The sequence below is a fragment of the Cupriavidus sp. SW-Y-13 genome (assembly GCF_009793345.1).
Classification (GTDB): domain Bacteria; phylum Pseudomonadota; class Gammaproteobacteria; order Burkholderiales; family Burkholderiaceae; genus Cupriavidus.
Map to the genome: position 1 here is coordinate 632999 of NZ_WHLX01000002.1, position 57001 is coordinate 689999.

Genomic DNA, 57001 nt, shown 5'->3' on the forward strand with positions numbered 1-57001 from the left:
ATCGGCGATCAGTGTCATGCCGATCATGATCAGGAAGGCCAGTGCCAGCATGACGATCGTCGGGTTGTGGTTGATGAAGTTGGCCAGCGGCGTGGCGGCGACAAGCATGACCGTGACGGCAGCGATGACAGCAACGAACATGATCGGCACATGATCGGTCATGCCCACGGCGGTGATGATGCTGTCGATCGAAAACACGAGGTCTAGCACCAGGATCTGGCCGATGGCCGCGGCGAAGCTTGGTACGGCGCGGGCGAGGGTGGAGGATTCTTCGTGCTCCGCATCCGGTGACACGTGCTGGTGGATTTCACGCGTGGCCTTCCAGACCAGGAAGGCCCCCCCGGCAATCAGGATCATGTCCCGCCAGGAAATGCCCTTGCCGAAGATGGTGAAGACCGGCTCCGTCAGCGCGACGATGATGGCGATCGTCGCCAGCAATCCCAGGCGCAGGATCAGCGCCAGGCTGATACCGATACGGCGCGCTTTCTCGCGGGTTTCTTCCGGCAGCTTGTTGGTGAGAATCGAGATGAAGATCAGGTTGTCGATGCCGAGGACGATCTCCATGGCCACCAAAGTGGCGAGAGCAGCCCATGCGGAAGGATCGCGGGTGAGGGCAAGCAGCGTTTCCATGCGAACTCCAGTTCAGAGGTAACACAGGCCGGGGGCGGCTGGCCCGCAAGCGGACAACGGGATACATGGTAGCGCACAGCCAGACGCCCGCGAAGCGGGCACAGCGCAATTAGAAGGGATCAGATGAAGAACGAGGTTGTCGAATGGCGATTGTGAAATATAGTATGTGATATACCAATGCGGATTTGAGTGGCTCCGCGTGCAGCTTTCGGCATCACATATCTAAATAAACCACCATCGAGGAGACAACCCCATGAAGATTTGTATCTACGGCGCGGGCGCCATCGGCGGCTATATGGGCGCGCAGCTTGCGCTGGCCGGCGCAGACGTGAGCTTCATCGCGCGCGGGCCGCACCTGGCCGCCATGCAGGCCAACGGCGTTCGGCTCCAGATCGAAGGCGAAGAGCGCGTCGCGAAAGTCCGTTGTACCAGCGATCCGCGCGAACTCGGCCCTCAGGACTACGTGTTCATTACGCTGAAGGCGCACCAGGTGCCGGGCGTGGTCGATCTGATGCAGCCGTTGCTCGGGCCGGAGACGGCGGTGGTCACTGGCGTGAACGGCATTCCGTACTGGTACTTCCACGGCCACGGGGGCGAGTTCGCTGGGCGCACGCTGGAGAGCGTTGACCCGGGTGCCAAGCAGTGGAATGGTCTCGGACCCGAACGCGCGATTGGCTGTGTGCTGTATCCCGCCGCCGAAATCGTGGCACCGGGCGTGATCAAGCATGTGTACGGCAAGAAATTTCCAATTGGTGAGCCCGATGGTACCCGCTCGGACCGCGTGACGCGCCTTGCGGAGATGATGGCCAAGGCGGATCTCGATGCGCCGGTTCGCGACAACATCCGAGACGAAATCTGGCTCAAGCTGTGGGGCAACCTCTGCTTCAACCCGATCAGCGCCCTGACGCATGGGACGCTGGATATCATCACCTCGGACCCTGCCACCCGCGGGCTGTCGAAGCAGATGATGCTCGAGGCCAAGGACATCGCGGAACGGTTCGGCGTGCATTTTCGTGTCGATGTGGAGCGGCGAATCGATGGGGCCGGCGCGGTGGGCGCGCACAAGACCTCGATGCTGCAGGACCTGGAGGCGGGCAGGGCGATGGAGATCGATCCGTTGCTGACGGTGGTGCAGGAGATGGGCCGCATGATCGGTCAGCCGACCCCGATGATCGACGCGGTGCTCGGCTTGATCAAGCAGCGGGATCGCATGGCGCAGGCTACCGCGTCTGCGCCTGTCGCTGTGGCCGCGCCTCAAATCGAGAAAGTGGCGAGGGCGGCGTAACACGCGCGGCGTTAAACGTCCTTCGGAAGTGCCGTCTTTGTGATATACCATATACAAAAGGGCCGGTCCCGCCTCTTCGCCTGTGATTCCATTCGGTTGCCTGCCAGATTCATGAGCAGAACGCATGGGGTCATGCCAAACTGAGCGCGTTGACGTTCAGGAAGAGGCGGGTCGCCGCTGCTCGCCAGACTGGCGGGCAGGGCGCCGGCCATTGACGAGTGTATTCATGTCTGCCCAAAGCGAATCCGAAGTCCAATCGCATGGTCAACCGCCCGCCGGGCTGGCGCTGTCCTTGCAACCTATCAATGCGGGGGCAAGCCTGCGCGACCAGGCGTATGCGATGCTGCGCCAGGCGATTGCCGACGCCGATATCTATCAGTCGCGTGACGAAGTACGCCTTGACGAGCGCGTGTTGTCCGAAAGGCTAGGCGTAAGCCGCACGCCGATTCGCGAGGCCATGACGCTACTCGAGCAGGAAGGTTTCCTGCGTACGGTGCCACGACGCGGTATCTACATTACGCGCAAGACCAAGCGCGAGATCGTCGAGATGATTCAGGTCTGGGCGGCGCTCGAAAGCATGGCCGCGCGTCTGGCCACGCAGAATGCCACCGACGCGGAAATCGGCAAGCTGCGCCATATGTTCGACAGCTTCCGCGACTCCACGCCCGCCGAGCATATCGAGGAATACTCGGACGCGAATATCGTCTTTCACCAGGCGATTGTGCAGTTGTCGAAGTCGCAGGTCATCATGGACCAGATCAAGAACATCTTCGTTCATGTGCGAGCCATTCGAAAAATGACGATCTCGCAGAGCGACCGCGCCGCGCGTTCTATCGTTGATCACCTGCGGATCATCGAGGCGCTGGAAAGACGCGACACGGAGCTGGCCGAGCGGCTGGTTCGCCAGCATTCGCTGGACCTGGCAGAGTACGTGGAGAAGAACTGCGACTTCCTGGACTGACGTCGGAGTGACGTCTTGCACGCTGCCTGGCAGGTGTCAGGGATAGCTAGCCACAACCGATTTCACCGCATCATTTGAACCCCGACAGCCTTGCGGCTCGTTGGGGTTTTTTCGTTGCGCGGTCTGGGCGCAGAGCGTGTCCACGCAGCTTGCTGCGGCGCAGTATCGAAAGCTGCTGAATTCGGGTTTAAACCCCCTTGCATCTTGGTGATATACCACATACTGTATGTCAAAAGCACAAACACACATCATCAGGAGACGCAGCATGGGTGACACTCACACCGAACGGAAAGCGCTGGACGGTATTCGCATCCTGGACATGACGCACGTGCAGGCCGGGCCTTCGGCCACGCAGTTGATGGCCTGGATGGGCGCCGACGTGATCAAGGTTGAAATGCCTGGGCGCGGCGACATCACGCGTAGCCAACTCCGCGACGTGCCGAATGCCGACAGCCTGTACTTCACCATGCTGAACAGCAACAAGCGTAGCCTGACGCTCAATATGAAGACGCCGGAAGGCAAGGCGCTGCTTGAGGACCTGATCCAGCAAAGCGATGTGCTGATCGAGAATTTTGGCCCAGGTGTGCTGGCCCGCGCCGGATTCGACTGGGAGAACATCCAGACCCTGAATCCGCGCATGATCTACGCGTCGATCAAGGGTTTTGGTCCCGGGCCGTACCAGGACTGCAAGGCCTATGAAAATGTGGCGCAGTGCATGGGCGGTTCCGCGTCCACGACTGGCGAATCGCATGGTGTGCCGACGGTGACGGGTGCACAGATCGGCGATTCGGGCACGGGCGTGCACTGCGTGGTTGGCATCCTGGCCGCACTGCTGCAGCGCGAACATTCGGGTCGCGGTCAGCGCGTGGAAGTGGCCATGCAGGACGCCGTGCTGAACCTGTGCCGCGTGAAGCTGCGTGACCAGCAGCGCCTCGAGGCCGGCCCGCTGCGTGAGTACCCCAATACCGAGTTCGATGACCACGTGCCGCGCGCCGGCAATTCGTCGGGCGGTGGTCAGCCGGGCGCTGCGCTGCGCTGTGCACCCGGCGGCCCGAACGACTATGTCTACGTCATCATCCAGCCGCAGGGCTGGGAGCCGCTGATGCGCCTGTGCCGTCGCGAGGACCTGATCACCGATCCGGATTTCGCCACGCCGGAAGTGCGCCTGAAAAAGCTCGCGGCCTGTTTCGGCATCATCGAGCAATGGACCCTGGGCCGCACCAAGTTCGAAGTCATGACCGCGCTCAACGACGCAGATGTGCCGTGCGGCCCGATCCTGTCCATGAAGGATCTCATCGAAGACAAGTCGATGTACGAGCGGGGCTACCTGGTGGAACTGGATCATCCGACGCGCGGTAAATACGTGCAGTTGGGTTCGCCGATCACGTTGTCCGACTCGCCGGTGAGCGTCGAGCGCTCGCCGCTGCTGGGTGAGCACACCGAGGAGATTCTGGAATGGCTGGGACGCTCGCCGGCACAGATTGCGGCGCTACGCGTAGCGGGAGCCGTCTGACGCGAGGCGCGCGGCTCACTGGCCGTCGCCCGTCACCCGTCACCCGTCACTGGCCCCCGACTGGGGGTCCCAATCCCTGCTGAGAGCGCAGGCGCGACACGCACGCGTCTGCCTGAGGAGCTCTGCCGTGCAAACCTGGATTCGCTTCCGCCGCCCCGACGGCGACACTGCTTATGGCCGGCTCGACGATGGCGATGCCGACCGCGTCATCGAATACGATGGCCCTGGCTATGCCGATTCCCGTCCCACCGGTAGCGTCTATAGCTACGCCTCGCTGGAACTGCTCGCGCCGTGCCTGCCCGGCAAGATCGTGGCGCTATGGAACAACTTTCACGCCCTTGCTGCGCGGCTGGAGAAGTCGGTGCCCGTGCATCCGTTGTTCCTGCTGAAGCCGGCCAGCTCACTGGCTGGTCCCGGCGACGCGATCGTTCGTCCGAGCGGCTACGCCGGCAAGATCGCCTATGAAGGCGAACTCGGCATCGTCATCGGCCGTGAATGCCGCAACGTGCCATTGAACGAAGCGGCCGCGCATATCTTCGGCTACACCATCGTCAATGACGTGACGGCGGGCGAGCTGCTCAATGCCGACCCGAATTTCCCGCAGTGGACGCGCGCCAAGGGTTCCGACACCTTCGGTTGCATCGGTCCGGCCATCGTCACCGGATTCGACTGGCGCAGTGCCAGCGTGGTGACGCGCCTGGATGGGGTCGAGCGCCAGAACTACCCGTTGTCCGACATTGTGTTTTCTCCGGAAGAGCAGGTCAGCCGTCTGTCACAGGACATGACGTTGATGCCGGGCGACGTGATCGCAGTTGGCACGTCGATCGGAGTCGGGTCGATGAAGGACGGTTCGGTGGTGGAGGTATCGATTCGCGGAATTGGCTCGCTGGTCAACCACGTGCGCGGCTAACCAGGCAGAACTCAGGGGAATCGGTAATTCCCCTTAATTTGCGTCTATTTGTCACGAAATGCTGCGGTGCATCGACGAAAGTTCGTCGGAATAGTGGGAAATAACTTGCTGATCTTTGATATATCACATACGGTATTTCAGCGTTAGAGAAGTACAGCGAATCGAAAGGGAGGAGACACCGTTCCATCCGACCGCTGACACCAAAAAAGACAGTCCAATCCCGTCAAATTTGCATAGAAGGAAGCAACCATGGCAGAAGTCGGAAACGAGCTGCAGCGTCACGCTGCGGAAGAACATCAGGCACAAACCGATGGTTTTCACCTGGTCATCGACGCGCTCAAGCTGAACGGCATCGAGAATATCTACGGCCTGCCCGGCATTCCGGTCACCGATCTGGCCCGTCTGGCACAGGCCAACGGCATGCGCGTCATCAGCTTCCGTCACGAGCAGAACGCAGGCAACGCCGCAGCCATCGCTGGTTATCTCACGCAAAAACCGGGGGTTTGCCTGACGGTGTCCGCACCCGGGTTCCTTAACGGTCTGACTGCGCTGGCGAATGCCACCACCAACTGCTTCCCGATGATTCTGATCAGCGGCTCCAGCGAGCGCGAGATCGTCGATCTGCAGCAGGGTGACTACGAAGAGATGGATCAGCTGGCCATCGCCCGTCCGCACGCCAAGGCTGCCTTCCGCGTGCTGCACGCCGAAGACATCGGTGTGGGGATCGCGCGTGCCATTCGTGCTGCCGTGTCCGGCCGTCCGGGCGGTGTGTACCTGGACCTGCCGGCCAAGCTGCTGGGCCAGTCGATGGAAGCAGAGAAGGGTCGCAAGTCCCTGATCAAGGTGGTGGACCCCGCTCCGCGCCAACTCCCGGCACCGGATTCGATCGATCGCGCCGTGGAACTGCTGAAGGGCGCCAAGCGTCCGCTGATCCTGCTGGGCAAGGGTGCCGCCTACGCCCGTGCCGACGAGGATATCCGCGCGCTGGTGGAGAAGACCGGCATTCCGTATCTGCCGATGTCCATGGCCAAGGGCCTGCTGCCCGATACGCATCCGCAATCGGCATCGGCCGCGCGCTCTTACGTACTGGCCGAAGCGGACGTGGTGCTGCTGGTGGGCGCCCGCTTGAACTGGCTGCTGTCGCACGGCAAGGGCAAGACCTGGGGCAAGCCCAAGCAATTCATCCAGGTAGATATCTCGCCGACCGAGATGGACAGCAACGTGGCCATCGCCGCGCCGGTAGTGGGTGATATCGGATCGTGCGTATCGGCACTGCTCGACAAGATTGGCAACAACTTTGCCAAGCCGGGCGCGGAGTGGATCAACGCCGTGGACGAGCGCAAGGACAAGAACCTGGCGAAGATGGCCGAGACGCTGGCCAAGGACACGTCGCCGATGAACTTCCACAGCGCGCTGCGCGTGCTGAAGGATGTCGTCAAGGCCAACCCGAGCATCCCGTTTGTCAACGAAGGCGCCAACACGCTGGACTATGCCCGCGCCGTCATCGACATGTACGAGCCGCGCAAGCGCCTGGACGTAGGTACGTGGGGCGTGATGGGTGTAGGCATGGGCTATGCGGTGGCTGCGGCGGTGGAAACCGGCAAGCCGGTGCTGGCGGTGTGCGGTGACAGTGCATTCGGCTTCTCGGGCATGGAAGTGGAGACAATCTGCCGCTACAACCTGCCGATCTGCGTCGTGGTGTTCAACAACAACGGCGTCTACAAAGGTATCGACAAGAACCCGACGGGCGGTTCGGACCCGGCCGTCACGATGTTCGTGCCGGGCGCCCGCTACGACAAGATGATGGAAGCGTTCGGTGGTGTCGGTCACAACGTCACCACGCCGCAGGAACTGGAAGCGGCAGTCAATGAAGCATTGCGCTCGGGTAAGCCCACGCTGGTCAACGCCGTCATCGATCCGGCTGCCGGCACGGAAAGCGGTCGCCTGACCAACCTGAATCCGCAAAGCTCGGCCAGCAAGTAATTCACTTGAATCCACTCGAATTTCACCCCCATTCCTCAATCCAATAGGAGAGCGAACGTGAACCTTCCACTGCACGGCATCAAGATCATCGACTTCACGCACGTCCAGGCCGGCCCCGCCTGCACCCAGCTTCTCGCGTGGTTTGGCGCAGACGTGATCAAGGTGGAGCGCCCCGGCTCCGGCGACGTCACCCGTACGCAGCTCCGCGACGTTCCTGACGCGGACGCGCTGTACTTCACGATGCTCAACAGCAACAAGCGCTCGTTGACGCTGGACACCAAGAAGCCCGAAGGCAAGAAGATTCTCGAACAACTGATTCGCGAATCTGACGTGCTGGTGGAAAACTTCGGTCCGGGCGCACTGGATCGCATGGGCTTCTCGTGGGACCGCATCAAGGAACTCAATCCGCTGATGATCGTGGCATCGGTCAAGGGCTTCAGCGACGGCCACCACTATGAAGACCTGAAGGTCTACGAAAACGTGGCGCAATGCGCGGGCGGCGCTGCATCGACCACCGGTTTCTGGGACGGTCCGCCCACGGTGTCGGCAGCTGCCCTGGGTGATTCGAACACCGGCATGCACCTGGCCATCGGTATCCTGACCGCAATCATCGGCCGCCAGCAGACCGGCAAGGGCCAGAAGGTGGCCGTGTCGATGCAGGATGCCGTGCTGAACCTGTGCCGCGTGAAGCTGCGCGACCAGCAGCGCCTGGATGCCCTGGGCTACCTGGAAGAGTATCCGCAGTACCCGCACGGTACGTTCAGCGACGTGGTGCCCCGCGGCGGCAACGCCGGCGGTGGCGGCCAGCCGGGTTGGGTGCTGAAGTGCAAGGGCTGGGAGACCGATCCCAACGCTTACATCTACTTCACCATCCAGGGCCACGCCTGGGAGCCGATCTGCAAGGCGCTGGGCAAGGAAGAGTGGATTACCGACCCGAACTACAGCACGGCGAAGGCGCGTCAGCCGCACATCTTCGACATCTTCAATACCATCGAAGCCTGGCTGGCCGACAAGACCAAGTACGAAGCGGTGGATATCCTGCGCAAGTACGATATTCCTTGCTCGCCGGTGCTGTCGATGAAGGAAATTGCCGCAGATGAATCGCTGCGCAAGAGCGGCTCGATCGTGGAAGTTCCGCACAAGGTTCGTGGCACGTACCTGACCGTGGGCAGCCCGATCAAGTTCTCGGACCTGAAGCCGGAAATCACGGGTTCGCCGCTGCTGGGCGAGCACAGCGACGAAGTGCTGGCCGGCCTTGGCTACAGCGCCGAGGAAATCGTCAGCCTGCGCGAGTCGCAGGTAATCTGAGCGCGGTGTGCCGGGGAACGCGCGGACGAAACCTTCCGCGCATTCCCCGGCGGCTCGGGCAAGTGCCAGAATGACAGCCTGGAACCCGGGGCGACGATCCACGCCCCTTCCCATTCCTCAGGAATGACCATGCAGACTGCAATCGACTACGAACAATTGGTGTCCGCCATCGGCGACGCCATCATCATCTCCGGCGCCGATGGCGCCATCACGTTGTGGAACCCCGCGGCAGAATACATGTTCGGTTTCACCCAGGAGGAAGCCCTGGGCAAGTCGCTGGACCTGATCATTCCCGAGCGCCTGCGTGCGCGCCACTGGGAGGGGTACGACAAGACCATGGCAACGGGCCAGACCCGCTACGGCCATGACTTGCTGAAAGTCCCGGCGATCAACAAGAAAGGCGAGGCGATGTCGATCGCCTTTACCGTGGCGTTGCTGCACGGAGAGGGCGGGGAGGTTACGGGCATCGTGGCGGTGATCCGCGACGAGACCGCGCGCTTTCAGGAAGAACGGGCGCTGCGCAAGCGCATCACGGAACTGGAAGCCAAGGCGGGCGCCGCAGCCTGAACTTCTTCTCTCTTTTTCGGGGGCGCGCGGATGCCTGCGCGCCCCCGATGCCTATTTCATCGCGGCTGCCATGGTTGCTCCCAGAACCGCTGGCGAAGCGGGCACATGGAGTCCGGCTTGCCGCATGGCGTCGATCTTGGCTTCCGCCGTCCCTGTACCCCTCAAGACAACGGCCCCTGCATGACCCATGCTGCGTCCCGCTGGCGCAGTGTTGCCGGCGATGTAGCCCACCACGGGTTTGCGACACCGGGCTTCGCGCAGGAAGCGTGCGGCGTCTTCTTCCGCAGACCCATCGATCTCGCCCAGCATGAGGATGCCTTCGGTCTGGTCGTCGGCCAGGAACATCTCCAGGCAGTCGATAAAGCTGGTGCCGTTGACCGGATCGCTGCCAATGTCGATGCAGGTCGACTGACCCAGCCCGGCAGCCGTGGTTTGCGCTACGGCCTCGTACATCAACGTACCCGAACGTGACACTACGCCGATCTTGCCCGACGCGTGGATGTGCCCGGGCATGACGCCGATCTTGCATTGGCCGGGCGTGATCACGCCCGTGCAGCCCGGGCCGATCAGGCGGCTGCCGGAACCTGACAGCGCACGCTTGACGCGCACCATGTCCATCACGGGGACGCCTTCGGTCATGCAGACGATCAGGGCAATGCCCGCATCGACCGCTTCCAGGATGGCATCGGCGGCGAACGGTGGTGGTACGTGGATGACCGATGCATCCGCGCCGGTGGCGTCGGCCGCTGCCGCCACGGAGTCGAAAACCGGCAGGCCGAGGTGCGTCGCTCCGCCTCTGCCGGGCGCAACGCCGCCGACCATCTTCGTGCCGTAGGCCAGGGCCTGTTCCGCATGGAACGTGCCTTGCGCGCTGGTAAAGCCCTGGCAGATCACGCGCGTGTTCTGGTTGATCAGGACACCCATTTCACCTGCCTCCTTTTGTCTGCGTGGCGCGCACGGCGGTCACAATCTTTTCGGCCGCATCGGCAAGATCCCCGGCAGACACGATCGGCAGACCTGAATTGCGCAGGATATGCCTGCCCTGATCGACGTTGGTGCCAGCCAGCCGCACTACCAGCGGCACGGTCAGGTCCACTTCGCGCGCGGCCGCGATGACGCCTTCGGCAATGTCGTTGCAGCGCACGACCCCGCCGAAGATATTCACCAGAACGCCTTTGACTTTCGGATCGGCCAGGATCAGGCGGAAGGCTGTCGTGATGCGCTCCGTGGTGGTACTGGCGCCTATATCCAGCAAGTTGGCTGGCTCGGCGCCATGGAGCCTGACGATGTCCATGGTGGCCATCCCGAGTCCCGCGCCATTGGCCATGCAGCCGATAGTGCCGTCCAACTGGACATAGTTCAGCGCGTGCCTGGCGGCCTCGGTCTCGGCCGGGTCCTCCTCGCCCTCGTCGCGCATTGCCTCGATCTCGGGATGGCGGAAGAGGGCGTTGTCGTCGAAGCGGAACCTGGCGTCGAGCGCCATGACCTCGCCGTTGCCCGTGACCGCAAGCGGATGGATCTCCAGGAGCGACGCATCGAGTTCCGTGAAGGCGCGATAGGCCGAGAGAATGAGTGGCGTGGCGGCATCCGCCAGCTTGCCTGACAGCCCGAGTCCGAACGCCAGCCGGCGTGCATGAAACGGTTGGATACCGCAAGCCGGGTCGATCGCCACCTTCAGGATCTTCTCTGGTGTGTGTGCGGCAACCTCGTCGATGTCGGTGCCGCCTTCGGTCGACACCATGATCGTGACGCGCGCCGTGGCGGGGTCGATCAGGATGGCAAGGTAAAGCTCGCGCGAGATAACGCAGTCTTTCTCGATATAAAGACGCCGCACGACCCGGCCGGCCGGGCCGGTGTGCCTGGTGATCAAGGTCCTGCCCAGCATCTGCGCAGCGTTGGCTTGCACCTCGTCAATGGACATCGCGACACGCACGCCACCCTTTTCCGAATGATTGCCCGCGAAACTGCCGGCGCCGTGGCCGCCCCCGTGTATCTGCGACTTCACCACCCAGGCAGAGCCCCCAAGCTTGCGGGCGGCATGGGCGGCGTCGTCCGGCGTAAAGGCCACGCAGCCGGGTGGCACGGGCACGTCATAGCGCCTGAGCAATTCCTTGGCCTGATGTTCGTGGATGTCCACGTGTCTCCTCTCGCTGTTATATGCCGGATGCCGGTCTTGGAAGCGTCGATTTCCTTACAAAAATACGGTATGTAATATATCAAGGAGGGGAGCGTAAGGAAATCCGCGAAAACGAGTAGGTAGGAAGCCCTTCTCCTGCCTCGATAGCGGTCGGGACCTTGGCCGGGATCTATAAGGGAAGCGATCTGAACTTGTCGTCGCCGGCCAGGAAAATAAAAAGCGCGCCATTGGCGCGCCTTTGACTTCAAGACTGAAGAACTCAGCGATTCAATTCGTCCCTGCTCCCGCCACGGCGCGCAGGTACTCGTTCTTCTTGTCGAAGATGAGTTGGCTGAGGAACGGCGCATCGTACGCGGTGAGCAGGTGCGCATGGTACTGCTCGATGTAGCGCGCCACGCGGGCTTTTTCGCACTCGATGCCGCACAGCCATTCGAACATGGGTGCGTCCCAGCGGAACGTCAGTTCCAGTTCGTCGAATGCGGCGTTGTAGGCGGCCAGCTGGACGTCGCGGTCATGATGGCGCGTGTCGTTACCGGCTGACGTTGAAAGGGAGGAGGCGGATTCGCCGGTATGAAGTTGTTGCATGTTCGTCTCCTGAAAGTGCACTGCGGTGAATCTTGGTATGTGTGCAGCTTAGGCAGGACGAACGATTTACGATAATTAAAGTTACATCGAAAAACCATAAGTAAATGCTTATACATTGACGCGATGTCGTTGCGCGGGCCGGATCAACCCCTCGACACCGGTGATCTGCTGGATCAGCGTATGACCTTCCTCCATCAGAAAATGCTTGAATGCCAGCGCTACCGGCGGGAGACGCTTGTTTTTCCGGTGCACGACATACCAGTTCAGCATCACCGGGAAGCCCTGGATATCGAGCACGGCCAGTTTGCCGGTCTGCAGTTCCAGTCCGACGGTATGCGCCGAGAGAAAAGCGATCCCCATGTTGGCGATCACCGCCTGTTTGATGGTCTCGGTGCTCTTGATCTCCATGGCGATGCGCAGGTTGGACAGCCTTCCCGCAAAACCTTCCTGCATCGAGTTCCAGGTGTCAGATCCTTTTTCGCGTGAAACAAACGCCTCCTCCGCCAAGCCGGCCAGAGGTATGTTGCGTTGCCCAACAAGTGGATGATTCGGCGCGGCCACAATCACGTAGGGATGAGGAGCGAATGATTCCGCAATGGTGTCAATACCTTCTGGTGGGCGCACCATGACAGCCAGGTCCGTCAGGTTTCCGCCCAGTTGATGCAGCAATTCCTCGCGATTGTGCACTGCGAGATTCAGTGTCACGCCATCATGCCGATTCATGAATTCGGCAAGCAGGCGAGGAAAGAAATAATCGCCGGCGCTGATCACGGCGACGTTCAGACGGCCTCCGGAAATACCCTTGAGTTGCGCCATGGCATCCTCCGCCTCCCGGAATTGCTGGATGATGCTGCGGCTGTAGTGGAGCATCTCCGTGCCTGCCGGAGTGAGGTAAATCCGCTTGCCGAGCTGCTCGAACAAGGGCAGGCCCACATGGTGCTCCAGCTGCCGAACCTGCGTGGACACGGCAGGCTGCGTGAGATGCAGCTCCTCTGCGGCCCGCGAAAAGCTCAGGTGACGGGCTACCGTCTCGAACACTTTCAATTGCCGCAGCGTTGCATTTTTCATTGCACTGGATTCCTGCAATCTATAAAGGATCGTCAATGATCATAATAAAAAACTTTATGACGTGCTGATCTAAGTTTGAAGTAGCATCAATGCACGAATTCGTGCCGCAATGTCAGGCGCGCTCATTCAGTAGTGAAAAAAACGGGCGGTTCCCCAAACAGGCCAGCCCAGCACTCGCGCCGCAGAGCGCGAAGACACTAATGCAAGGAGACACGACATGGCGCACTTCGATGCGGCAGACGCCGTCACGGCTAATCAAGACGGCGGCCGCTCAGGCGGCCTGCTGGGCAATCGCTGGTTCCAGCTTTTCATCGGCATCCTCTGCATGGGGCTTGTGGCGAACCTCCAGTACGGCTGGACACTGTTCGTCAATCCCATGAACGCCAAGCACCATTGGGGCGACTCTGCGATCCAGGTCGCCTTTTCCATTTTTATCGTGACCGAAACCTGGCTCGTGCCGCTGGAAGGCTGGCTCGTAGACCAGTTCGGACCCCGGCCGGTAGTGGCCGGCGGCGCCATCTGCGCAGGTCTTGCCTGGGTGCTCAATTCCTATGCCACGTCGCTGCCGATGCTGTATGCCGGCGCCGTGCTCGCCGGGATCGGCGCAGGCGGTGTCTATGGCACGTGCGTGGGCAACGCGCTGAAGTGGTTCCCGGACAAGCGCGGGCTGGCAGCCGGGCTCACCGCTGCAGGGTTTGGCGCCGGCGCAGCCCTCACGGTGATTCCCATTGCAAATATGATCGAGAAGTCCGGATACGAGCATGCGTTCCGCACGTTCGGCATCATCCAGGGCGTGCTGATCTTTGCGATGGCGTTGTTACTGGTCAAGCCACGCCCGCCCAAGGGGCTGAAGGCCAACAAGGCCATCCTGACCAATCCCGTGGAGTTCACGCCGGGCCAGATGGTGCGTACACCGGTGTTCTGGGTGATCTATGCATCGTTCGTGGCCGTGGCAGCCGGCGGCATCATGGCCACCGCGCAACTTGGACCGATTGCCCGGGATTTCGGCTTCGCGACGATGCCCATCACGATGCTGGGCATGACGTTGCCGCTGCTGACGATGACACTGTCCATCGACAACCTTTGCAATGGATTGACGCGGCCGTTGTGCGGCCTCATCTCGGATCGCATCGGTCGTGAGAATACGATGTTCGTGATTTTCATTGGCGAGGGCCTGTCGCTGATCGGCCTGCTGGAGATGGGACATAACCCGTACTGGTTCATGTTCTTCGCCGCGCTGGTGTTTCTGTTCTGGGGCGAGATCTTCTCGATCTTCCCGGCGTTGTGTGCAGATACGTTCGGCAGCCGCTTCGCCGCGTCCAATGCCGGCACGCTTTACACGGCCAAGGGGACAGCCGCGATACTGGTGCCGCTGGCATCGGTGCTGTCGCATACGGGCGGATGGAACCTCGTCTTCGCCGTAGCAGCCGCGATGACTGTGGCTGCGGGGCTATCGGCGAAATTCGTATTGCAGCCCATGCGCCAGCGCTTCATCACGGGACATGCCGCTGCGAAACCTGTCAGCGATGCGGGCGGGTACGCAACGGGCTGGTCGGCAGGCAAGGGCGACTAAGCAGGTATTACCCACCTACAACTTTGTAGCCGTACCACTGCACTATCACGGCGACAGCCAGCAAGGAGCGGCACCATGAATGTTTCGCTTCCGCAGTTGAAGGCATTTGCCGCTGTGGCGCGCCAGAAGAGTTTCACGCGCGCCGCGGCGGAGTTGGGGCTGACGCAATCGGCCATCAGCCGTAGCGTGCGCGAACTCGAAGAAGAAATCGACCAGCGCTTGTTCGATCGCACGACTCGCCAGGTGGAGCTGACCGATGCCGGCGAGACGCTCTCCCAGCGGATTTGCCACCTGATAGAAGAGGTGGAGCAAACCCTGCGGGAGAGTCATGGAACGGGAAAGCCGAGCCAGGGCACCGTGCAGATTGCGACCGATCCGGTGACGTCCTCGATGTCGGTGCCAATGTGGGTGGCGGGTTGCCGGCAGGCCTGGCCCGGCATCGGCATTACGCTGCGCGACAAATCGCATGACTCGGTCCTGCAGAGCGTGCGTAGCGGCGAGGTGGATTTCGGTATCGCCAGCAACCCGGCGCCGTGCGATGACCTGTACTGCGAACCGCTGTGCATCGATTCACTGCAGGCGGTATTGCCCGCGGATCATCCGCTGGCAGCGGGGGAGTCCGTGGGCTGGGGCGAACTGGCCGACGCCTCGGTGCTGACCCTCGATCAGAATTCGGGCGTACAGCCGGCGGTGGACCGCGCGTTGTCCACCTATCACGTCAGGCCAGGCTCGCTGCAATTGCTCGGACACTTCGCCGCTATTTTCGGGATGGTTGCGATGGGACTCGGCATTGGCGTCGTGCCGTCGCGTGCCCAGGCCAGCGGTATGGCGCCCGCCGCCGTGCTTCGCCCTTTGCGTCCGCAGGTGACGTCCAACGTCATGCTCGTGCGGCGCAAGTCCCGATCGCTAAAACCTAACGCTGCCGCCATCTGGGACAACCTTCGTGCACAGGAATACGACACCGGGCTGTTGAAGAAAGTAGGGTGAGATCGTGAAACGGATTCATGTGATGCGCCGCCGCATTATTTTTAGTGCCTTAATAGGCTGAATTCATCACGAAAGCGACTGATAAAGCGGATTTTATTCATATTGTTGTGATGACCAACGCACCTCTCGGGGTGCGTTGTCTTTTTTAGGCGCAGACCTCTACTGATATACCACATACCAAATATTTACAGACCTCGCAGTGCAGCATATAATGAATCCACCTTGATCTTCATCACTTAGGAGTTTTCATGAACGCTACGCTGCTTACTATCTTGGCCCTTGGTGTGGTTTCCCTTGGCGTTACCGTCACGTATGTCCTCGCCACGCTCGTGCCGATGGGCCTGCTGACCACTGCTCAGGAGCACGGTCGCTTCGCTGGCCTGGGTTCCGAAGAGAGCGATACCGGTATCGGCAGCTCGGTTTCGGACACCGTCCTGCAACCGCGTTTCCTGCACGCCTGATCGCTCGGTTTCATCGCTGTACCAAGTATCAAGTTCGGGTCCACTGTAGCGGCCGGCAACACCTGAACTGTAGTGGTTTGTCAGTTTTCCTCGCGGCCGTTTCTTCAGCTTCTTATGCCCCTGCGCCTGCGGATCTCAGGTCCCGACGCAGCGCGGTATATCGCTCCACTCGTTCGTTTCCCTGCTTTTTTTGTTCTCGCATTGCTCGGGACTTACCCTATCGCGGGTATTCCGTAACATGCGCCGCACCAATTTCCACTCCAGCTTCGGCATGATGCATTCATGCGAAAAAGATCCCTAAGTAATTGATCTGAAAGGGGAGCGATACAAGCCGCCCAAGGAATTTGATGCACCCGACGCACCAGTCTGCGTTGCGATGATCATGCGTGCTTTCGAATGTCCGCTGTACCAGTCAGGCACACGTTCCAAGGCCCTTGAACTTCGGTGATATACCACATACTGTATAGCACTAGAACGGCTCAGCTGTTCGAGGCAGCAGGACAGAAGGGCAGTCCAAAAACAAAAGCAAAGCAGTAAAAGCAGGATTAAAAGAAACACCAGAAGACATATCAAAACACCACCGGTATCCAACGTAGATGCCATTCCGCAACGGCGGGACACACCGCCAGAAGGAGACACCACCATGGAAAGTCAGCAACGCGCAGGCGCGCAAGCGTCCTGGTATGGTTCGCCGTGGATGCAGCTTGTATTCGGCGTGATCTGTATGGCGATGATCGCCAACATGCAGTATGGCTGGACGTTGTTCGTCAACCCCATTGACGAGAAACACCAATGGGGCCGCACTGCCATTCAGGTGGCATTCACCATCTTTGTGGTGACCGAAACCTGGCTGGTCCCTATCGAAGGTTATCTGGTCGACAAGTACGGTCCGCGCCCGGTTGTGGTGGGCGGGGGGTTGCTATGTGCGATCGCATGGGTCCTCAATTCGGTAGCTGGATCTCTGCCGATGCTCTACGTTGCCGCTGCAATTGGTGGCGTGGGTGCCGGCGCCGTATATGGCACCTGCGTGGGCAATGCGCTGAAGTGGTTCCCCAATCGTCGTGGCTTGGCGGCGGGTATTACAGCGGCCGGGTTTGGAGCGGGTTCTGCGGCTACCGTGGTGCCGATCGCCAACATGATCAAGACCAGTGGCTATGAGGCAACGTTCCTGTACTTCGGTCTGGGGCAGGGCATCATCGTGGTGCTGCTTGGCCTGGCGCTGCTGCCGCCGCCCGCGAAGCTGATGGCGGACGTCAAGGCGACGCTGAAGTCGGCTGCGACGTATAACGCGTCGCCCCGGCAGGTTCTGTCCTCGCCCATCTTCTGGGTCATGTATGCGATGTTCGTCATGATGGCCGCAGGCGGTCTGATGGCGACGGCGCAACTCGGTCCGATCGCCAAGGACTTTGGCCTGCACGATTCGCCGGTGTCGATCCTCGGCCTGACTCTGCCGGCGCTGACCTTCGCCCTGACCATCGACCGTGTGCTCAATGGGGTCACGCGCCCCTTCTTCGGCTGGATCTCCGACCACATCGGACGTGAAAACACGATGTTCATCGCGTTCGCCGTGGAAGCTGTCGGTATCCTGCTACTGTCGAAGTACGGTCATGATCCGGTGGCGTTCGTGGTGCTGACTGGCATCGTGTTCTTTGCCTGGGGCGAGATCTACAGCCTTTTCCCTGCCACCTGCGGCGATACCTTCGGCCCGAAGTTTGCTGCCACCAATGCTGGCATGCTCTACACCGCCAAGGGAACGGCAGCCTTGCTGGTGCCTTTCTCCAGCGTCATCACGGCCGCCACGGGCGACTGGCACGCCGTGTTCATGCTGGCTTCGGGCATGGCTGCGCTCTCGGCGCTCCTGGCGGTGTTTGTCCTCAAGCCGATGCGCGAAGCGCATGCACGAAAAACCGTGCAAGACAGCGCGCCGATTGGCATGCCGCGCGATGCGTGAGAATCTGACGTGAACAAATAGTAGTCGCCTCGCGAGAGGCGTTTGTCCCAGGCCCGCCGCGTGCGGGCTTTTTTGCGCTTGTACCGAGGCACGCACCCGACTGGCTTCGTAGACTTCGTGCAATTAACCGCCAGCGAAGGACCTAAACAATCCGGAGAGAGGGCCTGCCTTTCGGCAAGTCCCTCTCTCCGGATTCATGGTCTCCAACGAGCAGGGGTCGCTGTGGCGCTAACGGCCCAGGGGCAGGGCAGATCTGGTAGTGAGATTGCCAACGAAATCGACGACATGCCCGAGCACAGCATCGTCGGCCAGGATGCGACGATGGCCCAGCCCTTCGGTTGTCAGGAGTCGGGCGCCCGGCCAAGCGCCGGCAATGGCTGCGCCATCCTGCCAACGCACGGTTTTGTCATGGCGGTCGTGAATGACAAGGGCGGGAGGCACCGGCCGCGCGCGTCCGATATCTGGCACATTGAACGTCGACCAACTCGTGCCGAGCCATTGTTCGCTGTTTCGCTGCATCCGCGCCAGAACCCTGGGCGCAATGCCGAGCTGCCAGGCCAACGCCGAGCAGGCATCGTGCATGTCGGCAGGCGAGCCGATCATGACCACGCCACGGGCTGGAAGACCTTCGCGGATTGCCTGCGCTGCGGCGGCACCGCCCAGCGAATGCGCAATGACCGCGTGCACCGGTCCAACATGCCACGCGACCGCCAACAGCGAGCGCGTCATTTCAAGTATCGAGGTTTGCCGCTGGCCACGGGCGCCTGCGTCCGACGCGCCATGTGATAACGCATCGAAAGCCACGACACGCATGCCCGCCGACAGCAGCTTTCCAACCATGGCGTGCCACTGTCCCGCATTGCCGCCCCATCCATGGGCGAGTACCACGACCGGTCCTTTGCTTCCCCAGCGATATACCCGCACGCGGCGGCTGCCGCCTTGCCCCGTTACAAGTGCCCACTCTGTGCGTGCAGCATCGAGCAATCGCAAACCTTCCGCCGGGATGCGTTCGCGTGGAGGCGAAAACCACAGTCTCTCGAGCGCGCGCGACGTGGCGTCGGGAAAAAACAGGCTGCCGGTCTGCCAGCGCAGGCGGTGCCACGCCAACAACCCGGACGTCAAGGTGTTGGTGAGTCGATGACGGAGGCGAAACGGTACCTGCCCGGGTTCGGATGCAGGGTCGACGGATGCAGATGACAACACTTGCGGCACGGTGAGCACCTCCAACAGCTTCTTTGTGATGGCTGACGAGAATATGACTGCAGCCGGTCCGACTTTTTTCGCGTAAGGGAACGACCAGTCGTGCTATTTTTTGGGCAAGAAAAACCGGCAAGAATGCCGTTGGATACACTGCGCGAATGCCCTCGCTGCAGCGTTGTCAATCCCGTTAGCCGGTTTCCTGTAGTACTACTCTGCGCGGGCCGGCGACCCAGGGCAATTCTCACGGACGTCATTGACGAGCCGCCCAAAGGCCTTTCGCGCCATCCCTGCCGCATCGCCCCGGCCCATCAGCCTGAGCGATGACTGGAACGACATCCCGATGCCAGCCATCTCGAATGCGAACTGGCGCGGATCCGTATCCTGGCGCAGATCCCCTTCATCGACTGCATCCAGAACCACCCGTACGATGGTGCTGTGCCAATCCTTGAATGCCTGTACAACGTTGTCCCGTATGACGCCGGGACGATCCCGGTATTCCTGGGACAACGCCATGAACACGCATCCGCCTTCGATCACCGTGCCGGACAACCAGGCCATGTAGCCGTCGAACAACTTCTCCAGCCGGCCGGTGCCGCGAGGCTCGCGCATGGCTGGCTGAATGACGATTTCCGAGAAGCGTTCCATGGCTCTGACCAGAACGGCTTCCTGCAACGCTTCCTTGGATCTGAAGTGCGCGTAAAGCCCGCTCTTCGACATGTTGGTGTCGGCAGCAAGTGTTGCGAGCGACAACTGCTCGAAGCCGACCTTTGTGGCCGACTGCAGTGCCTGCTCGATGATTGCGCTCCGCGTCAGTTGTCCTTTTTGCATGCGCTGGAGAATAGCACGACCGGTCGGTTTGTCAACTTGCCTTGTGCCACACATGGACGATACTGATGTGACGTCAACGCAAAGCGGGCGCTTCCGTTATGTGAAGGCGGAGGAGGATGGTGTGCTTTGTCAGCCGTACGGATGAGAGTCCGAATGGCCAGATCAAGCCATCATTAAAAAACTGTAAAAGTGTTCCACAACAGACCTTACGGAACGCTTAACGTGCTCTATACTCGAATGCACGTCCGCGCACTTTTTTTTCACTGGTGACTGGAGACCGACATGAACAGTACAGCCGTGCCAAGAGGCGCTAGCGAACCGTTCCGGCAACTGCGTGCGTTGCGTCGAGCCCGCAAGCTCAAGCAGGAGGACGTCGCCCGTAAGGCCGGGATTTCCCGGGAGGCCTATCTCAGGGCCGAATCGGGCCAAGCCGATCCGCGCATGTCCACCTTTCTGGCGGCATGCGAGGCGTTGGGCCTTGAAGTCGTACTTGCGCCGCAACACCTGGCTGCAGACGTCAACGCATTCATAGCCAGCCGCAATGGTGGTGTCACAACCGCCTCAATGGCGGGACAACCCGCTGCAGCGCAGGCCCCGTCGGCGCCCGCGCCGTCGCAGGGTGGTTTTGGAACCGGCTCGGCGCCGGGCGAGGGCCACAAGCCCGTTTGACCGAAACAGTGCGCTGAACGACGAGGGCGGGCGAGTCATCGCTCGCCCTCGGCGGATATATGCTTCGCCGCCAGCCCCTGCTGGCGCATATTGCGTGGCCGTGCGCCGCGCATCTCGTTTTCCTGATTCATTCTTGGCCGCCCGTCCTCGTCTTCGCGCGGCGCTCCTGTCGTTCACATTTCCCCGTTTGTTTCGTTGCCGTCGCCTGTCAGCTGGCGATGCCTGCGTGCGTCTATTGTGTTGGTGTCAGTTGTGTTTGACTTTGCGCAGGCGCGTGATTACGATTCGGTAAATTGATTTAACAATACGTAATTTTCTCGGCGACGCTTGAGTTTGATGGCGAGGTGAGAAGGAGACTTCATGACACAAGCACAACTTCATCCGGCTGAAGGCATCGGGCAGCAGGCAGCGGCGTATATGTCCGGGTTCGCCAACGAATTTGCTACCGAGGCGCTGCCTGGCGCGCTGCCTGTTGGCCGCAACTCGCCGCAACGCGTGGCATATGGTCTCTATGCCGAACAGATTTCAGGTACCGCCTTTACCGCGCCGCGCGCGCACAACCGTCGTTCGTGGCTGTACCGCATTCGCCCGGCGGCCATGCACAAGCCGTTTGTCGAGATGGCGCAAGGCCGCTGGCTAAGCCGCTTCGACGAGGTGCCGGCGTCACCGAACCAGATGCGGTGGAGTCCGCCGGCGATGCCGTCTGCCCCAACGGATTTCGTGGACGGCATCGTCACGATGGCAGGCAATGGCGGACCCGAGGCGCAAACGGGGTGTGGCATCCATCTCTATATGGCGAACCGGTCGATGCAGGACCGCTTCTTCTATAACGCCGATGGCGAGATGCTGATCGTGCCGCAGCAAGGCCGCTTGCAGGTGGACACAGAGATGGGACGCCTGACCGTGGAGCCGCAGGAAATCGTGGTGATTCCACGCGGTGTGAGATTCAGCGTGGCGCTGCCCGATGGCGAGGCGCGCGGCTACATCTGCGAAAACTACGGGGCGTTGTTCCGGCTGCCGGATCTTGGCGTCATCGGCTCCAACGGTCTGGCGAATCCGCGTGACTTCCTCACACCGGTTGCCCACTACGAAGACCGCGAAGGCAAGTTCGAACTGGTGGCGCGCTTCCAGGGCAATCTTTGGCGCGCCGAGATCGATCATTCGCCGCTTGATGTCGTGGCATGGCATGGCAACTACGCGCCTTATAAATACGACCTGCGCTATTTCAATACGATCGGATCCATCAGTCATGACCATCCGGATCCGTCCATCTTCCTGGTGCTGCAGTCGCCGTCGGACACACCGGGTGTCGATACGGTCGACTTCGTGATCTTCGGGCCGCGCTGGCTGGCTGCGGAAAACACGTTCCGTCCGCCCTGGTTCCATCGCAATATCGCCAGCGAATTCATGGGTCTGATCACGGGCGTGTACGACGCCAAGGCCGATGGATTTGCACCGGGTGGTGCCAGCCTGCACAACTGCATGAGCGGGCATGGTCCCGATGCCGAGACCTTCGAGCGGGCCAGTGTCTCGGACACCAGTGCGCCGCACCACATCACGGACACGATGGCGTTCATGTTCGAAACCCCAGGCGTTATCCGTCCCACTCGCTATGCGGCGGAGTCGGCCATGCTGCAACACAACTACTACACGTGCTGGCAGGGCCTGAAGAAGCATTTCAACCCTGACGTCCGCTGAAACTCGGAGTATTTCGATATGACCGCCCCCATGACCAGCTGGGTCGAATCGGCCAACGATGGCCAGACCCATTTCCCGCTGCAGAACCTGCCGTACGGCATTTTTTCCAAAGTTGGCGAGACACCGCGCGTAGGCGTGGCGATTGGCGACCAGGTGCTTGACCTCGCTGCACTGGACGATGCCGGACTGCTGCCCGCCGCGGCGCGCGGCACGTTTGCGGCGCCGACGCTGAACCGCTTCATCGCCCTTGGCAAGCCGGTGTGGAGCGAGACGCGTGCGCGGCTGGCCGCGCTGCTGTCAGTAGCGGGTGACCAGAGCCTCCGGGGCAATGCGGCACTGTGTGGCAAGGCGCTGGTGCCGATGTCTGCAGTGACCCTGCACCTGCCCGTCGAGATTCCGGGCTATACCGATTTCTACTCGTCTCGTGAGCACGCGACCAATGTCGGCCGCATGTTCCGCGATCCCGAGAATGCGCTGCTGCCCAATTGGCTGGAGATTCCGATTGGTTACAACGGTCGTGCCAGTTCGGTCGTGGTCAGCGGCACCGCGCTGCGTCGGCCGAATGGCCAGATCAAGCTGCCAGATCAGCCGCGCCCGATTTTTACGGCGTGTCGCAAGCTGGACTATGAACTGGAGATGGGCTTCATCGTTGGAAAACCGTCGACCCTTGGAGACCCGGTGAGTACCGAGGCCGCGCCTGCGCATATGTTCGGCATGGTGATTCTCAACGACTGGAGTGCGCGCGATATCCAGCAATGGGAATATGTGCCGCTTGGGCCGTTCAACAGCAAGGGCTTTGGCACGTCGATCTCGCCGTGGGTCGTCACGATGGATGCGCTCGAACCGTTCCGTCGCGACAATCCGGCCCAGTCTCCCGAGCCGCTGCCGTATCTGCGGCAGCAGGCGAGGAACGCCTACGACATCGCGCTTGAAGTGGCGCTGCAACCCGAGGGCGGCGATGCCACCACGGTATGTCGTACCAACTTCAAGGCGATGTACTGGACGATGGCGCAGCAACTGGCTCACCATACCGTATCCGGCTGCAATGTACGCGTCGGGGACCTGATGGGCTCGGGCACCATAAGCGGTACCACGGCCGATTCGTGCGGCAGCCTGCTGGAAACCACGCGCAACGGCAACGAACCCGTGGAACTGGCTGGCGGGGTCCGGCGCGGTTTCCTGGAGGACGGCGATACCGTGGTCATGACAGGCTGGTGCCAGGGCGACGGTTACCGCGTGGGATTCGGAGAAGTGATGGGGAAGATCCTGCCGGCGCATGCATAATTTGACCGACTGAATTCTCGGACTACACGGTCGCGGGGCGGGGCAACCAAGAGGTTGCGCCCGCCCCGTTACATTTGGGCAGGATCGTTACGGTTACGCCACAGCTTTCGTGGCAGTTAGAGACTACGCTTGGAAAATAATACGGAACTATCCCCGGGTCTTGCGGGTGCCGGCACTTCGCGTGCGTCAACAGGCACTCCGTGTGCGGCGTGCCTGTGGCGGGTTCCGGGTCTACTACTCACCCGACGCGCACGGCATGACATTGGAATTTGGAGTTCGCGCATGGGCGGCAACTGCGCCGGCATTGCATACGCCTGACGCCTGGCAGGCATGGTGCCGGTCGCCATGGCTACCAGACGGCACGGGCTTGCCCGCACTCTCCTCCATGGCGCCGATGTTGCGCCGACGTGTCAATGCGATCGGCAAGGCTGCATTACTTCCGGTCTATGACGTAGCCGGCACCCCGGTGCCCGCGTCCGAAGGCGGCTCCCGCCTTCCACAGATTCCTTCCGTTTTTGCCTCGCGCCATGGCGATAGCGAGCGCGCGTTCGAGATGTTGAGCGAACTGGCCGCAAACGCGCCAATTTCGCCGACGGCCTTCGGGCTGTCCGTGCACAACGCAATTGGCGCCCTGTTCTCGATCGATCGTGGCGAGACCTCGGTCCAGCAGGCCGTTGCTGCGGGGTGCGACACCGTCGAGGCGGCCGTCGTCGAAGCGGCTGCACTCTTGGCCGATGGCGCCGACGAGGTGCTGCTGGTCTGCTATGACGCGCCGTTGCCTGCCGCTTATTCCGAGTTCGCGGATGAACCGGGCTGCCTCTTCGGTTGGGCGTGGCGAATGGGCCGTCCACGTGCCGGAGACCCTGCCATGAGGCTGGAAATTGTGGCGCAGCGCGGGACGAGGGAAGCGGAGGATACGGACACTGCGCATCCTGTGTTGCCGCACGGCCTGGACGTATTGCGCTTCTTCCTGGCCGGCGAACCAGAACTGATGCACCGTGGCGAGCGCGCGATCTGGAGGTGGCAACGCCATGGTTGAACGCCTGGACCGCATGTGGCGCGTTTGCGCCACGGGCTTCTGCTTCTCGAGCTTCGGCATGGGCGGCCTGATGCTGCGGGTGTTCGTATTTCCGGTCTTGTCGTTGCTGCCATGGTCCGATGCCAGTCGTCAACGTGCATGCCGGCAGGTGATCCACCATGCGTTCCGGCTGTTTGTCTGGCTGATGCACACCGTGGGCGTGATCCGCTGCGATGTGCTCCACGGCGAGCGGTTGCGCCGCAATGGGCTGCTGGTCGTGGCCAACCACCCGTCACTGATCGACGTGGTGTTCCTGATGTCGCTGATCCCTCGTCCTGACTGCGTGGTCAAGTCCGCGCTGGTGCGCAATCCGTTCACGCGCGGGCCGGTACTGGCGACGGGCTGGGTCCGTAACGACGTCGGGGCAGCGATGGTGGATGACTGCATCGCATCGCTGCGCTCGGGCAACAACCTCATCATCTTTCCGGAAGGCACGCGCACGCGCCCCGATGGTCCGCTGACCTTGCGGCGTGGCGCCGCCAACGTGGCGGTGCGTGGTGGATTCGCGCTGACCCCGGTGGTGATCCGTTGCCAGCCGCCTACGCTGACCAAGGGCGAGAAGTGGTACCACGTGCCAGTGCACCGGCCACACTTTGTTATCGAGGTGCATCCCGATGTGCCGGTGTCGGACTGGGTGCCGCCGGGCATTGACGACAGTCTGGCCGTGCGCCGGCTCACGCAATCGCTATCCGAATTTTTCTCCAGGGAGATCCGCCGTGACGGCGCTTGAAACAGAAATCAAAGAACTGATCATCTCATCGCTGTCCCTTGAGGACGTGAGCGCAGATGACATCGACCCGGCTGCACCGCTGTTCGTCGAGGGTCTTGGCCTCGACTCGATCGACGCGCTGGAGCTTGGCCTCGCGCTGCAGAAACGCTTTGGCATCACGATGAACGGCAGCAAGGAAGAGGTCCGCGCGCGTTTTGCCAGCGTCTCGGCACTTGCCGCCTTCGTGGCCGAGCAGCGCGGGCAGGCGCCTGCCTGACGTACCGCCACCGATCTTTCCGCCCAGCTACGGAGTCCGACATGACCCATGACCAAATCTTCGCGCGCGTGGCCGCGGTCCTCGAGGAGAGCTTCGAGATCGACCCGGCGTGCATTACGCCCGAGGCGCGCCTGTACGACGATCTGGATATCGACAGCATCGATGCAGTGGACTTGCTGGTCAAGCTCAAGCCATTGTTGAGCAAGCCGCTCAAGCCCGAGCATTTCAAGTCCGTGCGCACGGTGCAGGACGTTGTGCTGGCGCTGTCGCAACTGATCGACACGCCGGCTACCGCGTGACCCCGGCATGCTCTGGCGCAAGTGGGGATTCGGGCTGCTCACGCTGTCCTATCCGCCAGTGATCTACCTCGGTCTGCAGCATTTTTCGCCGCGGGTGATGGCGCTGGCGCTGTTGGCGCTGGCATTGTTGCGCGCCGGCACGAGCCGTCAAGCCGGCTGGCGCGTCGTGGCACTACTGGCGGCCGGGCTCGCCATGGTGGTCATGGCGTCGGATCATGCGTTGCCGCTGAAGCTATACCCGGTAGTCGTCAATGTGGCGATGCTGTGCGTGTTCGGCTGGACGCTGTGGCATCCGCCCACGCTTGTCGAGCGTCTGGCTCGTATGCGGGAACCGGACCTGCCGCCGAGAGGGGTGGCCTACACACGCCGCGTCACCCAGGTGTGGTGTGTGTTCTTTGCGTGCAACGGCACGATGGCGGCAATCACGGCGTTTGCGGCCAGCGACCGCGTCTGGGCGCTCTATAACGGCGCCATCGCCTACGGGTTGATCGGCGCGATGTTTGCCGGTGAGTGGCTCGTCCGCCAACGGGTGATGGCTAGGGGCGCGGAGAATCGTCATGGTTGAGCGGCATCCGGTGTGGACCGGGTTGGGGGGCGTCATGGCGGCGCTGGCCGCGGCCGATGGCGCGCATCCCGTGGCGTGTGACGGGGCGCGCACCGTGGATACCGTGCAGTTCCTGGCGCGCGCCGCGGCATGGCGGCGCATGCTGGCTCTCGCGCCGGGGCGGCGCTGGGCGATCCATCTCGACGACACCGCCGAGTTTGCCGCTGCACTCTTCGGCGCCTGGCATGCGGGCAAGCACGTGGTGCTGCCCGGAGATACCCGCCCCGAAACACTGGTGGCATTGCGTGCGCAGAGCGATGGCTGGGCCGGCAACCTGCCGGGTGGAGCGTTGCCCGACCCGGCACAGGTCACGGATACCGGGGGCGACTGGCCGAATCTGGCGACGCAGGACACCGGGATCACGCTGTTTACGTCCGGCTCGACCGGCGCGCCAGAGGCGATCGACAAGCGCCTGGGCCAACTCGATGCCGAAGTCCACGCGCTGCAGCAGGCATTCCGCCACACCTGCTCCGACACCACGCGTGTACTTTGCACGGTTTCGCATCAGCATATCTATGGACTGCTGTTTACGGTGCTCTGGCCGATGGCGGCCGGGCGGCCGATGCCGCTCTCGCGACTCGCTTTCCACGAGGAATTGGTGGCTGCCTGCCAGAGCGGTGGCACACCGGCCGTGCTCGTCAGTAGTCCTGCATTCCTGAAGCGGCTGCCCGATGCATTGGACTGGCCGGTAATACGCCATGTCGTACGCGCCGTCTTTTCGTCTGGCGGCCCATTGCCCCCCGAGGCGGCGGCCGCCACGCTGCGCCTGATGGGCCAGTCTCCGATCGAGGTGTTCGGCAGTTCGGAAACCGGCGGCGTCGCCTGGCGCCAGCGCCCGGTAGAAGGCGATCGCTGGACCGCGCTGCCGGGCGTGGCATGGCGGCTCCAGGACGGCTTTCTGTCCGTGCGGTCGCCCCATCTGGCTGACGACAACTGGTATGTCTGCACGGACCGGGCGTTGCCTGCCGGCGACGACAGCTTCGTGCTGGCGGGACGGGCCGACCGCATTGTGAAGATCGAGGAAAAACGGATCTCGCTCACGCAGATCGAGCAGTGTCTGATGGCATCGCCATGGGTGCGAGAGGCGCGTGTGGTAACGATGGAACTGGATGTCGGCGTGCGTGTGGCCGCCGCCGTAGTGCTCTCGGACGATGGGCAGGCGCAGCTGGATGCGTACGGACGAAGCGTCCTGGGCAGTGCGCTACGCCGGCATCTGGCCGACGCTATCGATCCCGTGGCGTTGCCACGTCGTTGGGGATTTCTGGGGGCGCTGCCGTGCAATGCGCAGGGCAAGACGACCGAAGTGATGCTGCGCGAGGTGTTTCGCCGCACAATGCCCGACGTGCGCTGGCTGGCGCATGACGCGGTGTCCGCCATGGCCGAGCTGCACGTGACCGAGGACCTTGCCGTGTTCGACGGTCATTTCCCCAGCGCGCCCGTGGTGCCAGGCGTGGCCCAGGTGGACTGGGTCATGGCACTTGCCCCTCAGAAGCTACCGGTCCCGCCGCGCCAGCACTTCGCGGGAATGGATATTCTCAAGTTCCATGCCGTGATTCGTCCGAACACCCGCGTGCGGGTGGAACTGATCTGGCACGCCGATCTCCATGCGCTGGGTTTCCGCCTGAGCTCCGATGCGGGGCACCACGCCAGCGGCAAGATCGTCTTTCATCGCGGGGCGCCATGAGTTCGACAGGCGCATGGGTCCGTCCGGCGTTTCACCCGGTGGTGCTCGTCCCCGTCTTCGATCACGAAGGGGCGATTGGCGCCATGGTGGACGCTATTCTTCAGCACCCGACACCGTGTCTGCTCGTGGACGACGGCAGTGGTCCGGCGTGCGAGCAGGTGCTTCGCGAGCTCGCCGCTGCTCACCCGGGCCGCGTGCGCCTTGTGCGCCTGCCGCAGAACCAGGGCAAGGGTGCCGCACTCATGGCGGGCTTCCGGGCTGCCGCAGAGTTGGGCTACACACATGCGCTACAGATCGACGCCGACGGCCAGCATGATGCCGCCTGCATCCCGCAGTTTCTGGCGCTGGCCGAGGCGGCTCCGGAAGCCTTGATCTGCGGTCATCCCGTCTATGACGAATCCGTGCCGAAGCACAGGTTGTACGGGCGTTATCTGACCCATGTCTCGGTGTGGATCAATACGCTCTCCTTCGAGATTCGGGATTCGATGTGCGGGATGCGGGTCTATCCGCTGCCTGCCGTGACGCGTCTGATGCGGGAAGTGAATCTGGGCCACCGCATGGAGTTCGATACCGAGGTGGCTGTGCACCTGGTGTGGCGCGGCGTGCGGGTTGTCAATGTCCCGACGCGCGTCACGTATCCGGCCGATGGCGTATCGCACTTCGATCTGTTGCATGACAACGTACGCATCGCGCGCATGCACGCACGGCTGTTCGTCGGCATGTTGCTGCGGATGCCGCGCCTGCTGTGGCGCAAGGTGGTGACGTGAATCCGGCCGATACTGGCCCTGGCGCCGCATCCGGTGCGGCCCGTTCGCGCCACTGGAGCACGATTGGCGAAGTCACGTGTGCCTGGGGTGTCTGGTTCCTGTATTTTCTCCATCGGATCTTCGGTCGGACCCTTTTCCGAATCGTGATCTATCCGGTGGTGACGTACTTCTGGCTGACCCGCCCGCTGGCCCGCCGATCCTCGATGGCGTTCCTGACCCGGGTCGAGCAGACCGCCGGCACGTTTGGCGGCAGGCCGACCTGTCGGCATTCGCTGCGGCACCTGTTCTGCTTTGGCGACACGTTGCTGGACAAGCTGCTGGCCATTGGCGGCCGGTATCGCTTCGACAATGTCCGCTACGAAGGTGTCGAGGTGCTGCGCGAACAGATCGCACGGGGGCAGGGTGGCGTCATCATGACCGCACATCTGGGCTGCCTGGAGCTATGCCGCGCGGTGGCCAACCGGCGCGACGGCATGCGGCTGACGGTACTCGTTCACACCCAGCACGCGGAACAGTTCAATCAGATCCTGTCGCGCCTGGATCCGGAGTCGGGTGTACAGCTCTACCAGATCGTCGATATCTCGCCTGCCACGGCGCTGGAACTATCGGCCAGGGTGCAGGCCGGCGAATTCGTGGCGATTGCGGGAGACCGCGCACCCGCCCACGGCGGCCGGGCCGTGCGGGTGCCGTTCATGGGGGCGCCAGCGCGGTTCCCGATAGGCCCTTACGTACTGGCATCGCTGATGCGCTGTCCGTTGTATGCACTGGGCTGCATCCGGCAGCGCGACGGGTATCTGCTGCGCTTCACCGAACTTGCACGCGAGGTCAAGCTGCGCCGCCCGCGTAGAGAAGAGGCGTTGGTCGAATTGGCCACGGCCTATGCCGCGTGGCTGCAGGCCATCGTCCTGGAGTCGCCGTACGACTGGTTCAATTTCTACGATTTCTGGGCGGACGATCCCGTAACCGCCGGTCGCCAGGTGGCGGCGGCTTCTTGAGACAGGCAGGCCCAATTTCCCATGCCCAAAGCGCTCCATCACGCCATCACGCTGACGCCGTCATTCCATGACCTCGATCCCATGGACGTGGTCTGGCACGGCAACTACCTGCGCTACTTTGAAGTGGCGCGCTGCGCGTTGCTGCAGACCTTCGACTACGACTATCCGCAGATGCGGGAGTCGGGCTACGCGTGGCCCGTGGTTGACCTGCGCGTCAAGTACGTTCGCCCGCTGGTCTACGGGCAGGTCGTCGAAGTCCATGCATCGATTGTCGAGTGGGAGAACCGGCTCAAGATCGACTACGAGATCCGCGACGTAGCGTCGGGGCAGCGCGTGACCAAGGGGTATTCGATTCAGGTGGCTGTCGACATGAAGACGCAGGAAATGCTCTATGTGAGCCCGCCGGTGTTGCTGGAAAAACTTGGAGTGGAGCCATGAAGCGCCGCCACTTCGTTTGCTGCCTTGCGCTCGGCGCGGCGTTATGTGTGGGTGTTCCCGCCCAGGCCGAAAACCTGCTCGGCGGCGTGGCCGCGCGACTGGCCGATGCGCCAGTGATTCGTGGCCAGTTCGAGCAGACTCGCAAGCTGGCCGGTTTCGGCAACCCGCTGGTGTCGCGCGGCGATTTCGTCCTGGCACGCGGACGAGGCGTGATATGGGCCACGCGCGAGCCGATTGCATCGAGCCTGCTGGTCACGCCCGAGCGGCTGGTGATGCGTGGCGCCGATGGCAAGGTGCAGCAGCAGATGCAATCCGATACCCAGCCCGCGATGCGCGTCGTGGGCGAATCCATGATCGCGATGCTGCGTGGCGACCTGCGCAGCCTGCAGGCGCGCTTCGATGTGACGGGCAAGCTGGTCGGCAAGGCCGGCTGGGCGTTGACGCTGACGCCGACCGATGCCGGCATGCGCCGGGTTTTTGTCCGTATCGAACTGACGGGTGACAAGTTCGTGCGCAATGTCCGGCTGGAGGAGGCGGGGGGCGACAGCACCGTGGTTCGGATGATCGACACTGCGGCGGCCACCGCACTCACGCCCGCCGAGGAGCAGCGTTTTGAGTGACGCGGCCGGCGTGGCGATGCGTGGCGGACTGACGCGGCTGGAGCGCTGGCTGGCCATCGGCTGGCTGCTGCTTGTGCTGGCGCTGATCGCGCATCAGTTGCAGTTCTGGCGTGCATCGCGGCTCGATACCGATGTCATGGCGCTGCTGCCGACGAGCGAACGCACAGCCACGGCGGATCGTGTGCTGCGCCGGCTGGCGGATGGCGTGGCACAGGAGGTGGTGGTGCTGGTCGGTAGTCCGGACTGGACACGTACACGCGCCGCCGCCGAGCGTTTCAGCGCGGTCACGGCGAAGCAGGCGGCGCTGCTCAAACCGGTGGACAAGATAGCCGCCTTCGATTTCGACGCCGCGCTGGCGTTCTACCGGCCGTGGCGCGACCACCTGCTGACCGATGCGCAGCGCACGCAGTTGCGTGATGCCAATGTGGATGCGCTGGCGCAGCAGGCGCTGACCAGGCTATATCAGTTTTCCACTGGCCCTCGCCTGACGGACTGGGCCGCCGACCCGCTCGGACTCTGGCAGGACTGGTGGCTATCGCGCGCGGCGATCACGCGGGTGCATGAACGCGATGGCCTGGCCGCATTGTCGGGTGACGGCAAGGAGTGGGCGTTGCTGTCGTATCGCATCACCCGGCCGGCCTTCGCGGTCGATGGCAATACTGACTATGGCGACCTCCTGCACACGGCAGAGGTTGCGGCGCGGCACGGCGACGAAGGGGTGCGCGTGATCGCCGCCGGTATTCCGCTCCATGCGGAAGCCGCCGCCGCACAGGCCAACTGGGAAATGAACGTGATCGGCGGAGGATCGCTGGCCGCCGTGTTGTTGCTGGTGTGGCTCGCGTTCCGCTCACTGCGGCCCATTGTGCTGGTGGGTCTGTCACTGCTGATCGGCACGGCGGCTGCAATTTCGGCCACGGCGGTCGTGTTCGATCGCGTGCATCTGGTGACGCTCGTGTTCGGCGCAAGCCTGGTCGGTGTGGCCGAGGATTTCGGCATTCACTATTTTGTGACGCGGCAGTCGATGCCGCGCGCGACGCCGTCGGCGGTGATGCGATTCCTGCTGCCCGGTCTGGCACTGGCCTTGCTGACGAGCGTGGTGGCCTATCTGGCGCTCGGCGTGGCGCCATTCCCCGGGTTGCGGCAGATGGCACTGTTCTCCGCGGTGGGTCTGGTCTGCGCATTCCTGACTGTGGCGTTGTGGTTCCCATTGCTGGATCGCGGCACGCTGCGCCAGACCCGGCTGTCTGCGTGGCTGGCCGGCAGTCTGGCCCGCTGGCCACGCGTGCGCAACGATCGCCGTACATGGATGGCGCTCGCCATACTGGCCCTGTTCATCGTGCCGGGCGTTTGGCAGGTGCAAGTCGTCGACGATCTGCGGCAACTGCAAAGCTCGCCGCCCGCGCTGGTGGAAGCGCAGCGCACGACAGGGCGGTTGCTGGGAACGCCGAGTCCCGCGCAATTCGTGCTGGTACGTGGCGCCACGCCTGACGAAGTGCTGGCTCGCGAAGAAGCGGTCAAGGCAAAGCTGGCCGGAGCGATTGGCCGGGGCGAGCTGGCCGGCCTCCTGTCGGTATCCGATTGGGTGCCGTCCGCCGCGCGGCAGCGTGCCGATGCGGCGCTGGCGGACCGGCAGGAACTTGCGGTGCGCCAAAGCGTGGCGAAGACGCTCGGCGGCACCATTGCCGCACCGCCCGTCAGGCGCGGCGATGCCGTGCTGACGCTTCAGGCATGGCTGGCGAATCCGGTGTCCGATACGCTGCGCCACCTCTGGCTCGGCCGGGAAGGCGAGGGCTACGCAAGCGTGATGCTGCTGCGTGGACTCGACAATCCGGCAGCGATGCCGGCCATTGCGCGTTCGGTAAGTGAAGTGCAAGGGGCCGAATGGGTAGATCGCGTGGCGGATCTGTCCGGCCTGCTGCATCACTATCGCGTGCTGATGAGCTGGCTATTGCTGGCCGGCGCAGCGGGCGTGGCGTTGCTGCTGGCGTGGCGCTATGGCCGGAGCGGCTGGCGTGCGCTGGCTCCCACGCTGCTGGCTGCGGCAATCAGCGTGGCTGTGCTTGGATGGCTGGACGTGCCACTGCAATTGTTCTCCGTGCTCGCGCTGGCGTTGCTGCTGGGCGTAGGCGTCGACTATGGCATTTTCCTGCTTGAACATCCCGGCGATGGCGTGTCGTGGACCGCCATCGTCCTCGGCGCGGCCAGTACGCTGCTTGCCTTCGGGCTGCTGGCATTGTCCTCGACGCCGGCACTGCATGCCTTCGGCATGACCATGCTCTCCGGCGTGGGTGCCGTATGGTTCCTGTCGCCATGGTTCAGGCCGGCGGCCGGACCATCCCATGACAACGTTGAACAGGGTAGATCCACATGAAGAAGGAACAGGTCGAGGTGCTGATCGTCGGTGCCGGTCCTGCGGGATCGGTGGCGGCGGGGTTGCTGCGCCGTCGCGGCATCCGCGTGCTGGTGATCGAAAAGGAGCAGTTTCCGCGCTTCTCCATCGGTGAGAGCCTGCTGCCGCAGAGCATGGCGTACATCGAGGAGGCCGGCATGTTGCAGGCCGTGGTCGAGGCAGGATTCCAGTACAAGAACGGTGCGGCGTTTTCTCGTGCGGGGCGCCATACGGCCTTTGATTTCCGCGAGAAGTTCTCGCCGGGCTGGGGCACTACGTACCAGGTGCAGCGCGCAGACTTCGACAACGTGCTGATCCACGAAGCCGTGAAGCAGGGCGCCGAGGTTCGCTTCCGCCACGTAGTGGAAGCCGTGGACGTGAGCGGTGCGCAGCCGCTGGTGACAGTGCGCGATCCGGACGGCCAGGCATACGTGGTGGAACCGCGCTTCCTGCTCGACGCGTCCGGCTTTGGCCGCATCCTCCCGCGCCTGCTGCAACTGGAATCGCCTTCGAATTTCCCGGTGCGTGCCGCCATCTTCACGCATGTGGAAGACCGCATTCCCGTGGGGGCCTTCGATCGCAACAAGATCCTGATCAGCGTGCATCCTGCGCACACCGACGTGTGGTACTGGACCATTCCGTTCTCGAACGGCCGCTGCTCGCAAGGCGTGGTGGCGGAGAAATCGTTCCTCGACCGCTATCCGGGCGACGAGATGGCCAAGCTCAGGACGGTAGTGTTCGAGGAGCCCGGGCTAGCCAGATTGCTGGGCGATGCCGGATGGGACACATCCGCGCGGCAGATCGTTGGCTACTCGGCCAATGTCAGTTCGCTGTGGGGCAAAGGCTATGCGCTGCTCGGCAACGCAGGCGAATTCCTCGATCCCGTGTTCTCGTCGGGCGTGACCATCGCCTTCAAGTCGGCCAGCCTTGCGGCCGGGTGCGTGGCCCGGCAACTGGCGGGCGAACCGGTGGATTGGGATACGGACTTTGCGAAGCCGCTCAAGGCAGGCGTGGACTGCTTCCGTACCTACGTGGAGGGGTGGTACGACGGCAGCTTCCAGAAGGTGATTTTCCATGCCGAGGGTGAGCCGGAAATCCGCAAGATGATCTCGTCGATCCTTGCGGGTTATGCATGGGATCGCGGGAATCCCTTCGTGGCGGAATCGAAGCGCCGTCTCAACGTGCTGGAGCAGCTTTGCTCGGCGTGAGTCCTGCCGCTCGATGGCTGGCGGGCGCGGCGTTGGCAGCGATGCTGGCGCTGGGCGGCTGCGCGCCGTTTGCGTCGCATGGTCCGGACGCGCCGTCGGGTACGCGGGCTGGCGAGGTGCCAATGCTGCGCCTGCCACCGGCATCGCTCGGGCGGACGCTGCAACTGCAGCAGCAGATCACGGTGCAATACCCGTCGCCGCAGGGCGAACAGACCCGCGACTTGCTGGCCCTGCTGGAGGCCGACGCCGCACACACAAGGCTGGCCGCCGTGGCGGGTGGGCAGGTGCTGGCGCGGCTGGATTGGGATGGCCGCGACCTGCGCGTGACGCGCGCACCGTGGGCCCCCCCGGAACTGCTGCCCGAGCGTATCCTCAATGATCTGCAGTTGTCGTTATGGCCCGTTGCCGCGATCCAGGCGGCACTGCCGGCCGGTTGGCGCATGGAGGCGTCTGCTGGCCTGCGCCAGCTACGTGCCGGCGACGAAGTCGTGGCGGAGATTCGCTATCCCGACGCGCGGACCACGCTATTCGCGCAACACCGCGATGGCTACCGCCTGACGATACGGACGCTGCAGGAGCAAGGGGGAGCGCGATGACGATCTACCTGAACGCGATGAACGTGATCTGCGCGCTCGGCAGTGGCAACGATGCCGTGCGCACCGCCTTGTGGCGCACCGATGGCCCCAGCGGCGGCGAAACCACCGATCGGTACACGCCCGGCACCCCGTTGCATCTGGGCACGGTGCGGGAAGTGGTCACGGCAGCGGACCTGCCCGCAGATGTGGCGCCAGCCCGGCGCAGCCGCAACAACGCGCTGTTGCACCATACGTTGGCTGCAATTCGTCCAGCGGTGGAAGCAGCCATCGCGCGCGTGGGCCCCACGCGGGTGGCCATCGTCCTTGGCACCAGCACGTCGGGCATCGGCGATGGCGAGGTGGCGGTGCGCGAGCGCCAACGCACCGGCCAGTGGCCGAAGGCGTTCCATTACGGCCAGCAGGAACTAGGGTCGCCCGCCCAGTATCTGGCGCTGGCGCTGGGCGTGGCGGGGCCCGCCTATACGATTTCCACGGCGTGTTCGTCCAGTGCCAAGGCGCTTGGCGCGGCTGGCCGGCTTCTGGAACAGGGTATGGCCGATGTGGTCATCGCGGGCGGCGTGGACACGCTCTGCGCGTTTACAATCGCCGGCTTCCGCTCGCTGGAATCGGTCAGCGCCGCGCGCTGCAATCCGATGTCAGCGCATCGCAACGGCATCAATCTGGGCGAAGGTGCGGCGCTGTTCCTGATGTCCCGCGAGGCTGGCCCGGTGCGTCTGGCCGGTTGGGGCGAGACATCCGACGCACATCATATGTCGGCGCCGGACCCGAAGGGCATCGGCGCGCGCACGGCCATGGCGCAGGCGCTGGATCGCGCCGGCCTGCAAGCCGCCGATATCGACTACCTGAATTTGCATGGTACGGCTACCGAGCAGAACGACGCCATGGAGTCTCGCGCGGTCATGGACTTGCTCGGGCCGGACGTGCCTGTGAGTTCGACCAAACCACAGACCGGGCACGCGCTGGGCGCGGCGGGCGCCGTGGAGGCTGCGCTGATGGTCCTGACGTTGACCGGCAACCCTCGGGGCCGTCTGCCGGCGCACTGGTGGGACGGCGCACCGGACGCGGCGCTGCCGGCGCTCCACGTGGTGGGTGCGGACGAGTCGCTGGGGCGGCCGGTGCGCCATGTGATGAGCAATTCGTTTGCATTCGGCGGCAGCAACTGCGTGCTGGTACTGGGCGAGGGGTAAAGATGACGACGATGGAACCGATATCGAATGTACCGATGCCCCCAGTGGCCGAGGTGATCCCGCATGCGGGAGCGATGCGCCTGATCGACGAATTGATCCACGCCGATGCCGGACACTGCACGGCGCGCGCGACGGTGCGTGCCACGCAGTTGTTTGTTGGCGATGACGGCATGCCTGGCTGGGTGGGCATCGAATACATGGCGCAGACCATCGCAGCCTGGGCCGGCGTGCGCGACCGCGCTGCCGGTCGGGGGCCGGGCGTGGGCTTCCTGCTCGGTTCTCGCCGTTACGCGTGCGACGTAGCGGCTTTCCCGGTGGGCAGCGTACTGACAATTTCCGTGCAGGTGGAACTGGAAGGCGAGAATGGCCTGGGCATGTTCGCCTGCACGCTGGCGATGGATGGCCGCGAAGTGGCCCGCGCCAATGTTTCCGTATTCCAGCCTGCCGACGCGGAGGCTTTTCTCCAGGGGCAGCAGGTATGACAAACAAGACGGTGCTGGTCACGGGGTCCTCGCGCGGCATCGGGCGGGCCATTGCCTTGCGCCTGGCGCGCGACGGCTTTGACGTGGTGGTTCACTGCCGGACACGCCGGGACGAGGCGGAATCCGTGGCGGATGCCGTTCGCGCGTTCGGACGCAATGCCCGGGTGCTGGCGTTCGACATGGCGCGCCGCGAGGCCACGGCGGAAATCCTGCTGGCCGATATCGAGAAGCACGGCTGCTATTACGGCGTGGTCTGCAATGCCGGCATGACGCGCGATGCGGCGTTTCCGGCCATGACCGGCGAGGAATGGGACGAGGTGGTGCATACCAACCTCGACGCGTTCTACAACGTGCTGAATCCCGTGGTCATGCCTATGGTGCAGCGACGCCAGCCGGGCCGCATCGTTACGTTGTCGTCGGTGTCGGGGCTGGTGGGCAACCGTGGGCAGGCCAATTACAGCGCCGCCAAGGCAGGCATCATCGGCGCCACCAAGGCACTGGCCATCGAACTGGCCAAGCGGCAGATCACGGTCAATTGCGTGGCGCCGGGGCTGATCGACACGGAAATGGTGGAAGACCACGTGCGCGACGAGGCGCTCAAGATCATTCCGGCGCGCCGCTTGGGCACGCCGGACGAGGTGGCTGCAACGGTGGCCTTCCTCTTGTCGCCAGATGCCGGTTACATTACGCGGCAGGTGATTTCGGTGAACGGAGGGATGTTCGGATGAAGCGGGTTGTCGTAACCGGCGCCGGGGCGGTAAGCGCCCTGGGTAATGACTGGGCCACAGTGCGCGAGCGCCTGGCCAGCGGACGCAATGCAGTGGTCCATATGCCGGAATGGGACGATATCCGGGGGCTCAATACCCGGTTGGGCGCACCGGTGCCGCCGTTCTCGCCGCCGCCGCATTACACGCGCAAGCTGACGCGATCGATGGGACGTGTCTCGCTGATGGCCGTGATGGCCAGCGAAGCTGCATTGGCCAATGCAGGGCTGGCCGGCAGTCCGCTGGTAACGGGCGGCCGGCTGGGCATCGCCTACGGTTCGTCCACCGGCACGCCTTCGGCCGTCCAGGATTTCGGCCGGATGATGTCCGAGCGCACGACCGAGGACATCAGCGCCACCACGTATATCCGCATGATGCCGCACACCACGGCGGTCAATATCGGCGTGTTCTTTGGCATTACAGGGCGCATCCTGACCACATCGAGCGCCTGTACTTCGGGCAGCCACGGCATTGGTTATGCGTTCGAGACCATTCGCGCGGGCCGCCAGTTGGCGATGCTGGCAGGGGGTGCCGAGGAGCTGGATGCCACCGAGGCCGCTGTCTTCGATACGCTGTTCGCCACGAGTACACGCAACGATGCGCCGGAGCGCACGCCGCGCCCGTTCGACGCGAATCGCGACGGGCTGGTGCTGGGCGAGGGCGCCGGCACGCTTGTCCTGGAGGAACTGGAGCATGCGCAGGCGCGCGGTGCCACCATCCTGGCCGAGATCGTCGGCTATGGCACCAACAGCGACGGCGCGCACGTGACGCAGCCGCAGGCCGGGACCATGGCCCAAGCGATGCGGCTGGCGCTGGAAGACGCCGACCTGTCGCCGGATGCCATCGGCTATGTCAATGCGCACGGTACGGCGACCGACCACGGCGACGTGGCGGAATCGCAGGCCACGCACGATGTGCTGGGCGGACGGATGCCGGTCAGTTCGCTCAAGAGCTATATGGGACATACGCTTGGTGCCTGCGGCGCGCTGGAAGCGTGGATGACGATCGAGATGATGCGGGATGGCTTGTTTGCACCAACGATCAATCTCACCGATCTCGATCCACGTTGCGCACCGCTGGACTACATCATGGGCGAAGGGCGCAGGATCGATACCGACCATGTGATGAGCAACAATTTCGCTTTCGGCGGCATCAATACCTCGCTGGTATTCCGCCGCTGGGCGGATTGATACCGGCGCTATCCACACACCATTACCATGCCGCTCGCCCTGCGTACCGGATCGGTCATGGCCTTTGCTGCCATGGCGCCACCAGTCAGCCGCTGGATGTCTGCGGAAGAGCTGTCACGCCTGGCCGAAATGCGTGCGGAGCAGCGCGCCGAGCAGTTTGCCGCCGGGCGCTGGCTGGCGCGGCGGCTGCTGGCGGTGACGCTGGGCGGCGATGCATCGGAATGGATGTTGTCGGCCGCCGAGGATGCACCGCCTGTCGCCACGCACTCGGGCGGGGCGGTGGGCATGCCGATCTTCGTATCGATCGCACATTCGGGTGATCACCTGGCGTGCGCGGTATCTGACATGCCGGTGGGCGTCGACATCGAGGCCCTTCAGCCGCGCAAGCACCTCGGGACGCTGATCGAAGCCACCACGACCGAAGCCGAGCGCGCGGCGCTGCCGGAATTGATCGCCGGGGGTGACGACGAAGCCCGCATGGTGGCCTTCTTCCAACTCTGGACACTCAAGGAAGCGTGGATCAAGTGCCATGGCGGCAGCCTGTTCCAGACGATGATCGGCCATGTCGTGGAAGCGGTTCCGGCGCCGCTGGAGGCTGCCAATGGGCTGACGTGGCGCCGCAAGGACGCCGTGCTGGCGCTGGCGGCAGCGCTGCCGGTCGGTGACATCGATCTGCCCGACGCGATGAGCTGGCGGCTGGTGTCGCGCGAGACTGTCGACTGAGCGTGGACTGAGCGTGACCGCTCAGGTCTTCTCCAGCGATGCACAGGCCGCGCGCAGGATGGCCGCGTAGCGCTCCAGATGCGGCTCGATCCGGTACACCGGACCGGCGATCGAGATCGCATAACTTTCCCCCGATAACCGCACCGGCCACGCCAGCGCGCCTACATCGGGCATCGATTCACTGAGATTGACATACGCACCACGCGTGCGCGCAGCCTGCAGGTCGGCTTCGACCATGGCGGGCGTGGTCAGCGTACGCGCGGTGAACGGCTGGAATGCCACCTGCGCCAGTACGGCGCCGCGCTCGGCATCCTCCATGGCGCCCAGCAGCGCTTTGCCAATCGAGTTTGCGTACAGTTCGCGCCGTTCGCCTGCGGTGGCGATATAGCGGATGGCGTGCGGGGATTCGAGCACGTCCAGGTACACCACCGCCGCGCCTTCGTGCAGCTTGCCGATGACCACGGTTTCGCCCGTGGCATCGCGCAACTCGGCCATCGTGTCGTGCACGCGGTCCAGCACGGGATCATGACGGGCGATCTGCTGCGCCATGGCCAGCAGGCGTCCCGTCGGGTAGTAGCCTTGCCGGCGCGCGGTTTCGTAGAGATAGCCCAGCGACGTCAGCGTCCGGATGAGCGCATGGCAGCTCGACGCTGGCACCGCCAGCAGGCGCGCGAGTTCCGATAACGACAAGGCCCGCCGCTCCCGCGCAAACGTCTCGATGATCTCGATCACGCGCAAGGCGGTCTTGACGTTCATGGAAGCGGGCTTGGGCGTAGAGTCTTGACGCTCGGACATGTGCGGTGGCTCGGCGGATAGTGGCCGGACTGTATCACGGCGTGGCGAGCGCGCCGGCCTTCGACATTTGTACCGTCATGTATCTGCGCGAGCCGCAGATACGTGCGCATACGGATTCCCGCTTTCGCCACATGGAAGCGATACGTCGCCGCCTTCCAATACATCCATTGCCATCCCAACGGATCTTGAAAGGATCGACATGCTGAATCGAACGCTTGCATCGCTGGCCATTGCGGCCCTGGGTTTCACGGCCGCCACCGGGGCTTCCGCCGCCGACAAGGTGCCCACTACCGTGGTGATCGTGCATGGCGCGTTTGCCGATGGCTCGGACTGGGCCAAGGTCATTCCGTTCCTGCAGGCCAAGGGCGTGAAGGTGCAGGCCGTGCAGAACGGGCTGAACTCGCTGGCGGACGACGTGGCCACCACGCGCCGTGCCATCGACAACCAGCCGGGCAAGGTTGTGCTGGTGGGCCATTCGTGGGGCGGTACGGTGATTACCGAAGCCGGTGCCAACGACAAGGTCAAGGCGCTGGTCTATGTGGCCGCCTTCGCGCCGGATGCCGGCCAGTCCACGGAAGAAGTGGGCAAGGGGTATCCGCCCGCACCGGGCATCGCCAAGTTGGTGGCCGACAAGGATGGATACCTGACGCTGCCGCCCGAGGCGCTGGCCGCCAACTTTGCGCAGGACGTGCCTGCCGCACAGGCGCGCGTCATGGCTGCCACCCAGGGCCCGATCCAGGCCAAGGCATTTGGCGAGAAGACCACCGTCGCGGCCTGGACCACGCGGCCGTCGTGGTTCATCGTCAGCGAAAACGACCGCATGATCCCGCCCGCCCTGGAGCGCGAGATGGCTAAAAAGATCGGGGCGAAGGTCACGCAGCTGCCGACCAGCCACGTGCCGCAGCAATCGCGTCCGGCCGATGTGGCCAAGGTGATTCTGGACGCCGTGCAGACCGTGCAGCGTCAGTAAGCAAGGCAGGACGCGGGGGCGGCGCGTTCGCCTTCCCTCGCGACAGCAGGACGGCAGGACTGGCAGGAGCGAATCATGAAAATCGCGGTAATGGGCGCAGGCGCTGTGGGCTGTTTCTTTGGTGGCATGCTGGCGAAGGCCGGCGAGGGCGTGGTCCTGATCGGCAGGCAGCGTCATGTCGATGCCATTCACGCGCAGGGGTTGCGCTTTGAATCGAAGTCATTCGATACGCGCGTGCACATCGGTGCGAGTACGGACCCCGCTGCAGTGGCCGATGCCGATCTCGTGCTGGTCTGTGTGAAATCCGTCGATACCGAGCACGCGGCCGAGCAGATGCGTCCATATCTGAAACCCGCAGCGGTGATCGTCTCGCTGCAGAACGGTATCGACAATGCCTGCCGGCTCGAAGCCGCGTTGGCGCGGCCCGTCATTCCCGCAGCGGTCTACGTCGCGAGCGAGATGGCCGATGCCGGCCATCTCCGCCATCACGGGCGTGGCGACCTGATTATCGCGACGGGCGAGGGGAGTGCGCAGGTGGCCGAGTTGTTCGACCACGCCGGCGTGCCCACGGTTGTATCGTCCGATGTCATGAGCGCACTGTGGGGGAAACTGATCCTCAACTGCGCCTACAACGCGCTGTCGGCCATCGTCCAACTGCCGTACGGCGAGATTCGCGACGTTCCCTCTGCCGATGCCGCGATGACCGCCATCGTGGCGGAATGCCTGGCCGTGGCACGCGCCTCCGGCGTGACGATCGAAGGCGGTGCCGAGAGCCAGGTCGAACTGATCCGTCGCACGATTCCGCTCGGGCAATATTCGTCGATGGCCCAGGATTTCGCACAAGGCCGTGCCAGCGAGATTGCGTCGCTCAATGGCGAGATCGTGCGTCGGGGCGCATCACTTGGCATTCCGACGCCGGTCAACCTGCTGGTCGTAGCGCTGGTCGGACTGGTGGAAAAGCGCCGCCGCATGGCGCTGCACTGATCGGCAGGATTCGATGCGCCGACCGCACGTGGCAGTGCGTGGTGCAGAGTCCTGCTCCGGGTGAAGCAAGGCGGTCCCGATGGGATCGCCTTCTTTATCGTGCGCTGCGCCGATTGGCCGCGCGATCGGTCAGCCACTCCACGATCTGGCCGCCGTGGGAAGCTGGCACAACCTTGAGCGTACGCTCCGCGATATCAGCAAGGGTATGTTTCTTGAGTTCCGCCTGCATCGCCTTTTCGGCCTGCTGCATGATGGCGTGAATGCCGCAGACGCCGCGCGTGGCCCATGCGGGCGGGCATCCCTCGAACACGGCATTGCGATCGCGAATCTCGCGGCACTCGAACAGCGACTTGTCGCCATCGATGGCCATGACCACGTCGTACACCGTGATGCGCGACGGGGGGCGGGCCAGGCGGAAGCCACCCTTGATTCCCTCGGTAGCCACGACCAGATCGGCTTTTGCCAGCTTGGTGAACAGCTTGGCGAGAAACTCGGCGGGAATACCTTGTAGCTCGGCGAGGTCGCGCACGCTGGCTTCTTCCACCGCGAGTGGCGAACGCGACAGATACAACAGGCAATGCAGCCCGTATTCAACACCTGTACTGATGTGGGACATAGGAAAACTAGGACTAGATAAATCGTAGTTGGAAGCGTATACGAGCATTGCGACTACGGCAAGGGCGGGGGCAGCGCTTTGACAAGCAGGCCGCATGGGAGCGGTCGATAAGCCACTCCCATTGTTGACAAGAAATCAACAATATTTCCTGCGAAAGCCCCTTAATCCGCAAGAGTAAAGCCGGCAGACTGGCCTCCATCGTGACTTTCCTTCCTGGAGCGCTGCAATGCCCGATACCCGCAACCCGTTGTTCCAACCGTACTCGCTTGGCAGCCTGAAGCTGCCGAACCGCCTCGTCATGCCGCCGATGACGCGCTCGCGTGCCAGCCAGCCCGGCGATGTACCGAATGCGTTGATGGCCGAGTACTACGCCCAGCGCGCTGGCGCCGGCCTGATTGTCAGCGAAGGGACGTGGATTTCGCCGATGGGCAAGGGCTATGCCTGGACGCCCGGTGTGTACACGCCGGAGCAGATCGCCGGCTGGCGCAAGGTCACCGATACCGTGCATGCGGCAGGCGGGCGCATCTTTGCGCAGCTCTGGCATGTGGGACGCCTGAGCCACGTCAGCTTGCTGGGCGGCGAACAGCCGGTGTCGTCTTCGGCCATCCAGGCGAAGGGCGTCAATGTGTTTGTGGCTGACAACGATGGCAAGCCGGGCTTCGTCCAGGCATCCGAGCCGCGCGCCCTGAGCATTCCCGAGATCCACGACATCGTCGAGCAGTTTCGACAGGCGGCCCGCAATGCCATGGCCGCCGGTTTCGATGGTGTGGAGTTGCATGCGGCCAATGGTTACCTGGTGAACCAGTTCATCGACTCTGGCGCGAATGCACGAACCGATGAGTACGGTGGCTCGCTCGACAATCGCCTGCGATTCCTGCGCGAGGTGGCCGAGGCGCTGGTGGACGGCACGGGTAGCAAGGATCGCGTCGGCATCCGGCTTGCCCCGCTGACCACGCTGAACGGTTGTGTCGATGCCGATCCGGAGACCACCTATACCGCCGCCGCGAAGTTGCTCGCCGAGGTGGGCGTGGGCTACATCCACATCGCGGAAGCAGATTGGGAGGATGCGCCGCACATGCCGATGGCGTTCAAGCAACGCCTGCGCGCGGTGTATCCCGGTACGCTGATCTACGCCGGCAAGTACACGAGCGCGCGCGCCGTGGCCGCACTGGAAGAGGGCTGGGCCGACCTGATCGCCTTTGGTCGTCCATTCATCGCGAACCCGGATTTGCCGGAGCGCCTGCGCACGGGCGCAATGCTCAACCCCACGGATCGCGATACGTTGTTTGGCGGTGACGCGCGCGGCCTGACCGACTATCCGACCTTGCCGGCCAAGGCGGCTTGATCTGCGCTAGCGGGGCTTGAAAATCAGGCCCTGCTGCGCCACGCCGATCGGGCCGCGTTCGTCATGCAAGGTGGTGCGTGCCAGCCCGATGCCGTTGGGCTGCACGAAGGTCTCCGATTCCGCAGCCACCCATTCCCCTTGCGGCTGACGGTGCAGATAGACAGTGAGATCGGCATTGGCAAACGCGAAGCGACTAAGCGGCACCGCCCAACTGATGCCATTGCCGAAGTCTGCGGCGGCAATCGCGCGGGATGCGGGCGAGATGGGCCAGTCGGCGACTACGGGTACAGCAAAGCGAAACCAAACCGCTGCCGGACCCGGCTCGGAGACGGTGCCCGTTGCCACGCGGGTTTCCATGGCGGTGTAGTGGAACGATGTCTGCGGCGCCATGCCGGGAATCTGGAGCGGCGTGTGGCAAGCGTCGGGCGGTGGCAGCACTGGCGATGCGGGTGTGGCGTGTAGGTCGAGTTCGCGTTCGCGCATGTAGACCGCCGTGCCATGCACGACGGTCACGCCTTCGTGCTGTAACTCGACGCGCACACGGCGCACGGCGCCACCAGGTTGCGGCTCGATGATGGCGCGCAGCGGCGCCACGGGCACTGGCCGCACGAATTCCAAGGTGAGACGCGACATCGACCAGCCCGGCTCATGCGCCATGGCCCGATCTGCCATCGTGGCCAGCAAGGCACCGGGCGCACCACCGTGTTGCGCACCGGGGTTCCAGGGGCCGCGTGACAACACCGTGGACTCGACGGCATCGCCGGAGACTTCGAAAATGCTGGCGGGAAGGGACACGGGTTACCTCTGCAGTGGGAGATTGGCTGGGTGGATAGTAGCGTGTCTTTGCTCCCCTCTCCCATGAAATGGGAGAGGGGCTGGGGGTGAGGGCAAGCGTGTCGTAACTGATCACGCTTTTCGCATAGCGACGGCCGGCCCTCACCCCCAACCCCTCTCCCGCATGGCGGGAGAGGGGAGCAAACAAGCGGCAGTTGTCATGCTTGCGGTTTGTCTACAACACCCCCCTGGCCCTCAACCCCGCCACCGCATCCCCATCCAACCCCAAGCACTCGCGCAGCACCTCATCCGTATGCTGCCCGAGCGCAGGCGGTGCGTGCCGCAGCGTTGGCGGTGTCTCGCTCAGCCGAAGCGGACTGGCCGTGCTGCACACCCGGTTGACCGGATCGGCAACCGCAGACCCCTCAGCGTAGCGGTATTGCTCAACACGCAGCTCACGAGACTGCACATGCGGATCGGCAAACGCCTGCCCGATGTCGTTGATCGGTCCGCACGGCACGGTCGCCGCTTCAAGCAAACGAATCCATTCGCTCGTGGGCTTCGTCCGCGTGATGTCGCACATCATCGGAATCAACGTGTCGCGATTCGCCACGCGGGCGCTGTTCGTCGTGTAGCGCGCGTCGCGGGCCCACTCGACATCGGCCACTTCGCAGAAACGCGCGAACTGGCCGTCGTTGCCGATGGCCAGCAGCATGTCGCCATCGCGTGTGGGGAAATCCTGATAGGGCACCACGCTTGGATGCACGTTGCCCTGGCGCGTGGGGACGACTCCCGCATTGAGGAATCCGGCACCCTGGTTGGCCAGTACCGCCATCGCTACGTCGAGCAGCGCGATGTCGATGCTTTGCCCGCGCCCGGTGTGGTGCCGAGCCTCGATCGCGCCAAGGATGGCCGTGGTCGCATACATGCCCGTGAACACGTCGATGACGGCCACGCCCACGCGCATCGGCCCCGCGCCGGGCGTGCCATCGGGTTGCCCCGTGATACTCATCAGGCCGCTCATCGCCTGCACGAGCAAGTCGTAGCCCGGGCGCGTCGCGTACGGGCCAGTCTGGCCAAAGCCGGTGACCGAACAGTAGATCAGGCGCGGATTCAGCGCCGAGAGCGTTTCATAGTCGAGTCCATACCGCTTGAGGCTACCCGTCTTGTAGTTCTCGATGACCACATCGCTCTGCGCCGCCAGGTCGCGCACCAGCTTCTGGCCTTCCGGCGTGGCGATGTCCACCGTCACCGAGCGCTTGTTGCGGTTGCACGCAGCAAAGTAGCTCGCCTGATTCGTCGAGCCGTCCGCGCCATCGAGGTAGGGAGGCCCCCAGTGGCGCGTGTCGTCACCCGTACCGGGCTTCTCGATCTTGATCACGTCGGCGCCCATGTCGGCCAGGTTCTGCGTGCACCATGGACCGGCCAGCACGCGCGACAGGTCGAGCACGCGCAGGTGACTGAGCGCGCCGGTCTGCCGCGACGGCGAGGGAAGGTTCGTCGGTGCCATGCCTAGGCCACCGGCGCGAAGACAGGAACTGGTGCGCTGCCTTCTCCGTCGGTTTCGGCAAAGCGCACCTTCACGCGTTGCCCGATCCGCACGCTATCCAGATCGGTATCGACGATATGCGTCATCATCGTCACGCCTTCGTCCAGACGGACATAGGCGATGCAGAACGGGTTCGGACCCGCGCGGCGCGTGATGCTGAACGAGTAGATCTCACCGAGGCCGGAGGCGGTCTTCCATTCGGTGTCGCCCATGCAGAACGGACACAGCGTGCGCGGATACCAGTGCGGCTTGCCGCAGCCGGTGCAATGGCGCACCAGCAACTTGCCCTCGCGCGCGGCCTGCCAGAAGGCAGTGTTGTCCGGCAGCTCGTCCGGGGCCTTGTATGGCGTGGAAACATAAGGCGTGGTCATGGCTTGCTTTCCTTTTATTCGCGTTCGAGGATCAGGGTGGCGGAGCCATGGCGCGAGCCCATATAGCCGCCCGTGCCCTGCGCCAATGCCAATCCGCAGTTCTTGACCTGTACTGCCGGATGCGCCTCGCCGCGCAACTGGCGCACGGCTTCGATCACCTTTGTGATGCCGCCGCGATTGGCCGGATGGTTGTTGCACAGGCCGCCGCCATCGGTGTTGATGGGCAGCTTGCCCACGCCCGAGATCAGGTTTCCGTCCATCACGAACTTGCCGCCTTCGCCCTTCTTGCAGAAGCCCAGGTCTTCAAGCTGCATCAGCACGGTGATCGTAAAGCTGTCGTAGATCGACGCGTACTGGATGTCAGAAGGCGTCACGCCAGCTTCGGCAAACGCTGCTGCGCCGGAGATTTTTGCAGCAGACCACGACAAGTCCACCTGGCCGCCGAGCAGGCCCTTGACGTGTTCGCCGGCCCCCAGCACCTTGATCTTCGGGCGCTTCAGCGTGGCCGCGATTTCCGGGCGCGCGACGATCAACGCGCCGCCGCCGTCGGACACCACACAGCAGTCGAGTCGATGCAGCGGATCGGAGATCATCGGCGAGTTGACCACATCCTCGACAGTCACCAGCTCGCGCAGCATTGCATTGGGATTGTGCTGCGCATGATGCGACGCGGCTACCTTGATCCACGCGAGTTGCTCGGGCGTGGTGCCGAACTCGTACATGTGCCGCTGCGCAACCATCGCGTACAGGTTGACGGTCACGGGGTTGAACGGGGCTTCGAACGGCTGGTCGGGCAGGTTGGCGCCCCAGTTGCGCGCCTGCGTGCCGCTCGATCCTTCCGAACGGGGCCGGCCAGCGAGCGTGATCAGTGCCACGTTGCACTTGCCGGCGGCGATGGCCTGCGCGGCGTGCGAGACGTGCGCGATATACGACGAGCCACCCATCTCGCTCGAATCCACATGGCGGGCGTTCAGGCCGAGATAGTCGACCATGTTGACCATGCCGAGTCCGGGCGCGTCGCCCGCGCAGAAGTAGCCGTCGACATCGGCCAGCGTCAGGCCAGCGTCTTCCAGCGCGCCGCGTGCGCTTTCGGCGTGCAGTTGCGCCACGGTCTTGTCCGGTGCCTTGCGGGTCGGGTGCTCGTAGGCGCCGACGATGTATGCCTTGCTATTGATGGTCATCGTGTTTCATCCGTTTGCGTGTTCGATATCAGGCGGCCATCGCCTCGGTGTAGCGTTCCATGTGCAGGTCCGTGTCGCCGAGCAGCACGTCCACCATGGCGAGCGCCTTGAAGTAGTCGCCGACCTCCAACTCGTCGGTCATGCCCATGCCGCCATGCAGTTGCACCGCCTGCTGGCCCACAAAGCGCGCGGCGCGCGCGGTGATGACCTTTGCAGCCGAGACCTTGCGGCGCCGTTCCGCAATGTCGATAGCATCGAGTCCCTGCGCGGCCACGTAGGCCATCGACAGCGCCAGTTCCTTCTGCATGACCATCTCGGCCACACGGTGCTGCAGCGACTGGAACGAGGCGAGCGGCTTGCCGAACTGCTTGCGCGCGCCGAGGTATTCGGCGGTGATCTCGATCAGGCGCTCCATCGCACCGGCAGCCGCAGCGCATTGCGCGGCAATGCCGTGGTCGAGGCCCACTTCGAGGGCGTCGAGACCCTGCGTCGTCAGCAGCGTGGCGGGCACGTCCGCGAGCGTCAGGTCGGCACCGGCAAGGCGGTCCATCGTCGGATAGCTGGTGATGTTCAGGCCCGGTGCATCGCGCTGCACGAGGAAGAGGGCGAGCGTGCCATTGAGGACAGCGGAGACGATGAAGATGTTCGCCGCTGCCCCGTGCCACACGCCGGACTTGGCGCCGTTCAGCACGTAGCCTTCGGTGCCTTGTTTGCGCGCCTGTGCCTGCGCGGTATCGGCGCGATAGCGCGTGGTCGGTTCCAGATAGGCCACGGCGAACACGTTCTCGCCACTGGCGAGTGGAGGAAAATACGCGGCCTGCATTGCGGCGGGCGCGAACTGTTTGAGGATCGCGGCAGCAATCACGCCGCCGGGAATCACGGGTTCCTGCACCAGCGCGCGGCCCAGTTCGCGCTGTACCACGGCCTGCGTGGCCGGGCCTTCGCCAAAGCCGCCGTATTCGGTGGGGACGCAGAGGCCGAGTACGCCCATCTCGGCCAGTGCGGACCAGAAATGTGTGTCGAAGCTGCCGTTCTCGCGCGCATTGCGGCGCCGTGCCTCGAAGGTATATGCCGAGGCGACAAAGCGGCGCAGGCTGTCGGTCAGCATCTGCTGTTCTTCGCTGTAGGTGAAATCCATGTCGTCGTCCTTGCTGAGATGCGCGCTTAGAAACCGATGATCATCTTGGAGATGATGTTTTTCTGTACTTCGGTGGAACCGCCGTAGATCGTGGTCTTGCGCATGTCGAAGTACGTCGATGCAGCGGACGGCGCCCAGTCCGGGCCGCTCGATGGATTGGGTGCGCCGGGCTCCAGCCAATCGGGCGAGTAGGGCCAGCCGTTCGGGCCAGCCACTTCCATCTGCAGCATGGCGATATCCTGCTGCAATTCGGAGCCGCGAATCTTCACAAGCGATGCTTCCGGTCCCGGCGTGCCGGCGGCCTGTGTGGCCACGCGCAACAGCAGCATCTCCAGCGCCAGCAGGTCCATCTCCACACGCGCAATGCGATCGCGCATGCGCGGCTCTTCGATCAGTGGACGGCCACGGCCATCGGTGGCTTCGGACGCGTAGTGCTTCAACTGGCGCAATTCGCGGTAGCAATGGCCGATGCCTGCGATGCCGGTGCGTTCATGGCCGAGCAGGTACTTGGCATAGGTCCAGCCGCGGTTTTCCTCGCCCAGCAGGTTCTCCACGGGCACTTCGACTTCTTCGAACCACGTTTCGTTGACATCGTGGCCACCATCGAGCGTCTTGATGGGTCGCACGGTCACTCCAGGCGACTTCATGTCGATCAGCAGCATCGAGATGCCTTCTTGCGCCTTGGCTTCCGGATCGGTGCGCACGAGGCAGAAGATCCAGTCGGCAAAGTGCGCCATCGTGGTCCAGGTTTTCTGGCCATTGACGATGTACTTGTCGCCGCGCCGCACCGCGCTGGTTCGCAGCGACGCCAGGTCCGAACCCGCGCCGGGTTCGGAATAACCCTGACACCAGAACTCATCGACCATGGGGATGCGCGGCAGGAATCGTTCCCTGTGCGCCTGGCTGGCGTACTTCATCAGGACCGGACCGATCATGGTCAGGCCGAACGGCAGCATGCGCGGCGCGCCCGCTTGCAGTGTCTCGATCTCGAAGATCAGGCGTTGCAGCGCGTTCCAGCCGGTGCCGCCCCATTCCTTCGGCCACGTGGGCGCGCCCCAGCCCTGCGCGTGCAGGATGCGGTGCCAGCGCACGTAGTCGTCTTTCTCCACGCGGCGGTGGCCCAGCACCTTGTCGCGGATGTCGGCGGGCAGGCTGGCCTGCACGAAGGCACGGACTTCCTGGCGGAAGGATTCTTCTTCTTTGGAAAAACGCAGGTCCATGGGTTGTCTCCTCAATGCCACCGATTCTAGGGGGGTGTCGGTCGCTCTGGTTCAGGTTTGCCGAATCCGGTCTTTATCTATGCGGAATGCGCCGCCAGCCTGCGCCCGCGCGTACTGCAGCGCGGTTTCAGCGAGGCAAAGGCGGGCCTTGCCATTTACGAATGGCGCCCCGACGGCTTTGCGCTCATGCTGCGCGCACCACTTCCCGCATTGCAAAGGACGGCCAGCAGTGACTACGCGAATTCATCACCTGCTCGATTACTGGTTGAACGAGGCACCCGATCAACCGTTCATCCACCTGCCGGATGGCACTCAGGTGACGTTTGCCCAGCTTGGAGCGCTGACCTATGTGGCCGAGGTAGAACTGCGGGCGCTCGATGTCCGCCCCGGTGACCGCGTCATGGTGGTGGCGGAGAACTGTCCCGAGCATGCGGCGCTGATCATGGCTTGCAGCCGCGTGGGCGCATGGTCTTGCGGCGTCAACGCACGCATGGCGCCGGGCGAGATCGATGCCTTTGCGGCGCGCGCCGATGCCCGCGTGGTGTACTTCACCGCATCGGCATCGCAGGCCGCCGCAGCGCACGGGGCACGCTTCGATGCCGTGCCGTCCGCGCTCCCGGGCATGGTGCGCTCGGCGGTGCGCGCGGACGCCGTGACGGAGCCCGAACCGTTGCGCGACGAGGTAGCCGCGCTGATCTTCACCTCGGGCACCACGGGTGAGCCGAAGGGCGTGATGCTGACGCACGACGCGCTGATCCACTTTGCACGCGTGACGCGCGACGCACGGGAGATGCGTCCGGCAGACCGCAGCTACGCGTTCGTGCCGATGACGCATATCTTTGGCCTTGGCACGGTGCTGCTGAGTTCGCTGCTGGCCGGATCGCAGCTTGTCATGCGTCCGCAGTTCGATCCCGAGGATCTGCTCGATGCGCTGGCGCACCACGGCGTGTCGCAACTGCAGGGGCCGCCGACGCTGTTCTCGCGGCTGCTGGCCTATCTGCAACAGCAAGGCATCACGCAACCTGTAGCGCCGTCGCTGCGCTACATCTACACGGGTGCAGGGCCGCTCGACCTCGCGCTGAAGCAACGCGTGGAAGCGATGTTCGGGCTGACGCTGCACCATGGCTATGGACTCTCCGAGTACGCGGGATCGGTCCATGTCACGCGCATCGACGAACGGCGTGCCGATACCAGCGCGGGCTATGCGGTAGCCGAAGCCGAGGTGCAGGTCACCGACGCCACGACTGGCAAGCCGCTGCCGCTGGGCGAGCGCGGAGAACTCTGGCTGCGGGGCAGGGGGCTGATGCCTGGCTATTTCCGCGATCCGGAAGCCACCGCTGCCGTGATGCGCGAAGGCGGCTGGTATGCGAGCGGCGACCTGGGCGAGATGCACGCCGATGGCGCGGTCTTCGTGGTGGGTCGCCTCAAGGAAATGATCATCCGCTCGGGCTTCAACGTGTACCCGGCTGAAGTAGAGACGGCATTGAACACCCATCCAAGCATTCAGCGCTCGGCGGTGGTCGGCACGCCCGAGGGCGACGGCAACGAGGAAATCGTCGCGTTCGTGGAACTGCGTCCTGGCTGCCCGCTGGAACTTGCCGCGCTCAAGGATCATCTGCGCAGCCGGCTGGCCCCTTACAAACGCCCCGCGCGAATCATCGCGCTGGCAGAACTGCCTACCAATAACAACGGCAAGATCCTCAAGCGTGTGCTGCGGGAGCAGGCCGGTTCGATGCAGACCCAAGGAGACAAGGCATGATCATTTCCCCTATGCGCAGGCGGCTCATGGCTGCTGGCGCGCTGGCAGCCGCCACGCATCCGCTATCGGTGCTGGCCAACGACCCGTGGCCGGCCAAGCCGGTGCGGCTGATCGTGCCGTTTCCGCCCGGCGGTCCGGTGGACAGTACCGCGCGCATCTTCAGCCAGCGGCTCGGCGAGATCTGGAAGCAGCCGCTCGTCATCGACAATCGCGCGGGCGCGGGCGGCACGATCGGCGCCACCATCGCATCCAAAGAGGCGCCCGATGGCTACACGCTGTTCCTCGGCTCGATTCACCACGCGGTGAATCCATCGCTGATGGGCAAGCTGCCGTACGACATCGAGAAGGACTTCGCGCCGGTGAGCTTCGCGGCGATGTTCCCGGTGTTCGTGGTCGCGCATCCGTCCGTGCCTGCCAACAACATCAAGGAACTGATTGCGTACGCGAAGCAGCCCGGCCGCACGCTCTCATATGGCTCGTCGGGCAACGGTGGTGGCACGCATCTGGCGGGCGAACTGTTCAACATGGAAGCGGGCACGAAGTTGCAGCACGTGCCCTACAAGGGCAGTGGCCCGGCGATGAATGACCTGCTCGGTGGACAGGTACAGTTGATGTTCAGCGATGCGCCGACTGCGCTGCAACACATCAAGACGGGACGTATCAAGGTATTGGGCGTGGCCAGCCGCAAGCGTTCGGGCATGCTGCCCGATGTGCCGACCGTGGCCGAATCGGGATTGCCGGGTTACGAAGCGTATTCGTGGGCAGCGTTGTTTGCCCCGGCCCAGACGCCCAAAGCCGTGCTCGACAAGATCAATGCGGATTTCAACGTGGCGATGAATGACCCGAGTGTGAAGCAGAAACTGCTGCAGGCGGGGGCTGAGGCTGATGCGGGGACGCAGGAGCAGATGCGCAAGCGGCTCCATGCGGAGATCGAGAAGTGGGGGAAGGTGATCAAGACGGCGGGGATCACGGCGGGGTGATGCCTCGACAATCTCCTGACTGTTTTCTCCCCTCTCCCGCTCGCGGGAGAGGGGAGCAACACAATCGGAGAGATTACTCCGTCGCCCACTGAAACAACGGCGCTTCCTTCTCCTTGAACCGCCTCACCGCTTCCTTGTGATACGCGGTGGTAAACGCCACCCCTTGTCCCAGTGATTCCAGCTCCAGCATCGCGCGGAGGTCGCTGTCGAACGACTGGTTCAATGCGCGTTTGGTCAGCGCATACGCCGCAGGCGAAGCACTCGCCAGGCTGCGCGCCATCTGATCTGCACGAGCAAATAACCGCTCCTGTTCCACGATCTCGAATACCACGCCCATCTGTTTGGCTTCTTCCGCGCGAACTTCGCGGGCGCTGAAGACCAGCTCTCGCGCACGCGCCATGCCCACCACGCGCGGCAGCGTATACAACGCGCCGCAATCCGGCACCAGTCCCACCTTCATGAACGGCATGCAAAAGCGCGCACGCGGCGAGGCCAGGATGAAATCCGCCAGCAGCGCCAGGCTGAAGCCCGCACCATAGGCCACGCCATCCACAGCGGCCACCACGGGGCGATCCAGGTCGGAAAGCATGGCGATCCAGCCGTGCAGGTCGTCCATGCGGTCGCGGCCTGCGTCGGCGTCGGTGACGTTCATGGCGCGGATATCGCCGCCCGAGCAGAAGTCGGTGCCGGCGCCGCGCAGTACCACCGCACGAATCGAACGGTCGGCGCGGATGCTCTGCACGGCTTCGCGCAGTCCGTCGCGCATCGATGTGTTCAGGGCGTTCTTCTGTTCGGGACGATTCAGCGTCAGCGTTGCCACGCCGTCCGCAATGTCCACGCGCAACGTCTCCTGCTCTGCCATGTCGGGTCTCCGGAGTTATGGGAATGGCACAGCTTGGCGCATGCACGGCGGTTCGCCTATTCGCGTGTCTGAAAGCCGGTATTCGCCCGCCATGAAGGCCCTCGGTGATTGCGAGGATGGCAAGATTGCGTGCAATCGGGGGATAATCGCCGACTATTCTGGAGACAACGACAATGCGCTTCGATCTGGTCGATCTGAACCTCTTCACGCATATCGCGGAAGCCAGCAGCCTGACCCGCGGTGCAGAACGTTGCCATCTGTCGCTACCCGCTGCCAGCACGCGCATCAAGAACCTGGAAGAACAGGTGGGCGTGAAGTTGCTGAGCCGCAGCAGCCAGGGCGTCAAGGTGACGCCGGCGGGGGAAACGCTTCTGGCGCATGCGCGCCGGGTACTTCGCCAGATCGAGCAGTTGAGTGGCGATCTTCAGGAATACGCTTCAGGCATCAAGGGTCACGTGCGTGTGTTCGCCAATACCACGGCGATGAGCGAGTTCCTGCCCGGCGTGCTGCGCACTTACCTTGTCAACCATCCCGATGTGACGGTCGATATCCGCGAACGGTTGAGTCCCGATATCGTCCGGGCCGTGCAGGAAGGCATGGTGGATATCGGCATTGCGGCCAGCGGCGTGAACATGGATGGGCTGGAGGTGATGCCCTACCGGCTGGACCGCCTGGTGCTGGCCACGGCCCTGAGCCATCCGCTGGCGCAGCGCAAGCGGGTGCGCTTTGTGGAGACGCTCGAATACGACTTCATCGGCCTCCCCGAGGAAAGCGCGATCCACAATTTCCTGAAGCGCGCCGCCGCCGATCTGCAGCGCACGCTGCACTGGCGTATCCAGGTCAGCAACTTCGAGACGGCAGGGCGGATGATCGAGGCGAATGTGGGGATCGGCGTGCTGCCCGAGAGCACAGCCCGGCGTCACGCCAAGACCATGGCGCTCAACATCGTGCAGATCGAAGATGACTGGGCCGAGCGCAAGCTGCAGATCTGCGTGGCGGATCGCGAGGCGTTGCCCGTCTTCGCGCGCAAGCTGGTAGATCTGCTTGTGGAAGACGGCAACACGGGTACTTGAATCAGACCAGTTCCGCCATCATCCCGCGCAACTGGTGCTTGTGCAGCTTGCCGCTGGCCGTAGTCGGTATCGCCGCCACGCGCACGATGCGCGCCGGCCGCTTGTAGGGAGAAAGACGCTCGGCCAGGTAGCTGTGCAGTGTGTCCGCATCGAATGTTTCGCCTTCGCGAATCTCCACGAACGCCACGATTTCCTCGTTGCCGTCCTCTGCGGGATGCCCCACCACGGCGGAAATCCTCACCGTCGGATGGGTATTGATCACGGATTCGACTTCGATCGGATACACGCTGAAACCCGAGCGGATGATCAGGTCGCGCGTACGACCCACGATGAACAGCGCACCGTCGGGGCCGAGCCGTCCGATATCGCCGGTATTGAGCCAGCCATCGGGACGCAATGCCTCGGCAGTCTGCTCCGGCGCGCGGTAGTAGCCACGCATCACGCCGGGGCCCTTTACCCATAGCTCGCCGGGCGTGCCGGGAGGAACGGGATTGCCGTCGGATGTCACCACGCGCAGTGCGGCGCCTTCGACAATCTCGCCTGCTGCACAGTCATCGCGCGGACGGTCGGGGCGTGTGATGAACAGCGATCCCGCGTATTCGGTCATGCCATAGCCATGATGCAGCGGTTGCCCGAACACGGCTTCCACGTTGCGCTTCAACGCAGGTTCCAGGGGACCGCCCCCCGTGTACAGGTAACGCAGGCGCGGCGCACGCAGCGTTGGCGTCCCTTGTCTGGCGAGATGTGCCAGGATGCGGCTGAACATCGCCGGCACGCCCTGCAGGATCGAGATGGCACCGCGCTGCAGTGCGGCACAGGCATCGTTGACGTTGAAGCGTGCAACCAGATACAGGCTGCCGCCGCCTTGCAACGTGGCGAGCAGCAGCGTGGCGAGGCCGAAGATATGGGACATCGGCATCACGGCATAGGCGCAGTCGCCGGGCCCGATGCCACGGCTTTCGACCGTCACACGGGCGTAGTGCAGCAGGCCGCGATGCGTGACCATGACGCCCTTGGGCTGTCCGGTGGTGCCGGAGGTATAGATCAGCGCGGCCACGTCGCGCGCGAGGGCTTCCGGCTCCGGTTCACTATGCTGGTCCACATCGGCCCCCATCAACGGGCCCAGGCCGGGCGGCGTGATCTCGCGGGCACGGTACAGCAGGCCGTGCCGCAGCGCGTCAGGTGATGCGGCCAGTGTGAACAGCATCAGCCGGGGCCGGCAATGTGCGCGGATTTCCTCGATCTCGCGCGGCGTCAGGCGCGCATTGGTGACCACGGGCCACGCGCCAAGCTCGGACAATGCAAAGACCAGCGTGATCAGCGCGAGACAGTTTTCGCCGATGATCATCACGCGGTCGCCCGTGCCCACGCCTTGTGCAGCCAGGTATTCGCGAGCCAGGCCAATGCCTTCCCAAAGCTGTCCGAACGTGACGGTGCGCTCGCCCTCCTGCACGGCAATGGCGTCCGGCGCGCGGCTGGCCCAGTGACGGGGAATGTCGCTGATCCGGGTGTTGATGTCGGCGGCGGGTTCCTGCGGCATGTCGCTGAATTCCTTCATGGAAAAGGGGCCGGACACTATCCGGCACGTCCGCAGTGTAGAGGCGGTGCTGGGGTGCGGCAATTCGTCATCGGGAAAGCACGCCTTCACCGCCGCCGAACTGCCAGGCAACGCCAGCCGCTCGTTTATCGCTTATTCCACTTCGATATTGGCCGTCTTGACCACGTTGCCCCAGAGCGCCAGTTCCTTCTTGATGCGGTTCTGTAGCGGCGCCGGGC

The 57001-nt window shown here is 63.5% G+C and carries 56 protein-coding genes (2 of these 56 cut by a window edge); 38 read left to right on the plus strand and 18 right to left on the minus strand.

Annotated elements, in window-relative coordinates:
- Nucleotides 1-630, minus strand: partial view of a TerC family protein gene (locus tag GA566_RS18625; RefSeq protein WP_137923444.1) — the 5' portion only. 129 nt of this gene lie to the left of the window's left edge; only the first 630 of its 759 coding nucleotides appear in the window; its start codon is at nt 628-630; the stop codon falls past the left edge of the window.
- Between the two features lie 253 nt (nt 631-883).
- Between GA566_RS18625 and GA566_RS18630 the strand changes: the two genes are divergently transcribed.
- The 7 genes from GA566_RS18630 to GA566_RS18660 all read left to right on the plus strand — a co-directional run bounded on the left by GA566_RS18630 (nt 884) and on the right by GA566_RS18660 (nt 9157).
- Nucleotides 884-1915, plus strand: a complete 1032-nt coding sequence (locus tag GA566_RS18630; protein ID WP_137923443.1) for a 2-dehydropantoate 2-reductase — start codon at nt 884-886, stop codon at nt 1913-1915.
- 226 nt (nt 1916-2141) lie between these two features.
- Nucleotides 2142-2876 (plus strand): GntR family transcriptional regulator, encoded by a 735-nt coding sequence (locus GA566_RS18635; RefSeq protein WP_137923442.1) that lies wholly within the window; start codon nt 2142-2144, stop codon nt 2874-2876.
- A 265-nt stretch (nt 2877-3141) separates the two neighbouring features.
- A complete protein-coding gene (frc, locus tag GA566_RS18640; protein WP_160473646.1) occupies nt 3142-4389 on the plus strand; it encodes a formyl-CoA transferase in 1248 nt (415 codons plus the stop codon).
- Between the two features lie 127 nt (nt 4390-4516).
- A complete protein-coding gene (locus GA566_RS18645) occupies nt 4517-5299 on the plus strand; it encodes a fumarylacetoacetate hydrolase family protein (protein WP_137923440.1) in 783 nt (260 codons plus the stop codon).
- Between the two features lie 249 nt (nt 5300-5548).
- Nucleotides 5549-7282 (plus strand): oxalyl-CoA decarboxylase, encoded by a 1734-nt coding sequence (oxc, locus tag GA566_RS18650; RefSeq protein ID WP_137923439.1) that lies wholly within the window; start codon nt 5549-5551, stop codon nt 7280-7282.
- Between the two features lie 57 nt (nt 7283-7339).
- Nucleotides 7340-8590: a formyl-CoA transferase gene (gene frc / locus GA566_RS18655; protein WP_137923438.1), complete on the plus strand. Its 1251-nt coding sequence runs from the start codon at nt 7340-7342 to the stop codon at nt 8588-8590.
- A 129-nt stretch (nt 8591-8719) separates the two neighbouring features.
- On the plus strand, nt 8720-9157 hold the full coding sequence (locus tag GA566_RS18660) for a PAS domain-containing protein (RefSeq protein ID WP_160473647.1): 438 nt from the start codon (nt 8720-8722) through the stop codon (nt 9155-9157).
- Nucleotides 9158-9208: 51 nt separating this feature from the next.
- On the opposite strand, the gene sucD is transcribed toward GA566_RS18660, so the two are convergent.
- From sucD to GA566_RS18680, 4 genes are all read right to left on the minus strand, one after another.
- Nucleotides 9209-10081, minus strand: coding sequence for a succinate--CoA ligase subunit alpha (sucD, locus tag GA566_RS18665; RefSeq protein ID WP_137923436.1), 873 nt, complete (start codon nt 10079-10081; stop codon nt 9209-9211).
- Nucleotide 10082: 1 nt separating this feature from the next.
- Nucleotides 10083-11294, minus strand: coding sequence for an ADP-forming succinate--CoA ligase subunit beta (gene sucC, locus GA566_RS18670; RefSeq protein ID WP_160473648.1), 1212 nt, complete (start codon nt 11292-11294; stop codon nt 10083-10085).
- Nucleotides 11295-11561: 267 nt separating this feature from the next.
- The gene (locus tag GA566_RS18675) at nt 11562-11879 is read right to left on the minus strand and encodes a LysR family transcriptional regulator (protein ID WP_137923434.1); all 318 of its coding nucleotides are present in this window, start codon (nt 11877-11879) and stop codon (nt 11562-11564) included.
- 108 nt (nt 11880-11987) lie between these two features.
- Nucleotides 11988-12947, minus strand: coding sequence for a LysR family transcriptional regulator (locus tag GA566_RS18680; protein ID WP_160473649.1), 960 nt, complete (start codon nt 12945-12947; stop codon nt 11988-11990).
- 217 nt (nt 12948-13164) lie between these two features.
- Here GA566_RS18680 and oxlT (GA566_RS18685) point away from each other — a divergent pair, with 217 nt between their 5' ends.
- From oxlT (GA566_RS18685) to oxlT (GA566_RS18700), 4 genes are all read left to right on the plus strand, one after another.
- Nucleotides 13165-14520 (plus strand): oxalate/formate MFS antiporter, encoded by a 1356-nt coding sequence (gene oxlT / locus GA566_RS18685; RefSeq protein ID WP_137923432.1) that lies wholly within the window; start codon nt 13165-13167, stop codon nt 14518-14520.
- Nucleotides 14521-14595: 75 nt separating this feature from the next.
- Complete coding sequence (locus GA566_RS18690) at nt 14596-15507, plus strand: LysR family transcriptional regulator (RefSeq protein WP_137923431.1); 912 nt, start codon at nt 14596-14598, stop codon at nt 15505-15507.
- A gap of 248 nt (nt 15508-15755) precedes the next feature.
- Nucleotides 15756-15968, plus strand: coding sequence for a hypothetical protein (locus GA566_RS18695; RefSeq protein WP_137923430.1), 213 nt, complete (start codon nt 15756-15758; stop codon nt 15966-15968).
- A gap of 643 nt (nt 15969-16611) precedes the next feature.
- Entirely contained in the window at nt 16612-17919 is a 1308-nt protein-coding gene (oxlT, locus tag GA566_RS18700) for an oxalate/formate MFS antiporter (protein ID WP_137923429.1), read from the plus strand.
- A gap of 228 nt (nt 17920-18147) precedes the next feature.
- On the opposite strand, the gene GA566_RS18705 is transcribed toward oxlT (GA566_RS18700), so the two are convergent.
- Both GA566_RS18705 and GA566_RS18710 read right to left on the minus strand, forming a co-directional pair.
- Nucleotides 18148-19149 carry an alpha/beta fold hydrolase gene (locus GA566_RS18705; protein ID WP_370459363.1) on the minus strand — a complete coding sequence of 334 codons (1002 nt, stop codon included), beginning with the start codon at nt 19147-19149 and terminating at the stop codon, nt 18148-18150.
- A 177-nt stretch (nt 19150-19326) separates the two neighbouring features.
- Complete coding sequence (locus GA566_RS18710) at nt 19327-19947, minus strand: TetR/AcrR family transcriptional regulator (protein ID WP_137923427.1); 621 nt, start codon at nt 19945-19947, stop codon at nt 19327-19329.
- Nucleotides 19948-20229: 282 nt separating this feature from the next.
- Here GA566_RS18710 and GA566_RS18715 point away from each other — a divergent pair, with 282 nt between their 5' ends.
- The 21 genes from GA566_RS18715 (at nt 20230) to GA566_RS18815 (ending at nt 39608) form a co-directional block, all read left to right on the plus strand.
- On the plus strand, nt 20230-20616 hold the full coding sequence (locus tag GA566_RS18715; protein ID WP_137923426.1) for a helix-turn-helix domain-containing protein: 387 nt from the start codon (nt 20230-20232) through the stop codon (nt 20614-20616).
- Nucleotides 20617-20976: 360 nt separating this feature from the next.
- Nucleotides 20977-22314 carry a homogentisate 1,2-dioxygenase gene (hmgA, locus tag GA566_RS18720; RefSeq protein ID WP_160473650.1) on the plus strand — a complete coding sequence of 446 codons (1338 nt, stop codon included), beginning with the start codon at nt 20977-20979 and terminating at the stop codon, nt 22312-22314.
- A gap of 18 nt (nt 22315-22332) precedes the next feature.
- On the plus strand, nt 22333-23598 hold the full coding sequence (fahA, locus tag GA566_RS18725; protein ID WP_160473651.1) for a fumarylacetoacetase: 1266 nt from the start codon (nt 22333-22335) through the stop codon (nt 23596-23598).
- 256 nt (nt 23599-23854) lie between these two features.
- Nucleotides 23855-24637 (plus strand): beta-ketoacyl synthase chain length factor, encoded by a 783-nt coding sequence (locus tag GA566_RS18730; protein ID WP_160473652.1) that lies wholly within the window; start codon nt 23855-23857, stop codon nt 24635-24637.
- The gene (locus GA566_RS18735; RefSeq protein WP_160473653.1) at nt 24630-25406 is read left to right on the plus strand and encodes a 1-acyl-sn-glycerol-3-phosphate acyltransferase; all 777 of its coding nucleotides are present in this window, start codon (nt 24630-24632) and stop codon (nt 25404-25406) included. Before GA566_RS18730 ends, GA566_RS18735 begins: the two co-directional genes overlap by 8 nt.
- Nucleotides 25393-25662: a phosphopantetheine-binding protein gene (locus GA566_RS33275; RefSeq protein ID WP_137923421.1), complete on the plus strand. Its 270-nt coding sequence runs from the start codon at nt 25393-25395 to the stop codon at nt 25660-25662. Before GA566_RS18735 ends, GA566_RS33275 begins: the two co-directional genes overlap by 14 nt.
- A 41-nt stretch (nt 25663-25703) precedes the next feature.
- A complete protein-coding gene (locus tag GA566_RS18745; protein WP_137923420.1) occupies nt 25704-25961 on the plus strand; it encodes an acyl carrier protein in 258 nt (85 codons plus the stop codon).
- Nucleotides 25962-25968: 7 nt separating this feature from the next.
- Entirely contained in the window at nt 25969-26526 is a 558-nt protein-coding gene (locus GA566_RS18750) for a hypothetical protein (RefSeq protein WP_137923419.1), read from the plus strand.
- Complete coding sequence (locus GA566_RS18755) at nt 26519-28249, plus strand: AMP-binding protein (protein WP_237380473.1); 1731 nt, start codon at nt 26519-26521, stop codon at nt 28247-28249. Before GA566_RS18750 ends, GA566_RS18755 begins: the two co-directional genes overlap by 8 nt.
- A complete protein-coding gene (locus GA566_RS18760; protein WP_137923418.1) occupies nt 28246-29016 on the plus strand; it encodes a glycosyltransferase family 2 protein in 771 nt (256 codons plus the stop codon). The genes GA566_RS18755 and GA566_RS18760 overlap by 4 nt, the downstream gene beginning before the upstream one ends.
- A complete protein-coding gene (locus tag GA566_RS18765) occupies nt 29013-30011 on the plus strand; it encodes an acyltransferase (protein WP_160473654.1) in 999 nt (332 codons plus the stop codon). The genes GA566_RS18760 and GA566_RS18765 overlap by 4 nt, the downstream gene beginning before the upstream one ends.
- Before the next feature lie 21 nt (nt 30012-30032).
- Nucleotides 30033-30449, plus strand: a complete 417-nt coding sequence (locus GA566_RS18770) for a thioesterase family protein (protein ID WP_137923416.1) — start codon at nt 30033-30035, stop codon at nt 30447-30449.
- A complete protein-coding gene (locus GA566_RS18775; protein ID WP_160473655.1) occupies nt 30446-31069 on the plus strand; it encodes an outer membrane lipoprotein carrier protein LolA in 624 nt (207 codons plus the stop codon). Before GA566_RS18770 ends, GA566_RS18775 begins: the two co-directional genes overlap by 4 nt.
- Nucleotides 31062-33440, plus strand: a complete 2379-nt coding sequence (locus GA566_RS18780) for an MMPL family transporter (protein ID WP_237380475.1) — start codon at nt 31062-31064, stop codon at nt 33438-33440. The genes GA566_RS18775 and GA566_RS18780 overlap by 8 nt, the downstream gene beginning before the upstream one ends.
- Nucleotides 33437-34666 carry an NAD(P)/FAD-dependent oxidoreductase gene (locus GA566_RS18785; protein ID WP_160473656.1) on the plus strand — a complete coding sequence of 410 codons (1230 nt, stop codon included), beginning with the start codon at nt 33437-33439 and terminating at the stop codon, nt 34664-34666. The genes GA566_RS18780 and GA566_RS18785 overlap by 4 nt, the downstream gene beginning before the upstream one ends.
- Nucleotides 34663-35262 carry a DUF3261 domain-containing protein gene (locus GA566_RS18790; RefSeq protein ID WP_370459325.1) on the plus strand — a complete coding sequence of 200 codons (600 nt, stop codon included), beginning with the start codon at nt 34663-34665 and terminating at the stop codon, nt 35260-35262. The genes GA566_RS18785 and GA566_RS18790 overlap by 4 nt, the downstream gene beginning before the upstream one ends.
- Nucleotides 35259-36449, plus strand: coding sequence for a beta-ketoacyl-ACP synthase (locus GA566_RS18795; protein ID WP_160473657.1), 1191 nt, complete (start codon nt 35259-35261; stop codon nt 36447-36449). Before GA566_RS18790 ends, GA566_RS18795 begins: the two co-directional genes overlap by 4 nt.
- A gap of 2 nt (nt 36450-36451) precedes the next feature.
- On the plus strand, nt 36452-36931 hold the full coding sequence (locus GA566_RS18800; RefSeq protein WP_237380476.1) for a hotdog family protein: 480 nt from the start codon (nt 36452-36454) through the stop codon (nt 36929-36931).
- A complete protein-coding gene (gene fabG, locus GA566_RS18805; RefSeq protein ID WP_137923412.1) occupies nt 36928-37659 on the plus strand; it encodes a 3-oxoacyl-ACP reductase FabG in 732 nt (243 codons plus the stop codon). The genes GA566_RS18800 and fabG overlap by 4 nt, the downstream gene beginning before the upstream one ends.
- Nucleotides 37656-38885: a beta-ketoacyl-ACP synthase gene (locus GA566_RS18810; protein ID WP_160473658.1), complete on the plus strand. Its 1230-nt coding sequence runs from the start codon at nt 37656-37658 to the stop codon at nt 38883-38885. The genes fabG and GA566_RS18810 overlap by 4 nt, the downstream gene beginning before the upstream one ends.
- A 27-nt stretch (nt 38886-38912) precedes the next feature.
- Nucleotides 38913-39608, plus strand: a complete 696-nt coding sequence (locus GA566_RS18815; protein ID WP_137923410.1) for a 4'-phosphopantetheinyl transferase superfamily protein — start codon at nt 38913-38915, stop codon at nt 39606-39608.
- A 21-nt stretch (nt 39609-39629) separates the two neighbouring features.
- On the opposite strand, the gene GA566_RS18820 is transcribed toward GA566_RS18815, so the two are convergent.
- Nucleotides 39630-40364 carry an IclR family transcriptional regulator gene (locus tag GA566_RS18820; protein WP_137923520.1) on the minus strand — a complete coding sequence of 245 codons (735 nt, stop codon included), beginning with the start codon at nt 40362-40364 and terminating at the stop codon, nt 39630-39632.
- A gap of 238 nt (nt 40365-40602) precedes the next feature.
- Between GA566_RS18820 and GA566_RS18825 the strand changes: the two genes are divergently transcribed.
- Together GA566_RS18825 and GA566_RS18830 are read left to right on the plus strand one after the other, a co-directional pair.
- Nucleotides 40603-41373, plus strand: a complete 771-nt coding sequence (locus GA566_RS18825) for an alpha/beta fold hydrolase (RefSeq protein WP_160473659.1) — start codon at nt 40603-40605, stop codon at nt 41371-41373.
- A 75-nt stretch (nt 41374-41448) separates the two neighbouring features.
- Entirely contained in the window at nt 41449-42357 is a 909-nt protein-coding gene (locus GA566_RS18830; protein ID WP_160473660.1) for a ketopantoate reductase family protein, read from the plus strand.
- 94 nt (nt 42358-42451) lie between these two features.
- Here GA566_RS18830 and GA566_RS18835 read toward each other — a convergent pair whose 3' ends face one another.
- Entirely contained in the window at nt 42452-42973 is a 522-nt protein-coding gene (locus GA566_RS18835) for an Rrf2 family transcriptional regulator (protein WP_160473661.1), read from the minus strand.
- Nucleotides 42974-43199: 226 nt separating this feature from the next.
- On the opposite strand from GA566_RS18835, the gene GA566_RS18840 reads away from it, so the two are divergent.
- The gene (locus tag GA566_RS18840) at nt 43200-44318 is read left to right on the plus strand and encodes an alkene reductase (protein WP_137923406.1); all 1119 of its coding nucleotides are present in this window, start codon (nt 43200-43202) and stop codon (nt 44316-44318) included.
- Between the two features lie 6 nt (nt 44319-44324).
- On the opposite strand, the gene GA566_RS18845 is transcribed toward GA566_RS18840, so the two are convergent.
- The 6 genes from GA566_RS18845 to GA566_RS18870 all read right to left on the minus strand — a co-directional run bounded on the left by GA566_RS18845 (nt 44325) and on the right by GA566_RS18870 (nt 50551).
- On the minus strand, nt 44325-45113 hold the full coding sequence (locus GA566_RS18845; RefSeq protein ID WP_137923405.1) for a thioesterase family protein: 789 nt from the start codon (nt 45111-45113) through the stop codon (nt 44325-44327).
- 214 nt (nt 45114-45327) lie between these two features.
- Nucleotides 45328-46602: a CaiB/BaiF CoA-transferase family protein gene (locus GA566_RS18850; RefSeq protein ID WP_160473662.1), complete on the minus strand. Its 1275-nt coding sequence runs from the start codon at nt 46600-46602 to the stop codon at nt 45328-45330.
- 2 nt (nt 46603-46604) lie between these two features.
- Nucleotides 46605-47012 carry a Zn-ribbon domain-containing OB-fold protein gene (locus GA566_RS18855; RefSeq protein WP_137923403.1) on the minus strand — a complete coding sequence of 136 codons (408 nt, stop codon included), beginning with the start codon at nt 47010-47012 and terminating at the stop codon, nt 46605-46607.
- A gap of 14 nt (nt 47013-47026) precedes the next feature.
- Nucleotides 47027-48193, minus strand: coding sequence for a thiolase domain-containing protein (locus GA566_RS18860; protein ID WP_137923402.1), 1167 nt, complete (start codon nt 48191-48193; stop codon nt 47027-47029).
- 28 nt (nt 48194-48221) lie between these two features.
- Nucleotides 48222-49331, minus strand: coding sequence for an acyl-CoA dehydrogenase family protein (locus GA566_RS18865; protein ID WP_160473663.1), 1110 nt, complete (start codon nt 49329-49331; stop codon nt 48222-48224).
- A 26-nt stretch (nt 49332-49357) separates the two neighbouring features.
- On the minus strand, nt 49358-50551 hold the full coding sequence (locus tag GA566_RS18870; RefSeq protein ID WP_160473664.1) for an acyl-CoA dehydrogenase family protein: 1194 nt from the start codon (nt 50549-50551) through the stop codon (nt 49358-49360).
- 229 nt (nt 50552-50780) lie between these two features.
- Between GA566_RS18870 and GA566_RS18875 the strand changes: the two genes are divergently transcribed.
- Together GA566_RS18875 and GA566_RS18880 are read left to right on the plus strand one after the other, a co-directional pair.
- Entirely contained in the window at nt 50781-52310 is a 1530-nt protein-coding gene (locus GA566_RS18875) for a class I adenylate-forming enzyme family protein (RefSeq protein ID WP_137923399.1), read from the plus strand.
- On the plus strand, nt 52307-53290 hold the full coding sequence (locus tag GA566_RS18880) for a tripartite tricarboxylate transporter substrate binding protein (protein ID WP_160473665.1): 984 nt from the start codon (nt 52307-52309) through the stop codon (nt 53288-53290). Before GA566_RS18875 ends, GA566_RS18880 begins: the two co-directional genes overlap by 4 nt.
- Nucleotides 53291-53363: 73 nt before the next feature.
- Here the strand turns inward: GA566_RS18880 and GA566_RS18885 are convergent, their stop codons facing one another.
- Nucleotides 53364-54152: an enoyl-CoA hydratase/isomerase family protein gene (locus GA566_RS18885; protein WP_160473666.1), complete on the minus strand. Its 789-nt coding sequence runs from the start codon at nt 54150-54152 to the stop codon at nt 53364-53366.
- A 173-nt stretch (nt 54153-54325) separates the two neighbouring features.
- On the opposite strand from GA566_RS18885, the gene GA566_RS18890 reads away from it, so the two are divergent.
- Nucleotides 54326-55225 (plus strand): LysR substrate-binding domain-containing protein, encoded by a 900-nt coding sequence (locus tag GA566_RS18890; protein ID WP_160473667.1) that lies wholly within the window; start codon nt 54326-54328, stop codon nt 55223-55225.
- Nucleotide 55226: 1 nt separating this feature from the next.
- On the opposite strand, the gene GA566_RS18895 is transcribed toward GA566_RS18890, so the two are convergent.
- Nucleotides 55227-56765 carry a class I adenylate-forming enzyme family protein gene (locus tag GA566_RS18895; protein WP_160474658.1) on the minus strand — a complete coding sequence of 513 codons (1539 nt, stop codon included), beginning with the start codon at nt 56763-56765 and terminating at the stop codon, nt 55227-55229.
- 150 nt (nt 56766-56915) lie between these two features.
- Nucleotides 56916-57001, minus strand: partial view of a tripartite tricarboxylate transporter substrate binding protein gene (locus GA566_RS18900; protein WP_137927069.1) — the 3' end only. 877 nt of this gene lie beyond the right edge of the window; the window shows 86 of its 963 coding nt (coding positions 878-963); the start codon falls outside the window, past its right edge; the stop codon is at nt 56916-56918.

What these genes read in the sequence shown, in the direction of transcription:
- GA566_RS18630 (WP_137923443.1), top strand. Translation starts at nt 884, where the DNA reads ATGAAGATTTGTATCTACGGCGCGGGCGCCATCGGCGGCTATATGGGC.
- GA566_RS18635 (WP_137923442.1), top strand. Translation starts at nt 2,142, where the DNA reads ATGTCTGCCCAAAGCGAATCCGAAGTCCAATCGCATGGTCAACCGCCC.
- frc (WP_160473646.1), top strand. Translation starts at nt 3,142, where the DNA reads ATGGGTGACACTCACACCGAACGGAAAGCGCTGGACGGTATTCGCATC.
- oxc (WP_137923439.1), top strand. Translation starts at nt 5,549, where the DNA reads ATGGCAGAAGTCGGAAACGAGCTGCAGCGTCACGCTGCGGAAGAACAT.
- GA566_RS18660 (WP_160473647.1), top strand. Translation starts at nt 8,720, where the DNA reads ATGCAGACTGCAATCGACTACGAACAATTGGTGTCCGCCATCGGCGAC.
- sucD (WP_137923436.1), bottom strand. Translation starts at nt 10,081, where the DNA reads ATGGGTGTCCTGATCAACCAGAACACGCGCGTGATCTGCCAGGGCTTT.
- GA566_RS18675 (WP_137923434.1), bottom strand. Translation starts at nt 11,879, where the DNA reads ATGCAACAACTTCATACCGGCGAATCCGCCTCCTCCCTTTCAACGTCA.
- GA566_RS18680 (WP_160473649.1), bottom strand. Translation starts at nt 12,947, where the DNA reads ATGAAAAATGCAACGCTGCGGCAATTGAAAGTGTTCGAGACGGTAGCC.
- oxlT (WP_137923432.1), top strand. Translation starts at nt 13,165, where the DNA reads ATGGCGCACTTCGATGCGGCAGACGCCGTCACGGCTAATCAAGACGGC.
- GA566_RS18690 (WP_137923431.1), top strand. Translation starts at nt 14,596, where the DNA reads ATGAATGTTTCGCTTCCGCAGTTGAAGGCATTTGCCGCTGTGGCGCGC.
- GA566_RS18695 (WP_137923430.1), top strand. Translation starts at nt 15,756, where the DNA reads ATGAACGCTACGCTGCTTACTATCTTGGCCCTTGGTGTGGTTTCCCTT.
- oxlT (WP_137923429.1), top strand. Translation starts at nt 16,612, where the DNA reads ATGGAAAGTCAGCAACGCGCAGGCGCGCAAGCGTCCTGGTATGGTTCG.
- GA566_RS18710 (WP_137923427.1), bottom strand. Translation starts at nt 19,947, where the DNA reads ATGCAAAAAGGACAACTGACGCGGAGCGCAATCATCGAGCAGGCACTG.
- GA566_RS18715 (WP_137923426.1), top strand. Translation starts at nt 20,230, where the DNA reads ATGAACAGTACAGCCGTGCCAAGAGGCGCTAGCGAACCGTTCCGGCAA.
- hmgA (WP_160473650.1), top strand. Translation starts at nt 20,977, where the DNA reads ATGACACAAGCACAACTTCATCCGGCTGAAGGCATCGGGCAGCAGGCA.
- fahA (WP_160473651.1), top strand. Translation starts at nt 22,333, where the DNA reads ATGACCGCCCCCATGACCAGCTGGGTCGAATCGGCCAACGATGGCCAG.
- GA566_RS18730 (WP_160473652.1), top strand. Translation starts at nt 23,855, where the DNA reads ATGACATTGGAATTTGGAGTTCGCGCATGGGCGGCAACTGCGCCGGCA.
- GA566_RS18735 (WP_160473653.1), top strand. Translation starts at nt 24,630, where the DNA reads ATGGTTGAACGCCTGGACCGCATGTGGCGCGTTTGCGCCACGGGCTTC.
- GA566_RS18745 (WP_137923420.1), top strand. Translation starts at nt 25,704, where the DNA reads ATGACCCATGACCAAATCTTCGCGCGCGTGGCCGCGGTCCTCGAGGAG.
- GA566_RS18750 (WP_137923419.1), top strand. Translation starts at nt 25,969, where the DNA reads ATGCTCTGGCGCAAGTGGGGATTCGGGCTGCTCACGCTGTCCTATCCG.
- GA566_RS18755 (WP_237380473.1), top strand. Translation starts at nt 26,519, where the DNA reads ATGGTTGAGCGGCATCCGGTGTGGACCGGGTTGGGGGGCGTCATGGCG.
- GA566_RS18760 (WP_137923418.1), top strand. Translation starts at nt 28,246, where the DNA reads ATGAGTTCGACAGGCGCATGGGTCCGTCCGGCGTTTCACCCGGTGGTG.
- GA566_RS18770 (WP_137923416.1), top strand. Translation starts at nt 30,033, where the DNA reads ATGCCCAAAGCGCTCCATCACGCCATCACGCTGACGCCGTCATTCCAT.
- GA566_RS18775 (WP_160473655.1), top strand. Translation starts at nt 30,446, where the DNA reads ATGAAGCGCCGCCACTTCGTTTGCTGCCTTGCGCTCGGCGCGGCGTTA.
- GA566_RS18785 (WP_160473656.1), top strand. Translation starts at nt 33,437, where the DNA reads ATGAAGAAGGAACAGGTCGAGGTGCTGATCGTCGGTGCCGGTCCTGCG.
- GA566_RS18795 (WP_160473657.1), top strand. Translation starts at nt 35,259, where the DNA reads ATGACGATCTACCTGAACGCGATGAACGTGATCTGCGCGCTCGGCAGT.
- GA566_RS18800 (WP_237380476.1), top strand. Translation starts at nt 36,452, where the DNA reads ATGACGACGATGGAACCGATATCGAATGTACCGATGCCCCCAGTGGCC.
- fabG (WP_137923412.1), top strand. Translation starts at nt 36,928, where the DNA reads ATGACAAACAAGACGGTGCTGGTCACGGGGTCCTCGCGCGGCATCGGG.
- GA566_RS18810 (WP_160473658.1), top strand. Translation starts at nt 37,656, where the DNA reads ATGAAGCGGGTTGTCGTAACCGGCGCCGGGGCGGTAAGCGCCCTGGGT.
- GA566_RS18815 (WP_137923410.1), top strand. Translation starts at nt 38,913, where the DNA reads ATGCCGCTCGCCCTGCGTACCGGATCGGTCATGGCCTTTGCTGCCATG.
- GA566_RS18820 (WP_137923520.1), bottom strand. Translation starts at nt 40,364, where the DNA reads ATGAACGTCAAGACCGCCTTGCGCGTGATCGAGATCATCGAGACGTTT.
- GA566_RS18825 (WP_160473659.1), top strand. Translation starts at nt 40,603, where the DNA reads ATGCTGAATCGAACGCTTGCATCGCTGGCCATTGCGGCCCTGGGTTTC.
- GA566_RS18830 (WP_160473660.1), top strand. Translation starts at nt 41,449, where the DNA reads ATGAAAATCGCGGTAATGGGCGCAGGCGCTGTGGGCTGTTTCTTTGGT.
- GA566_RS18835 (WP_160473661.1), bottom strand. Translation starts at nt 42,973, where the DNA reads ATGTCCCACATCAGTACAGGTGTTGAATACGGGCTGCATTGCCTGTTG.
- GA566_RS18840 (WP_137923406.1), top strand. Translation starts at nt 43,200, where the DNA reads ATGCCCGATACCCGCAACCCGTTGTTCCAACCGTACTCGCTTGGCAGC.
- GA566_RS18850 (WP_160473662.1), bottom strand. Translation starts at nt 46,602, where the DNA reads ATGGCACCGACGAACCTTCCCTCGCCGTCGCGGCAGACCGGCGCGCTC.
- GA566_RS18855 (WP_137923403.1), bottom strand. Translation starts at nt 47,012, where the DNA reads ATGACCACGCCTTATGTTTCCACGCCATACAAGGCCCCGGACGAGCTG.
- GA566_RS18860 (WP_137923402.1), bottom strand. Translation starts at nt 48,193, where the DNA reads ATGACCATCAATAGCAAGGCATACATCGTCGGCGCCTACGAGCACCCG.
- GA566_RS18865 (WP_160473663.1), bottom strand. Translation starts at nt 49,331, where the DNA reads ATGGATTTCACCTACAGCGAAGAACAGCAGATGCTGACCGACAGCCTG.
- GA566_RS18870 (WP_160473664.1), bottom strand. Translation starts at nt 50,551, where the DNA reads ATGGACCTGCGTTTTTCCAAAGAAGAAGAATCCTTCCGCCAGGAAGTC.
- GA566_RS18880 (WP_160473665.1), top strand. Translation starts at nt 52,307, where the DNA reads ATGATCATTTCCCCTATGCGCAGGCGGCTCATGGCTGCTGGCGCGCTG.
- GA566_RS18885 (WP_160473666.1), bottom strand. Translation starts at nt 54,152, where the DNA reads ATGGCAGAGCAGGAGACGTTGCGCGTGGACATTGCGGACGGCGTGGCA.
- GA566_RS18890 (WP_160473667.1), top strand. Translation starts at nt 54,326, where the DNA reads ATGCGCTTCGATCTGGTCGATCTGAACCTCTTCACGCATATCGCGGAA.
- GA566_RS18895 (WP_160474658.1), bottom strand. Translation starts at nt 56,765, where the DNA reads ATGCCGCAGGAACCCGCCGCCGACATCAACACCCGGATCAGCGACATT.